Raw genomic sequence first — 55,950 nt, 5'->3', positions numbered from 1 at the left:
CGGGCGGCGATCCGACGATGGCGATTTCAAGGAAGCCATCGCGGGCAAGCCGTACTCTTAATTACTGGAGCAACTCGCACATGACAGTCAAGCAGATCCGCGCATTCCTGGCCGTGGCCCAGAGTCTGAGTTTTGCCGTGGCCTGCGAGCGGTTGCACCTGTCGCAATCGGCCTTGAGCCTGACCATTAAAGCGCTGGAGGAGGGGTTGGGCGGGCGCCTGTTCACCCGCAACACGCGCAATGTCGCGCTGACCGCAGAAGGAGAATCGCTGGTGCCTCTGGCACGTCGCCTGATCGCTGACTGGGATAACGCCGAGGATGAGCTGCGCCAGCGCTTCACCCTCCAGCGCGGGCGTGTGACGCTGGCGGCGATGCCCTCATTTGCCGGCAACCTGCTGCCGCCGATCCTGAAAACCTTTCGGGCGCGCTATCCGAAGGTCAACGTCACGGTGAATGACGTGATCAACGAGCAGGTGCTGGAGATGGTGCGTGACCGGCAGGTTGAGCTGGGGGTGGCGTTTGAACCGAATCAGAGTTCGTCGCTGGCATTCACGCCGTTGTACATGGACCGGTTTGTGGCCGTTGTGTCGAAGGATTCTCCTTTGGCGGAACTGGAAGACATCGATTGGCAGACCTTGCTCAAGGAGCCGTTCATTACTTTGCAGCGACCGTCCACGGTGCGGGTGATGCTCGAAGAGCACTTGCAGGCGCGTGGGATGAAATTGCCGGTGGAGTTTGAAAGCCATCAGTTGGCGACGGTTGGGCGGATGGTGGCCAGCGGTTTGGGGGTGAGTGCAGTGCCGGCGTTGTGCGTCGGGCAGATGCTGGAATTGGGCGCGCGGTGCATTACCTTGCGCGATCCTGTGGTGGAGCGGGCGATTGGGGTGCTGACCAAGCCAGGGGTGGAACTGTCGGCGGCGGCGCAGGCGCTGTTCGATATTCTTAAAGCCGAAAACCTGGGCCAACGCTTATCTGCGCACTGAAACACAGATCCAATGTGGGAGCGGGCTTGCTCGCGAAGAGGCCTGCACATTCAATATTAATGTTGCCTGATAAACCACTTTCGTCGGAGCGCCGCCCGGAGCAAGACCGCTCCCACAGGGTTGGAGTTTCGTCAGTTTCTACGTCGTCAGGTGTTGGGCCAGTAAGGGTAAAAGTTGCTCGCACGAGGCCTCTATTTTCAAATCTAGAAGGTCATCCGCCCGAGTCTTCCCCAAATTAATCGCAATCAACGGCTTCCCCTGATCCGCCACCGCCCGGCATAACCGAAACGCCGAATACGCCATCAACGAAGACCCGACCACCAACAACCCCGCAGCCTTTTCGACCGCCGCCATCGCTTTGGCCGCCGTTATCTGCGCCACATTCTCGCCAAAAAACACCACGTCCGGCTTCATCCGCTCACCTGCGCAGTGCGGGCAATGCGGTACCTGAAAACGTGCCTCAAACGCTGCATCCAGCAGCGTGTCGCCATCCGGGGCTTGCACCGCATCCACGCCGGCCAGATACGGATTCTGCGCTTCCATCAATTGCTGGATCGAATCCCGCTCGCTGCGTTTCCCGCAGTCCAGGCACAACACCCGGTGCAGGCTGCCGTGGAGTTCGATGACGTCATGGCTGCCGGCCTGGTCGTGCAGGGTGTCGACGTTTTGAGTGATCAGCCCGCTGATCTGCTGCGAACTTTGCAAACGGGCCAAGGCCTCGTGGGCCACGTTCGGCTGAGCCTGGCACACCCGCGGCCAACCGAGCATCGCCCGCGCCCAATAGCGTCGCCGGGATTCGGGTGCCGAGAGAAACTCCTGATACATCATCGGTTGCCGGCCACGCCGCACGCCTTGATTATCGCGGTAGTCCGGAATGCCCGACGGAGTGCTGATGCCGGCGCCGGTCAGGACCACAAACGGCTGCTCGGCCATTAACTGCTGAAGGTGGCCGAGTTGTTCGCGGATGTGGCTGTCGAGCATGTTCAACACTCCGGTGGACCATGAGTGTTTGCAGGGTAGCATTGGCCGACCACCCTGTAGGAGCACAGCGTGCTGGCGATGGCGATTTCAAACACACCATCGCCAGCAAGCTGTGCTCCTACAGGGATCGGGTTTACTTGCGCGCCTCCAGAATCAGGTTGAACGGCGTTTCCGTGGCCCGCCGGAACGTCTTGAACCCGGCCTCAGTGAAGACCTTGCGCAAACGCGCCTCGCCAGCCTGGGCGCCGAGCCCGAGGCCGACCTCCTGGGACAGCGAGTTCGGGGTGCAGATGAAGGTCGAGGCGGCGTAGAACAAGCGGCCAACCGGGTTGGTGTTGTCATCGAGCGAGTCGTTGGCGAACGGCTCTACCAGCAGCACCGTGCCATCCGGTTTTAGCGCGTCATAAGCGTGCCGCGCCGCGCCCACCGGGTCGCCCATATCGTGCAGGCAGTCGAAGTAGCAGACCAGGTCATAGTCGTCGCCGGGGAAGCTTTTTGCCGTACCCTGGAAGAACCGCGCACGCCCGGCCACGCCACCTTCTTCGGCGCGCTGGGTGGCGACGGTGACGGAAGGCGCGTGGTAGTCGAAACCGACGAACCGCGATTCCGGAAACGACTGGGCCATGATCACGGTGGAGGCGCCGTGGCCGCAGCCGATATCCGCCACCTTGGCGCCAGCCTCCAGTTTGGCGACCACGCCTTCGAGCGCCGGCAGCCATTCGGCGACCAGGTGCGCTTTATAACCTGGCCGGAAGAACCGCTCCGTGCCGCTGAACATGCACGGATGGTGATCGCCCCAGGCGAGGGCACCGTCGCCGCGCATGGCGTTGACCAGTTTGTCCTTGTCATGGAAAAACGATGCGACCACCCCGATGCCACCCGCCACATAGACCGGCGAGTCTTCGATTGCCAATGCCAGGGCTTGCTCTTCGGGCAGGCGGAACTGGCCGTCGCGGTGTTCCATGTAACCGGAAGCGGCGTGGGCGCTGAGCCATTCGCGCAGCAGGCGGGTGTTGCAGCCGGTTTTGTCGGCGAGGGCTTCAGGGGTGACTGGCTGACTGTCGGCCATGGCCCGGTACAGTCCGAGCTCTTCGCCGAGGATGACGTTGGCGAGCATCGCCGCGCCGCCCATGTCGTTCACCAGTTTGCCCATGAAATCATTGAGTCTTGCCTCGTCCATCACGTGTGCTCCTTCAGCAGGATCACAGTCCAGAGGCCTTGTTTTCCGAGGCGTTCACCTCTGAACGGTGGTCGTTGGAATGAACAGGACGATAAGCACGTCCTGCGTGCACTAAGTTTAGTCCGGGCCCCGTGTGCCGCTGCCTGGAGCGACGAAAGTTACATTTCCCTGACTGACACTGGACCCCTGTGGGAGCGGGCTTGCTCGCGAAGGCGGACCTCCAGTCGACAATGATGTTGCCTGACACACCGCCTTCGCGAGCAAGTCGGATCGCCGCACCGCCGCTCCCACAGGGGATTTGTGTTGTGTATTGCACTGTATCTGACAGGCTTCCCGATACAGTTCCCTGCACTATCAGGGCATTGCCGAACACAGACCCGATACATCCTTTCGGTTAACTGTGATTGCGTCCTGGCAATCATTGAGATCGACACCAATGCAGACCCCCATCACATCAGCGAAGGCGACCGTCGGGCTCGGTTTGCGTCGCGGTTTAATGAAGGACCTTCAGGCAGCCCGCGTGGGCGATTTCGATTTTCTGGAAGTCGCGCCGGAAAACTGGATCGGTATCGGTGGCGCTCATGGTCATGCGTTGCGTGCCCTGGCCGAGCGCCATCCGTTGTCCTGTCATGGCTTGTCACTGTCATTGGGCGGCCCGGCACCGCTGGACGTCGGGTTTCTGCAGGAAGTCCGGGTTTTCCTCGATCACTACAAGGTGCCGCTGTACAGCGAACACTTGAGCTACTGCGGCGATGACGGTCACCTTTATGACCTGCTGCCGCTGCCCTTTACCGAAGAAGCGGTGCACCACGTCGCCGCGCGAATTCGTCAGGCCCAGGACATTCTTGGTCGGCGCCTGGCGGTGGAAAACGTCTCCTACTATGCCGCGCCACAACAGGACATGGACGAGCTGACCTTCACCAACGCGGTGCTGCGCGAGGCCGATTGCGACCTGCTACTGGACGTCAACAACGTCTACGTCAACTCGATCAATCACGGTTTTGATCCGCAGACCTTTGTGGCCGGCATCGATTCGGGCCGGGTGGTGGCCATGCACGTGGCCGGGCATTTCGATGAGTCCGACACCTTGAAAATCGACACCCACGGCGCTTCGGTCAAACCGGTGGTCTGGTCGTTGCTGGCAGAGGCTTATGCTCGATTCGGCGCGCAACCGACGCTGCTGGAACGGGATTTCAACTTTCCGGCATTTTCCGAACTGGTGGCCGAATTGCAGACCATCCGCCGTCTGCAAACCGAGGGGGTGAAGCGTGGATAAGCCGAGCCTGTTTCAACAGCAAAACACCCTGGGCCTTTACCTGCGTGATCCCGATCATTGCGCGCCACCGGCCGGGATGGACGTGACACGGGCGCAGGTTTACCGCGACCTGATTTTCGCGAACCTGTCGTCGTTGCTCAGCGGGACGTTTCCGGTGCTGATCAAGATTCTCGGTGATGAACACTGGCGTTCACTGGTACGGATTTTCCTGCGCGACTACCGCGCGCACACGCCGAAATTCGGTGAGATCGCCAAGGAGTTCGTCGAGTTCCTGGCCTCGGAACCGCAAGCGTTGAGCGAAGGGTCGTGGCCGCCGTTCATGGTGGAGCTGGCGCATTACGAGTGGGTCGAGATGGCGTTGCAGCAGTCCGAGGCCGAACCGTTGCCGCTGAGCGATGCCGGGTTGTTGCTGGACCGACCGTTGCAGGTTTCACCGCTGGCCTGGCCGTTGGCGTATGCCTGGCCGGTGCAATTGGTGGGGCCGGATTATCAACCGCAGACAGCGCCGGCTCAGCCGACATTGCTGTTGGTGCGTCGGGCGCAGGACTGGAGTGTGAAGTTTTCTGCACTGAGCCCGTTGGCCTGGCGGTTGTTGCAGCGGATTGAGGAATTTCCTCAACTGGACGGGCGTGAGCAGCTGGAAGGATTGGCGGTGGAAGCGGGGATGGTTGGGGCGTCGGATTTTATGGAAAACGGGGCGGTGCTGTTGCGGCAGATGCATGAAGAAGGGGTGGTGGGCTACTGAAAACACCACCAATCCCACAGGGATCTACTTTGTTCTTGAGTTAACGTCAGGTCTGGGGAATCAAGCTTTGCCGGCAATCCAGCACCAACCGCGCACCGCCGAGTTCACTGGTACCGACTTCAAGCGTAAACCCATGCAAGCTCACAATCGCCGCCACGATCGACAGCCCTAGCCCGAACCCGCTTTTCTGGTTGCCGCCCTCTGCACGATAGAACCGCTGGAACACGGCCTCCCGCTCTGCCTCCGGTATCCCGGAACCCGAATCGAGCACTTCGATCCGCGTATGCCCACCCTCATTGACCCCCCGCAAAATCACCTCGCCACCCGGCGGCGTGAACTTGATCGAGTTGCTCAGCAGGTTTGCTACCGCTTCGAAGAGCAACGCGCGATCACCATTCAATGGCGGCAAGACGTCAGGCAGTTGCAGCTTGAAAACCAGTTCGCCTTCTTCCGCCAACGGCAGATAAAAGTCGTGCAGCTCTTGCAACAACGGCACCGGATCCAGCTGTACAAAACCCGAACGGCGCTGACGATCTTCCAGCTCGGAAATCCGCAACAACCCTCGAAAGCGCGCCATCAAGGTGTCGGCCTCACCGAGCACTGAGTCCAGTTGCACCGCCAGCGTCGAACCCTCATCAGCCTGTTGCTGAATCCGGTACAGCTGCGCCCGCAGGCGCGTCAGCGGCGTGCGCAGGTCGTGGGCAATGTTGTCGCAGACGCCCTTGACCTCGTTCATCAAGCGTTCAATACGTTCGAGCATGGCGTTGACGATGGCGGCGAGCATGTCCAGTTCATCGCGGCGATTGGACAATGGCAGACGGCGGGTCAGGTCGCCGGCGACGATGGCCTCGGCACTGGCCTGAATCCCGCGTATGCGCCGCAAGGGGCGGCGGCGCAACAAGTGCCAGCCGGCGATGCCCGGCAGGATTGTCAGGGTCACGCCCCAGAACAACGCGTGGAGGATGATCCGGGTCACGGCGAATAACGAACCGTTGTCGCGCACCAGCACCAGCCAGCGTCCATCCCGGGTCTGGGTCGCCACGGCGTCGCAGCTGTCAGCGGGCAGGGTCGGGTCGTCGGAGTCGGCGCAGTCGCTGAGCATGTGAATCTTGCCGTCCAGCGGCAGGTCTGCGGGAATGTGCTGCAGGGCGCCATTGAGGTAGCGATGCTGACTATCGAACAGGCCATAGGCGTCGATGCCGCGAATGTCGAAGGTCATGCTGACGGCGAGGGCGTCCATCAGTTGTTCGCCTTGAAAGCGCGAAAACAAATGCTGGCGCTGCATCAGCGAGTGTTTGGCCAGGTTGTCCAGGTAATCGGACACCTCGTAGTACATGACCCCCATGAGAATGCCGCTCCAGAGCACGAACAGCGAACTGTAGAGCGCCAGCAGGCGGCTGCTGGAGGAACGCCAGCCTTTAGACGGGTTCGGCAATGACATAACCCGAGCCTCGCACGGTCCGGATCAATGGGAGATTGCCGGGCGGGTCGATCTTCTTGCGCAGCCGGCCGATGTGCACGTCGATCAGGTTGGTGCCGGGGTCGAAGTGGTAACCCCAGACCTCTTCGAAAATCATCATCCGCGACAGAATCTGCCCGGTGTTGCGCATCAGGAATTCCAGCAACTTGTACTCGGTGGGCAACAGCATCAGCAGCTGACCGTCGCGGCTGGCTTCATGGCTGATCAGGTTGAGCTCCAGATCCGCCACCCGCAACGTGGTGGCCTGGGCGGTCACGGTGTTCTGCCGGCGCAGCAGGACTTCGACCCGGGCGGCCATTTCATCGGTGGCGAACGGTTTGGTCAGGTAATCGTCACCGCCCGCGCGCAAGCCGCGCACACGCTCATCGACGTCGGAGAGGGCGCTGATCATCAGGATCGGCGTGGCCACGCCCATGGTCCGCAGCGTGGTCACAATCGCCAGACCATCGAGCTCGGGCAGCATGCGGTCGAGGGTGATCAGGTCGTAGTTGCCGCTGACCGCGCGCGCCAGACCTTCGCGGCCGTTGTCGACCCAATCCACGTCGAGGCCGTGGCTGCTCAATTCGGCAACGATTTCCCGGGCGGTCACGGCGTCGTCTTCGATGGTCAAGATGCGGGTCATAGGGCGGGCCTGGTAGTCAGTTCATGGCGAAGGTGTGGGCATTTTGCCAAGAAACGTCGGCGACTTTTTAAATTAACTTTCATGTTGCTTCATAAGCCTGCCCGGGATATTGATATCATTCGGCCATAACTCTAATAGGAAGTTGGCTTGTGCGCACTTTGATTTGTCGTGGCTGGACGCCGATTGTCCTGTTGCTGCTCTGCGTTACCAGCGGATCCGCCTGGGCGGGCAATACACCGTGCTCGGGAAAAAAGGGCGGTATCGATCGCTGCGATGGCGATCTGTTCCTGTGTAACGATGGCTCCATCAGTGGCTCGAAGAAAAGTTGCTCGGCGATGTATGGCGGCACCAGCCAGGCTCGCCCGCAAACGATGTTGCAGAGCGCCGATGGTTGCATATGTGGCAGCGGTACATTCTGCACGGGACCTAGGGGCGGGGTGTATTGCCTCACGCCCAGCGGTAATAAGAGTTACAAGCGCAAGTAGTTCGTATGCAATGCATAAAACCCGCCGTTATTGACAGTTCCTTGCAAATTGCAAGGCCATTGGAAGTTCAAACTTTATAACTTATTGAAAAGCCGCGATTTATTTAAGGTTGGCGACTGGCACGGTGACTGCACTTCCTCCGTTGAAGAGTTGTATCACCATCTTTCCTGCCTGGAGCGATATAACAATGAATAGATCCTCTGATGGTTTCTATCCGGCCCTCGAAGAAACGAGCACGCTCTCTGGCGTGTCCTGGGGCGCGATCTTCGCGGGAGCCGCTGCGGCGGCAGCGTTGTCGCTGATTCTCGTGCTGCTCGGCTTTGGCCTGGGTTTTTCGGCGGTGTCGCCGTGGGCCAATGAAGGGGTCAGCGCCAAGGGCCTGGGTATTTCAACGATTGTCTGGTTGGCGGCTACGCAAATCGTGGCTTCCGGACTGGGCGGTTACATCGCCGGTCGTTTGCGGGTGAAGTGGGCGTACATGCACGGTGATGAAGTTTACTTCCGTGACACTGCCCACGGCTTTCTGGCCTGGTGCGTGGCAACGCTGGTGACGGCGACGCTGGTGGTCGGCTCGGTCAGCAGCATCGTCAGCGGTGGCGTGCAGGCCGGGGCGAGTGTGGTCGGTGGCGCCGCGAGTGCCGCGACTCAAGCCGCCGGTACGGCTGTCGGCAACACTGACAGTGACCCGTACGGTTACTTCGTCGACAGCCTGTTCCGCGATGATCGTCCGGCGGCGGTCAGTGATGACGCCGTTCGCGGCACCGTGACGCGCATCTTCGTGCGCAGTCTGAGCAACGGCGGTCAACTGGCTGCCGAAGACCGCATCTACCTGGCGCAACTGGTCGCCCAGCGGACCAACCTCACTCAAGCGGACACGGAACGTCGCGTCGATGAAGTGTATGCCCGCACGCAAAAAGCCGTGGCCGACGCCAAACTCGCTGCCCAACAAGCCGCCGACACCGCCGCCAAAGTCGCTGCCTGGACTTCGCTGTGGATGTTCATTGCGCTGCTGATCGGTGCGTTTTGCGCCAGCCTCGCTGCAACCTTTGGCGGCCGTCGTCGGGATGCCGTGGTGTATCTGGAATCCGACGCTTACGTGACCACCACTTCACTGCCTGTTCGCTAACCCAGGAGAACTACCATGCGCTCACTACTGCTGTTCTTTCTCGGCGTACCGATCCCGATCATCATCCTGATCGCCCTGTTCATGCACTGATTTACGCTGGGGCACAGGCCTGTGCCGCTTCTGCCTTGGGTGGAAGCGGCGTTTTTGTGTGATCGGAGTGGCAGCCAACTTGGTGTTGAATGTGACTGCCTCTTCGCGAGCAAGCCCGCTCCCACAGTTGATCTCTAGTGTTTGGAGATTTTGCATCCACCGCAGGACAACTGTGGGAGCGGGCTTGCTCGCGAAGGGGCCAGAGCCAGATCAGACACAACAAATCCATCTACTCAATCGGCGTACTGACAAAATCCTCAAGCCCTTCGGCATATGCGGTAAACGCATTGATCTGTGGAAACCGATTCTCATCCACCTGATCCGGCACTACCAGACGGGTGAAACTCCACGCCACCGCCAACGTAATCCCGTCTTGAGCAATCGTCCCGTCAGTCTTCAGCGGCTGCATTTCCAGCTCCCGCTCCAGCGCCGAATAGGCGGCCGCCAATTGCCCTTCGACCCGCTCCACCCACGGTTCAAACTGAATCTCCGCTGGTCGCAGGTTGCGTTCGTAGTAGAGCTGCACGGACTTTTCGCACGCCGCCAACGCCAGGCCGATCAGGCGCAACGAGCGCAAGCGCTGCTTCAGGTCACTGGGCATCAGGCTGTTGGCGGGACCGGCCAAGGCTTCGAGGTAGTCGAGGATCAGCGTCGAGTCGATCAACACCTCGCCGTCGTCGAGCACCAGGGTGGGCGCCTTGACCACCGGGTTGATCTGCTGGAATTGCTCGAAATGCCGAAACACCGAAACCGACTGGTGTTCCAGTGGGATGCCAAGGCGTTTGGCAGAGATGGCGACGCGCCGCACGTACGGTGAATCCAGCATGCCGATCAGCTTCATTGAACCGCTCCTTCAGATGTCCATTTCGGGATGGACAACCTTAGTTTAGCTTCAGCGAGCTGCAAACGGCGTGGCGCTAATCCTCGAAGCCGACCTGTTCGTGAATCTCATCGACCTTCAATTCCAGCCGATAGGCCACGGCGATAAACAGCGCCTGGCACAGGCACAGCGTTGCACTCAACGAACGGAAGGCAAACGAACTGCCTTCGTTGACCAGCAGCACGGTGTTGGCGCGCTTGGCCAGGGGCGAGAGGTTGCTGTCGGTGATGATCAGGGTTTTGGCCTGATGGTGCTGGGCAATGCGCAGACAGTGCTGGGTTTCCTTGCCGTAGGGCGTGAAGCTGATGGCGATCACCAGGTCATTGGCGCGCACGCTGCGCATCTGCTCGCGGTAGCTGCCGCCGAGCCCCGAAACCAGATGGATGCGCTTGTTGGTGTGTTGCAGGTTGTAGACCAGGTAGTCGGCCACCGCGAATGAACGGCGCACCCCGACCACGTAGATGTTGTCGGCATTCACCACCAGGTCGACGGCCTTGTCGAAAGCCTGATCATCGAGTTCCAGCCCCAGGCGTTCGATGCCTGACAGGGTCGCGTCGATGCACTCGCGCGCCAGGTCGCCGCCGCTGGCCTTCTGCGACTTGTTGGCGATCATGCTGCGAATGCGCTGCTGGTAGTTCTGCACCGGCGTGGTCTTGTGGGTATAGGCCTCGCGGAACAGTGCCTGCATTTCGCTAAAGCCGCTGAAGCCGAAACGCTGGGAAAAACGCACGATCGCCGACGGGTGCACTTCGCACTCACGGGCGATGTCGCTGATGCGGTCGACCATGATCCGGTCGCTCTGCTGGCTCATGTAACTGGCGATGCGTTTGAGCTGGCGCGGCAGGCTTTCGTATTCGTTGGTGATCAGCTGCAGCAGACGCTCGGCGTTGATCGGGGGGCTGGCGAGATCGCTGTCGGGCGTGCTCTCGGTCGTCGCCGGCTGATCGGTGCGGGTCATAAGGAATCCTTCTGGCTTGTTCTTATAGGGACGACAGAGAGCGTCATCCCCTGACAATAGGTTGGCTGTGCGCAGTCTACAGGGTAGGCCGGAATAAAATCTTGAGCGTGCGGTCAGTACGACGTGTGCTGAAACGATGCACTGCCTCTGGAACGCCTGTAGCAAAGTTTATTGGAAAAAATATTCCACGTAAAAAATATTTAGAATAATTATTGATTGTTCGGTCCCGGACGTTTTAGTCTGCATCCCACCAAGAGTGTTCGGCGCGGCATCGCCCCGAACGCAGGCTGATAAAAATAACAGGAGCCAGCATGGGCCAGACTCGTTTTGCCAGTGGGCGTCAATTGGATCTGATTTGCCTGGGGCGCCTAGGCGTCGACCTCTATGCGCAGCAAGTCGGCGCGCGGCTGGAGGATGTGAGCAGCTTCGCCAAATACCTCGGCGGGTCGTCTGCCAACATCGCTTTTGGCACCGCTCGACTGGGCCTTAAATCGGCGATGCTGAGCCGGGTAGGGGACGACCACATGGGCCGCTTCCTGGTTGAATCCCTGACCCGCGAAGGCTGCGATGTCAGCGGTATCAAGATCGATCCGGAGCGCCTGACCGCCATGGTCCTGCTGGGCCTCAAGGATCGCGAAACCTTTCCTTTGGTCTTCTACCGCGAAAACTGCGCCGACATGGCGCTGCGGGCCGAAGACATCAGCGAAGCCTTTATCGCTTCCAGCAAAGCCTTGCTGATCACCGGCACGCATTTCTCCACAGACGGCGTCTACAAGGCGAGCATCCAGGCGCTGGATTACGCCGAGAAGCACAACGTCAAACGGGTGCTGGACATCGACTATCGCCCGGTACTCTGGGGCCTGGCCGGCAAGGCCGACGGCGAAACCCGTTTCGTCGCCGACCAGAACGTCAGCCAGCATGTGCAGAAAATCCTTCCGCGTTTCGACCTGATCGTCGGCACGGAAGAAGAGTTTTTAATTGCCGGCGGCTCCGAGGATTTGCTCACCGCGCTGCGTAATGTGCGGCGCCTGAGTGCGGCGACCTTGGTGGTCAAGCTCGGTCCGCAAGGTTGCACGGTGATTCACGGCGTCATTCCTGAGCGTCTCGAGGACGGCGCCATTTATCCCGGCGTTCGGGTGGAAGTGTTGAATGTGCTGGGGGCTGGCGATGCCTTCATGTCGGGCTTCCTCGCCGGTTGGCTGGAAGACGCGAGCGACGAGCGCTGCTGCCAGTTGGCCAATGCCTGTGGCGGTCTGGTGGTGTCGCGCCATGCCTGCGCGCCGGCCATGCCGACCCGCGCCGAACTCGCCTATCTGTTTAACAGCCCGGTGCCGATTACCCGGCCGGATCAAGACGCGGTGTTGCAGCGTCTGCATCAGGTCAGCGTGCCGCGCAAACAGTGGAAGCAACTGTTCATTTTTGCTTTCGACCATCGCGGGCAACTGGTGGAACTGGCGCACAAGGGCGGTCGCGACCTGAGCGCCATCGGCGAACTCAAGCAACTGTTTATCAAGGCTGTGGAGCGGGTCGAAGCCGATTTGCGCGAGCAGGGCATCGAGGCCGATGTCGGGCTGCTGGCTGATCAACGCTTCGGCCAGGACTCGCTGAACGCCGCCACCGGCCGTGGCTGGTGGGTGGCGCGTCCGGTGGAAGTGCAGGGTTCGCGGCCATTGGCCTTCGAGCATGGGCGCTCCATCGGCAGCAACCTGATCGCCTGGCCGCAGGAACAAATCATCAAGTGCCTGGTGCAATTCCACCCCGACGACGAGCCGTTGCTGCGACTGGAACAGGAAGCGCAGATCAAGGGTTTGTACCAGGCCTCCCAGGTCAGCGGTCATGAGCTGCTACTGGAAATCATCCCGCCCAAGGATCATCCGTCGACCCATCCGGACGTGCTGTATCGCGCGCTCAAACGCCTCTACAACCTGGGCATTTACCCGGCGTGGTGGAAGATCGAAGCGCAGAGCGCCGAGGAGTGGAAACAACTCGACGAGCTGATTCAGGAACGTGATCCGTACTGCCGAGGCGTGGTGTTGCTGGGGCTGAATGCACCGGCAGCGGCATTGGCCGAAGGGTTTCAACAGGCCAGCCAGAGCCAGACGTGCCGCGGGTTTGCAGTCGGCCGGACGATTTTCCAGGAGCCGAGCCGCGCGTGGATGGCCGGTGAAATCGACGATGAAACGTTGATCCGCCAGGTGCAGGGCACGTTCGTTGAACTGATCGATGCCTGGCGCACGGCCCGGTCTTGATGGACTGACGCATTTCAAATGTGGGAGCGGGCTTGCTCGCGAAGAGGCCGGCACATTCAACATTTTTGTTGCCTGACACACCGCTTTCGCGAGCAAGCCCGCTCCCACAAGGGATCTGCGTCGTTCTTACTGGTTATGTAAAACAATAAAAGGTGCAGCCATGCCCGCTATTCGAATTGGCATCAACCCGATCTCCTGGAGCAACGACGACCTGCCGTCACTCGGTGGCGAGACGCCGCTGAGCACCGCCCTGAGCGAAGGCAAGGAAATCGGCTACGAAGGTTTTGAACTCAACGGCAAATTCCCCAAGGACGCCAAGGGTGTCGGCGATGTACTGCGCCCTTACGACCTGGCGCTGGTGTCCGGCTGGTATTCCAGCCGTCTGGCCCGTCGCTCGGTGGCCGAAGAAATCGACGCCATCGGCAGCCATGTCGAGCTGTTGGCCAAAAACGGCGCCAAGGTGCTGGTGTATGGCGAAGTCGCCGACTCCATTCAAGGTCAGCGCATTCCTCTGGTGGAACGCCCGCGATTCCACACCGAACACGCCTGGCAGGAATACGCCGACAAGCTCACCGAACTGGCGCGCTTCACCTTGTCCCAAGGCGTGCGCCTGGCCTACCACCATCACATGGGCGCCTACGTCGAATCCCCGGCGGACATCGACAAACTGATGGCGTTGACCGGCAGTGAAGTCGGTTTGCTGTTCGATTCGGGCCATTGCTACATGGGTGGCGGCGAACCGTTGCAGGTGCTGCGCAAACACATCGAACGCATCTGTCACGTGCATTTCAAGGACGTGCGCAAACCGGTGGTGCAACTGGCCCGCAACAATCTGTGGAGCTTCCCGGACTGCATCATCAACGGCACCTTCACCGTGCCCGGCGATGGCGATATCGATTTCGGCGCCTTGCTCGACGTGCTGCTGGCGGCCGGTTACCACGGCTGGCTGGTGGTCGAAGCGGAACAGGATCCGGCGGTGGCGCCCAGTTATGTCTACGCCAAAAAAGGCTACGACACCTTGCGTGCGCTGCTCGACGAGAGGATTGCATTATGAGCCTGCTGGTCAAAAGCAACGCCCGTGGCCGGACCATGGTCGAGCTGGGCAAAGGTGAGCTGGAATACGTCGGCTTCGCCGCTTATCGCTTGAGCCTGGGCGAGACCTTGCCGGTGTCGGCCGGTGATAAAGAGCTGTGCCTGGTGCTGCTCAGCGGCCGGGTCAGCATCAAGGGTGAAGCGCCGGGGCAGGGCGCGTTCGACTGGGACAACATCGGTGATCGTCAGTCGGTGTTCGAAGACAAATCACCCTTCGCCGCGTACTTGCCTCCCGGCAGTCAGGCGCAAGTGGTCGCGCTCAGCGATGTGCAAATCGCCGTGTGCGCCGCGCCCGGTTCTACCACCAACGGCCTCGGCCCACGGCTGATCAAACCCGACAGCATGAAGCGCAGCGTACGCGGCAAAGGCGCCAACACCCGTTATGTCTGCGACATTCTGCCGGACACCGAGCCGGCCCATTCGCTGTTGGTGGTGGAAGTGCGCACGCCGTCGGGTCACTCATCGAGCTACCCGCCGCACAAGCACGACACCGACGATTTGCCGCACCAGAGTTTTCTCGAAGAAACCTATTACCACCAGATCAACCCGCCCCAGGGCTTCGTGTTCCAGCGGGTGTACACCGACGATCGCAGCATCGATCAGGCCATGGCCGTGGAAAACAGTGACCTCGTGGTTGTGCCCAAAGGCTATCACCCGGTCAGCGTGCCGTACGGCTACGAGTCGTACTACCTGAACGTGATGGCCGGACCCAAGCGCGTCTGGCAGTTCCATAACGATCCGCAGCACAGCTGGCTGCTTGATCTCTGAACTAAAAGCCTGAATCCCAACCTCTGCACGGAGAACACGATCAATGAGCAACGCCCCGATCATCGGCCATTACATCCACGGTCAAGTGCAAGACAGCAGCAGCGAACGGTTCAGCAACGTCTTCAACCCGGCCACCGGCAGCGTCCAGGCGCGCGTCGGGCTGGCCAGCCAGAAGACCGTCGACGAAGCCGTCGCCTCGGCCTTGAAAGCCTTTCCGGCCTGGTCCGAACAATCGTCCCTGCGCCGTTCGCGGGTGATGTTCAAGTTCAAGGAATTACTCGACCAACATCACGATGAACTGGCCGAAATCATCAGCCGCGAACACGGCAAGGTGTTTTCGGACGCCAAGGGCGAAGTCACCCGGGGCATCGAAATCGTCGAGTACGCCTGCGGTGCGCCGAACCTGCTGAAAACCGAGTTCAGCGACAACATCGGTGGCGGTATCGATAACTGGAACCTGCGTCAGCCACTGGGCGTGTGTGCCGGCGTCACACCGTTCAACTTCCCGGTGATGGTGCCGCTGTGGATGATCCCGCTCGCGCTGATCACCGGTAACTGCTTCATCCTCAAACCGTCCGAGCGCGACCCGTCCGCCAGTGTGCTGATGGCCCGTCTGTTGAGCGAAGCCGGTTTGCCGGACGGTGTGTTCAACGTGGTTCAGGGCGACAAGACCGCCGTCGACGCGTTGTTGCAACACCCGGACATCGAGGCGATTTCCTTTGTCGGCTCGACGCCGATTGCCGAGTACATCCACCAGCAAGCCACCTCCCGCGGCAAGCGCGTGCAGGCGCTGGGCGGGGCGAAGAATCACATGATCGTCATGCCTGATGCGGATCTGGATCAAGCGGCGGATGCCCTGATCGGTGCGGCTTACGGCTCGGCCGGCGAGCGCTGCATGGCGATTTCGATTGCCGTGGCGGTGGGCGATGTCGGCGACCAGCTGATTGCCAAACTGTTGCCGCGTATCGATCAGCTCAAGGTCGGCAACGGTCTGAAGGGCGACAGCGACATGGGGCCGTTGGTGACAGCCGAACACAAGGCCAAAGTCGAAGGTTTCATCGACGAAGGCGTGGCGCAGGGCGCGCAGCTGATTGTCGATGGCCGCAATTTCAAGGTGCCGGGCGCCGAGAACGGTTTCTTCGTCGGCGCGACGCTGTTCGATAACGTCACGACTGAGATGAGCATCTACCAACAGGAAATTTTCGGCCCGGTACTGGGCATCGTTCGGGTGCCGGACTTCGCCAGCGCCGTGGCGTTGATCAACGCCCACGAGTTCGGCAACGGCGTGTCCTGTTTCACCCGCGACGGCGGCATCGCCCGGGCCTTCGCCCGCACGATCAAGGTCGGCATGGTCGGCATCAACGTGCCGATTCCGGTGCCCATGGCCTGGCACTCATTCGGCGGCTGGAAACGCTCGCTGTTCGGCGATCACCACGCTTACGGCGAAGAAGGCATCCGCTTCTACAGCCGCTACAAAAGCGTGATGCAACGCTGGCCCGACAGCATCGCCAAGGGCCCTGAATTCAGCATGCCGACGGCCAACTGATTCACCTGTGCGGAGAACAACAACAATGAGCAAACCCCTGCGTTTCGCCCTGAACCGTATGGTCGCCCCACGTTTGTCCCTGCCCGCGTTCATCGAGTTGGCGGTGACCCTCAAGGCCGACGCCATCGAAATTCGCAACGACCTTAAAGGCGTCGAGATCGAAGACGGCACCGCACCCGAGCGCGTCCGGGAGTTGTGTGCCGCCAAAGGCATTACGGTGCTGTCGATCAACGCGCTGTATCCGTTTGATGTGTGGAATGACGAGCGCCGCGCACAGGCCTTGAAGCTGGCCGCTTATGCCCGTGATTGCGGCGCTCAAGGGTTGGTCATGTGTCCACTCAACGACCGTGCCGACACGCGTAATGAGGCCGCACGCGCTTCGGGTCTGCGCACGGCGTTGACTGAGCTGGCGCCGATCCTGCGCGAACACGGCATTCTCGGTTTCATCGAACCGCTGGGTTTCGAAGAGTGCTCGCTGCGCCGCAAGCGCACGGCGGTGGACGCAATCAAGGCCATCGGCGGGCTGGATGTGTTCCGTCTGGTTCATGACACCTTTCACCATCACCTGGCCAGCGAGCATGAATTCTTTCCCGAACTGACTGGGTTGGTGCACATCTCCGGTGTCGAAGATGCCGAGGCACCGTTGGCGACCATTCGCGACGGCCATCGGGTGCTGGTGGGCGAGGGCGACATCCTTGGTAACGCGGCGCAGATCGACACCTTGCTCAGCAGCGGTTACAGCGGCTACCTGTCGTTCGAACCGTTTGCCGACAGCGTCCATGGCCTGGCGGATATCCAGCAGGCGATCGGCGCGAGCATGGACCACCTGCAAAAATCTCAAGGCTAATGGAGATCCCTTGTGGGAGCGGGCTTGCTCGCGAAAGCGGCGGCACATCCAACATTGATGTCGCCTGACGCACAGCCTTCGCGAGCAAGCCCGCTCCCACAATGATCAGTATTCACAGCACATACCGGATTTAGCTTCAAAGGAAGGTGCAAGCATGACTACGACACGACTGACCATGGCCCAGGCCCTGGTGAAATTCCTCGATAACCAGTACATCGAGGTCGATGGGGTTCAAAGCAAATTCGTCGCCGGGATCTTTACCATTTTCGGCCACGGCAACGTGTTGGGCCTGGGCCAGGCCCTGGAACAGGACAGTGGCGACCTGATCGTCCATCAGGGTCGCAACGAGCAAGGCATGGCCCACGCGGCCATCGGTTTCGCCAAGCAACACCTGCGGCGCAAGATCTACGCCTGCTCTTCATCGGTAGGGCCGGGCGCGGCGAACATGCTGACCGCCGCCGCGACGGCGACCGCCAACCGCATTCCCTTGCTGCTGTTGCCCGGCGATGTCTATGCCTGCCGCCAGCCGGACCCGGTGCTGCAACAGATCGAGCAGTTCCACGACCTGAGCATCAGCACCAACGACGCGTTCAAGGCCGTGAGCAAATACTGGGACCGCATCAACCGTCCCGAGCAACTCATGACGGCGGCGATCCACGCCATGCGCGTGCTCACCGACCCTGCCGAAACCGGCGCGGTGACCCTGGCCTTGCCACAAGATGTGCAAGCCGAGGCCTACGACTACCCCGATTATTTCCTGCAAAAACGCGTGCACCGCATCGAACGTCGTCCGGCGACTGAAGCGATGCTCGGTGATGCGCTGGCGCTGTTCAAAGGCAAGCGCAAGCCGCTGATCATTTGCGGTGGCGGTGTCAGATACTCTGGCGCCAATGCCGCCTTGCAGGCGTTTGCCGAGCATTTCGATATTCCCTTCGCCGAAACCCAGGCCGGCAAGAGTGCGGTGGTGTCCAGTCACCCGCTGAACGTTGGCGGGATTGGCGAAACCGGTTGCCTGGCGGCGAATCTGTTGGCCCGGGATGCGGATCTGATCATCGGTGTCGGCACCCGCTACAGCGATTTCACCACCGCGTCGAAATCCCTGTTCCAGCATCCGGAGGTGCAATTTCTCAACCTCAATATCAGCCCGTGCGATGCCCTGAAGCTCGACGGCGTGCAACTGCTGGCGGATGCCAAAGTCGGCTTGCAAGCCTTGGCTGAAGCCTTGGGCGATTACCGTTCTGCATGGGGCGATCAACCGCGTCAGGCCAAGGCGCAACTGGACGAGGAAGTCGGCCGTCTCAATCAGGTCGAATACCAGAGCAAAGACTTCATCCCGGAAATCAACGACCACATGGACCCGGCGGTGCTGCGCGAATTCATCGAGCTGACCGGTTCCTGCCTGACCCAGAGCCGGGTGCTCGGTGTGCTCAACGAAACCCTCGCCGATGACGCCGTGATCGTCGCCGCCGCCGGCAGCCTGCCCGGCGACTTGCAGCGCAGCTGGCGCAGCAAGGGGGTGAACACCTATCACGTCGAGTACGGCTATTCCTGCATGGGTTACGAGGTCAACGCCGCACTCGGCGTGAAACTCGCCGAGCCGGATCGCGAGGTCTATGCGCTGGTCGGCGACGGCTCTTACATGATGCTGCACTCGGAGCTGGCGACCTCGATTCAGGAGCGACGCAAGATCAACGTGGTGTTGCTGGACAACATGACGTTCGGTTGCATCAACAACCTGCAGATGGGCAACGGCATGGACAGCTTCGGCACCGAATTCCGGTTCCGCAACCCGGAAACCGGCAAGCTCGACGGTGGTTTCGTGCCGGTGGATTTCGCCATGAGCGCGGCGGCCTATGGCTGCAAGACCTACAAAGTGAACACGGTTGAGGAACTGCAAGCCGCATTGGCCGATGCGCGCTTGCAGACGGTGTCGACGCTGATCGACATCAAGGTTCTGCCCAAAACCATGATTCACGGCTACCTGTCGTGGTGGCGGGTCGGCGTGGCGCAAGTCTCCACCAGCGCCCGCACCGATGCGGTGGCCAAGACCCTGAATGAACGACTGGCCAAGGCCCGTCAGTACTGATTGCTCTACAAAAATTCCAACAGGAGAACAGACATGTCTTTGAAGCTTGGCGTCATCGGCACCGGGGCCATCGGCCAGGACCACATTCGTCGTTGCAGCCAGACCTTGCTCAACAGCCAGGTCGTTGCGGTGACCGACATCAACTTGCAGCAAGCGGCGAAGGTCGTTTCCGACTTGAAGCTGACCGCCGAGGTCTATCCCGACGGCCACGCGCTGATCCAGGCGCCGGAAGTCGAAGCGATCCTCGTTACCTCCTGGGGCCCGAGCCACGAAGCGTTCGTGCTGGCGGCGATTGCGGCGGGTAAGCCGGTGTTCTGCGAGAAGCCGCTGGCGGTCACCGCTGAAGGCTGTCGCAAAATCGTCGAAGCCGAAGTGGCCTATGGCAAACGCTTGGTGCAAGTCGGGTTCATGCGTCCGTATGACGAAGGCTATCGGGCACTCAAAGCCGTGATTGACAGCGGTCAGATTGGTGAGCCATTGATGTTGCATTGCGCGCACCGCAACCCGACCGTGGGGGAAAACTACAAGACCGACATGGCGATCACCGACACGCTGATCCATGAACTGGATGTGCTGCGCTGGTTGCTCGACGATGATTACGTTTCGGTGCAAGTGGTGTTCCCGCGCAAAAGCAGCAAGGCCCTCGCGCATTTGAAAGACCCGCAAATCGTACTGCTGGAAACCGCCAAGGGCACGCGCATCGACGTGGAAGTGTTCGTTAATTGCCAATACGGCTACGACATCCAGTGCGAAGTGGTGGGGGAGACCGGCATCGCCAAACTGCCGGAGCCGTCGCAGGTTCAATTGCGCAGCGGGGCGAAGTTGTCCAACGCGATTTTGATGGACTGGAAGGATCGGTTTATTGCCGCGTACGACGTCGAGTTGCAAGCGTTCATCGATGGCGTGCGGGCCGGGCAGGTCGGTGGCCCGTCGGCGTGGGATGGCTTTGCCGCTGCCGTCGCAGCAGATGCGTGCATCGAGGCACAGAACAGCGGCCAGATCGTCAAAGTTGCTCTGCCTGACCGCCCACACTTCTACGGCTAACCCGATCCCCTGTAGGAGCAAAGCTTGCTCGCGATAAACGATAACGCGGTGTGTCAGAGCTGGCGCCATCGCGGGCAAGCCATGCTCCTACAGGGGGCGGTGTCGATTTCTGATCAGGAGAACAATATGCGTATCGGACTTGTCGGTTACGGCCATGGCGGCCGGTTTTTCCATGCTCCGCTGATCAGCAGTTTGCCGGCGGCGACGTTCGTGGGTGTGGTCACCCGTTCACCGGAACGTCGACAGTTGCTGGCGGCCGAGCACCCAGGGGTGCCAGCGTTCGACAGCATCGGCCAACTGGTGGAGGCCGGGATCGATGTGCTGGTGGTGTCCACCCCGCTCAAGGGGCGTCCGGCATTGGTGCTCGATGGTATCGAACACGGGGTGGCGGTGGTCAGCGACAAACCGTTCGCCGCCGATGCGCAGCAAGCTCAAACCCTGATTACCATGGCCGAGCGCCAGGGTGTGCAGCTCAGCGTCTACCAGAACCGTCGCTGGGATTCGGACTTCCTGACCGTGCGCAAACTCATCGAATCCGGTGCATTGGGCCAGGTCACCCGTTTCGAATCGCGGATCGAGCGTTACTCACCGCAGGCGGTGAACAACGGCAGTGGCGGTGGTTTCCTGCGCGACTTGGGTAGCCATCTGGTGGATCAGGCGTTGCTGTTGTTCGGCCCGGTGACAAGGGTCTACGCCGAGCTGGATTACCTGGAAAAAGGCCAGGTTTTCGATAACGGCTTCTTTATGTCCCTGACCCATGCCAGTGGCGTCACCTCACACCTGGGCGGCAGCTGCCTGCAAAACACCCCCGGCCCGCGCTTTCGGGTGACCGGCAGCCAAGGCTGTTACAGCGTCGATGGCCTGGACGGGCAAGAAGCATCGGCGCTCGCCGGGCTCTCGCCGAAATCCGAAGGTGAACGCTGGGGCGTTGAAGAGCATCGCCGCTGGGGCTGGTTCGAACAGGGCGAAGTGCGCGAGCGGGTGCCCTCCGAGCGCGGTTGCTGGAATCAGTTCTATTTACAGCTACAAGCCGCGTTGCAGAGCGGTGGCCCACTGCCTGTGGATGCCCGTGATGCACTGGCGACCACCCGCGTTCTAGACGCTGCGCGACTGAGCGCCGAGCGGCATCAAGTGGTGGAATTGAGCCCGTTCAAGAGCCATGGAATAAAATCAGAATAAAATTCTAAAATGAGTTGATATAGAAATTATATTCTAATAGAGTCATTTCCAGCGACCTGCCTCGCCACCTGTTTCAACCCTTTTCCCGCTTGCCTGCTTATTGAAATCGTCACGCCTCATCCATAAAACCAACAAGAATGTGGAGAAAGACTTTTCATGAAGACCAAGATCCGCTTCGCCTCGCTTGCCTTGTCCCTGATGTTCGCCAGTGGCGCGGCGCTCGCCGATATGAAGATCGGCGTCAGCATGTCCCAATTCGATGACACCTGGCTGACCTACCTGCGCGAATCCATGGACAAGAAAGCCAAGTCATATCCCGAGGGCGTGCAGCTGCAATTCGAAGACGCCCGCAGCGACGTGGTCAAGCAGTTGAGCCAGGTCGAAAGCTTCATCAGCCAGAAGGTCGATGCCATCGTGGTCAACCCGGTGGATACCGCCGCCACCAAGAAAATCACCGAAGCCGCCGTCAAGGCCGGCATCCCGCTGGTCTACGTCAACCGCCGCCCCGATGACCTGAAGCTGCCCAAAGGCGTGGTCACTGTCGCCTCCAACGATCTGGAGGCCGGTGAAATGCAGATGCAGTACCTGGCCGACAAAATGGGCGGCAAGGGCGACATCGTGATTCTGCTGGGCGACCTCGCGAACAACTCCACCACCAACCGCACCAAGGGCGTCAAAGACGTTCTGACCAAATACCCGAACATCAAGATCGAGCAAGAGCAGACCGGTATCTGGTTGCGGGACAAGGGCATGACCCTGGTCAACGACTGGCTGACCCAAGGCCGCAAGTTTGACGCGGTCATCGCCAACAACGACGAAATGGCCATTGGTGCTGCGATGGCCCTGCAACAGGCCGGCGTCGAGAAAGGCAGTGTGCTGATCGCCGGTGTCGACGGAACGCCGGACGGTCTGAACGCGATCAAGAAAGGCAACATGGCCGTCTCGGTGTTCCAGGACGCCAAGGGGCAGGCGGACGGTTCGATCGACACCGCTGTGAAAATGGCCAAAAACGAGCCGGTTGAACAGGCCGTGTGGGTGCCATACCGCTTGATCACCCCGCAAAACGTCGACACGTTCAAATAGCCCGTGCGTTCAATAACAACAATAAACACGCAAGGTTGCGACCGCGACCTTGCTGATGGAGTACCTGATCATGTTCGCTTCAGCGACTGCTTCGAGCACCCCGTTGGTGGGTATCCAGCCAGCTGCAACACTTGTCGATGAGCCGTACCTGCTGGAGATCATCAACGTCAGCAAGGGATTTCCCGGTGTGGTGGCCTTGTCCGATGTGCAGCTTCGGGTACGCCCCGGTTCCGTACTGGCCCTGATGGGCGAAAACGGCGCGGGCAAATCCACCCTGATGAAAATCATTGCCGGCATCTATCAGCCGGACGCCGGTGAACTGCGCCTGCGGGGCAAACCGGTGGTCTTCGAAACGCCATTGGCTGCGCTCCAGGCCGGAATCGCGATGATCCACCAGGAACTCAACCTGATGCCGCACATGAGCATCGCCGAGAACATCTGGATCGGCCGTGAGCAGCTCAACGGTTTCCACATGATCGACCACCGTGAAATGCATCGCTGCACGGCGAAACTGCTGGAACGCCTGCGGATCAACCTCGATCCTGAAGAGCTGGTCGGCAACCTGAGCATCGCCGAACGGCAGATGGTCGAGATCGCCAAAGCCGTGTCCTATGATTCCGACATCCTGATCATGGATGAACCGACCTCGGCCATCACCGACAAGGAAGTCGCGCATCTGTTCTCGATCATTGCCGACCTCAAGAGTCAGGGCAAAGGGATCATCTACATCACCCACAAAATGAACGAAGTGTTCAGCATCGCCGATGAAGTGGCGGTGTTCCGTGACGGCGCCTACATCGGCCTGCAGCGGGCCGACAGCATGGACGGCGACAGCCTGATTTCGATGATGGTCGGCCGCGAGCTGAGCCAGTTGTTTCCGGTGCGTGAAAAGCCGATCGGCGATCTGCTGCTGTCGGTTCGCGATCTGAAACTGGACGGCATTTTCAAGGATGTGTCTTTCGATCTGCATGCCGGCGAGATCCTCGGCATCGCCGGGTTGATGGGCTCGGGGCGGACCAACGTGGCCGAAGCGATTTTCGGCATCACCCCGAGTGACGGTGGCGAGATGCGTCTCGACGGCGAAGTGGTGCGCATCAGCGATCCGCACATGGCGATCGAGAAGGGCTTCGCGTTACTGACCGAAGACCGCAAGCTCAGCGGCCTGTTTCCGTGCCTGTCGGTGCTGGAGAACATGGAAATGGCGGTGTTGCCACATTACGCCGGCCACGGTTTCATCCAGCAAAAAGCCCTGCGCGCCTTGTGCGAGGACATGTGCAAGAAGCTGCGGGTCAAAACCCCGTCGCTGGAGCAGTGCATCGACACCTTGTCCGGCGGTAATCAGCAGAAAGCCTTGCTGGCGCGCTGGCTGATGACCAATCCACGGGTCCTGATTCTCGACGAGCCGACCCGCGGTATCGACGTCGGCGCCAAGGCCGAGATCTACCGGCTCATTTCCTACCTGGCCAGCGAAGGCATGGCGGTGATCATGATTTCCTCGGAACTGCCGGAAGTGCTCGGCATGAGCGACCGGGTGATGGTCATGCACGAGGGCGACCTGATGGGCACCCTCGACCGTAGCGAAGCGACCCAGGAACGAGTGATGCAATTGGCCTCGGGCATGTCCGCGGTTCACTAAATCAAGGGTGGACGCAATTTAGGGGTGAGTAGGAATTCTGTGGTGAGCAGAGATTCTGTGGTGAGGGGATAAATCCCCTCACCACAGCAGCGCCCTAGCCACAGGGTATGTATTCGATGCCGGATTTTTTTTAGAAGGGTGAGTGTTTATGAACGCGATACTGGAAAACAAGCCAGCAACCGCACCGGTCAAGAGTCGCCGGCGCTTTCCGACCGAGTTGAGTATTTTTCTGGTGCTGATTGGCATCGGCCTGGTTTTCGAAGTGTTTGGCTGGATCGTGCGCGACCAGAGTTTCCTGATGAACTCCCAGCGTCTGGTGCTAATGATTCTGCAGGTGTCGATCATCGGCCTGCTGGCGATCGGCGTGACCCAGGTCATCATCACCACGGGTATTGACCTGTCTTCCGGCTCGGTGCTGGCGCTGTCGGCGATGATCGCTGCCAGCCTGGCCCAGACGTCGGACTTCGCCCGGGCGGTGTTCCCGTCGCTGACTGACTTGCCAGTGTGGATTCCGGTGATTGCCGGGCTCGGGGTAGGGCTGCTGGCTGGGGCGATCAATGGCAGCATCATTGCCATCACCGGCATCCCGCCGTTCATTGCCACCCTCGGCATGATGGTTTCGGCCCGTGGCCTTGCGCGTTACTACACCGAAGGCCAACCGGTGAGCATGCTCTCGGATTCCTACACGGCGATCGGACACGGCGCGATGCCGGTGATCATTTTCCTGGTGGTCGCGGTGATCTTTCACATCGCCCTGCGTTACACCAAGTACGGCAAGTACACCTACGCCATCGGCGGCAACATGCAGGCGGCGCGTACCTCGGGGATCAACGTCAAGCGGCATCTGGTGATCGTCTACAGCATCGCCGGGTTGCTGGCAGGCCTGGCGGGTGTGGTGGCGTCGGCACGGGCCGCGACCGGGCAGGCCGGGATGGGCATGTCTTATGAGCTGGACGCGATTGCCGCGGCAGTGATCGGCGGCACCAGCCTGGCCGGCGGAGTAGGGCGCATCACCGGCACGGTCATCGGCGCACTGATCCTCGGGGTCATGGCCAGCGGTTTCACCTTCGTCGGCGTCGATGCCTACATTCAGGACATCATCAAAGGCCTGATCATCGTGGTGGCAGTGGTCATCGATCAGTACCGCAACAAGCGCAAACTCAAGCGCTGAGCCTCAGATCAAGCAGCCAATGCGCCACGCCTGACCCGCGTGGCGTAACCATTTGTCTTCTATATACAGCCGCTCGATTGAATTTCTTGCTATAAACGCACTCCGATAACCACCGCAAAGACTGCCATAGAGCACTTTCAGGGCTTTGTCGGACGAATTCGCTGTCTTTTCAGTTGCTGAGGCCTCAAGTCGGCCTTAGACTGCCGCCCCTCGTAAATTGAGTGCCGGGTGGCGCTTGGAATTAAACGGCGCCGTTCCGATGGCCGACCCAGGTCCGCCGGAACGCTCCCTAATTCGCCTTAATGCACGTTTTTTTATAGAGATATCAATGACAAAGGACAAGTTGCTGGCCATGCCGGCGGATGACTACATGAATGCCGAGCAACATGCTTTTTTCTCTGAGCTGTTGCAGAACATGAAAGTCGAAACCCATGAGCGCATCGAACAGAACCGCATCGCCATCGAAAGCCTGGACACCCCGGCCGACCCGGCTGACGCTGCTTCTGTTGAAGAAGAGCGCACCTGGCTGGTGAACGCGATCGATCGCGACCAGCGCATGCTGCCTCAGTTGGAACAGGCTCTGGAACGCATCAAGGAAGACAGCTTTGGCTGGTGCGACGACAGCGGCGAGGCCATTGGCCTGAAGCGCCTGCTGATCAGCCCGACCACCAAGTACTGCATCGAAGCTCAAGAGCGTCACGAACAGATCGACAAGCACCAGCGTCAGGCCTGATTTCGTAACGCCCCGCATCGCGGGCAAGCCTCACTCCTGTCAGGAGCAAGGCTTGCCCGCGATGCTTTTTTTCGTCTGCGAAAAACCCGCGTGCTTCTATTGATCTGCTGCAATACCCACTACTAATGGACCATAGATAATGGCCTTGTAGTGGCGTTTAATGCCGATACAACAATTAGAATTATGGGTGGGGTGACGAAGATGACGCGTGACGGATCTCTGGTTGCAGCAGCGTCTGCACCCGTGCTTTTGCCGAAAAACCTTTGGCTGACGCCGACCCTGCAAAGCATCGCCCTGATGCTCTTGTTGTGCGGCATGACGCTGGGCGGCTGGTCGCTTTACCTTGGCCTGCCATTGGCGGTGCTGGTGATCTGGCTACCTCGCTTACGCTCGCGCGCCATCCCTGAGGCAACGCCCATCGACAGTGCCAGCGCGATTGCCGAGCTGACTCGCGATCTTTCCTACACCACCAGTCATAACGCGTTGTCTGCCGCCGGTGTGGCCTTTTCGGTCAAGCAACTGGCCGACAAACTGCAGTCGCAGCTCGGTGCCGCGGCGCAGATTGTCAGCAACGCCGAAGTGATGATCGCGACCGAACAAGCCACCTCGACACTCAGCCGGGAAGCGCTCAGTGCGGCCAGTGAGGCTCATCGGAGCAGCGCGGCGGGACGTACGGAGCTGATCGAGTCCATCGCCCGTATGCATCAACTCAGTCAGCGCGCCAGTAACAGCCGTGAACTGATCGAAGCCCTGAGCCTGCGCAGTGATGATATCCAACGGGTCACCCTGGTGATCCAGTCCATCGCCAGCCAGACCAATCTGCTGGCATTGAACGCGGCTATCGAGGCGGCGCGGGCCGGTGAGCACGGTCGCGGATTTGCGGTGGTGGCCGATGAGGTTCGCGGTCTGGCCGCGCGCACGGCGACGGCCACCGGCGAAGTCGGGGAAATGGTTGCTGATATTCAGCACCGTACCGCGCAAGTGGTGGAGCAGATCCGTCAACTGTCCAGCGACCTCGACACCGGTGTCGAGCAGGTCGAGCACACCGGTCAGCACTTGGAGAACATTGCGCGTCTGGCTGCCGGCGTCGAAAGCCAGGTCGGGGAAATCGCCAGGGGCGCCGACACCAACCGCGAACAACTCGATAGCCTGTTTCACGCCATCGAACAGATGCGCAGCGATCTGGCGATCAGTGATCAACAGACCCAACGCCTGGCCCAAGCCGCCGTGCAAATGGAAGGTCAGGCCGAAACCATCAGCGAACGCCTCGCCGAAGTCGGGCTGGATGACTATCACCAGCGGATTTATGACCTCGCCCGTGAAGGCGCGAGTCAGATCGCGGCGCGTTTCGAAGCGGATATCGATGAGGGCCGCGTCAGCCTCGATGACCTGTTTGACCGCAATTACCAAACCATTCCCGGCACCAGCCCCGCCAAGTACCAGACCCGCTTCGATCGCTACGCCGATCAGGTCTTGCCGGCGATCCAGGAGCCCTTGTTGCCGCGTCATGAAGGCCTGGTGTTCGCCATCGCTTGTACGCAGCAGGGCTATGTGCCGACCCACAACAAGGTCTTCAGCCAACCCCTGACCGGTGATGCGCAGGTCGATACCTTGCAGAACCGCACCAAACGCAAATTCGCCGATCGCACCGGGATTCGCTGTGGCAGCCATCAACAGGCCGTACTGCTGCAAACCTATACCCGCGACACTGGTGAACTGATGCACGACCTTTCGGTGCCCATCATGCTCAAGGGCCGGCATTGGGGTGGCTTGCGGTTGGGTTACAAACCCGAAAATCCTCGCTAGACGCGCGATGCCGGCTTTTGTGGCGAGGGGATTTATCCCCGTTGGGTCGCGAAGCGGCCCCAAAACATGGGCCTGCTACGCAGTCCAACGGGGATAAATCCCCTCGCCACAGGTTTTTCGTTGACTCAAGATATGTGGGCTAGTGGATCTGATGCATACGCAGGTTCAGGTCGTCGACTACCCGCGCCCAATCCGCGTCTTCACGCAATTGTTCTTTCAGGAAGCCGGCTTGTTGCGGGGTCCAGAACTCGGCATCGATGAGTTTCTTGTCATCGGCCAGGGGTGAATGGCTGGCAATGAAATCGTCGATGGCCTTCTCGCTGGAGTCCAGGCCGAGTTGGTCGAACAAACCTTTCAAGTCGTGTGTCGGTGAATCCATCTTCATCTCCCTGAGAGTATTCAGTCGCATCAGGTGCGCAATCGGCAGTGCAACGTCATTGCATCTGAGGGAACCGCGCGCCAAGAGTTCGATAGGGGTTTAGCAGCTTTCTGCGGATTCGCCACAATGATGGCACTAGGCTATTGCCTGTCGGGGTTCCAACGATTACGATGCCGTCGCGTTTTTGGCGTCACTGAGCCGCCATTCAAAGAGTTCGAACAAGGATGTAGGCGACACTCGGTCCCCCAGGTTTCCCGCCGTTCAGTGTTGAATTGCCCCTCCCTTGCACGATTTTCTTTCGAGCCGACGCATCCCCGATCCCGCATGAAAAGGATGTATGCAGTGAAGCGTCTTGTTTATCTGATGGCCATCGCGCTAGGTCTGTCGTTGACTGGTTGTGTGTCTTTCACCCCGCTGGGTCCCATCGGCGAACCCTTGAGCCCCGCGCCATCCACCCTTGATCGCAGTGCCGAGATCAGCGACGTGGTGATTTCCGCCCCCGAGCTGGACGATAAGGTGCGTGTCGCCGGTAGCCGGCAGTTGACCGAGCAGATCAGCGCTTATGTCGACAAAAGTGATTACTTCAAGCGAATCGTGGTGTTCCCGGCCAAGGCCGGTGAGGACGATGTGGTGCTCAAGTTCAACCTGACCTCGCTGGCAGGTAAACGCACCATGCATCCGGCTTATATTCCCGGTGCGCTGGTGACCTTGACCCTCTGGATTTGGGTTGACGGTCCGATTTACGTCGACAAGTACGACCTCGCGGGCGAACTGATCATTGAAGACCGTCAGGGTAAGCAACTGGCCAGGTCGGTCGAGCAGGTCAAGCTCGACAAGAATGTCGGTCTGTGGAACGCCGATTATCTCAATCCCCGCCTGGGCGGTGCTCAGTTGCGCGAATTGATCGCTCAATTGCTGGCCGGTGCCACCCCTCAACTGCGTACACCGTCAAAGGAACTGGCAGCACATGAATAAATACCTTTTGGTTTTGCTGGCGTTGCTCAGCAGCAGCCTGACTGGCTGCATTTCCTACTCTCAGCATGACTTGGCACCGGTGGATCAGTGGCCACCGGCCCAGGCCAGGCAAGACAAGCCCAGTGCTTATCTGCACGTGACCACTCAGCAGCAGTTCAACGGCGAACTGTCGGGTGGCGTGGGCAATGCGGCGCTGGTGGAAAAGAACATGCTGGAAACCTTCAAGGAATCCGGACAGTTCAAAAACGTGACCACGGACAAAGTCGACTCAAACCTGTACGTCACGAGTACCTTGACCAATAACGAGCAAGGAAATATCGCCAGTGCCTGGCTGACGGGGTTCACGTTGTTCGTGATCCCGACTACATTCAGCAATACCTTCACGCTGGAAACGGTGTTCAAGGATCAGGAAGGCAAGGTGCTGGGTAAAGTCGTCAAACAGGAGAGCACTCGCACCTGGTTGCAGATCCTGCTGATTGTCGGGTTGCCGTTCAATGAACGAGGGGACGTGTTGCTCAAGCATCTGACCCAAAGCACGCTGGATGAAGCGGTCAAGCGCAAGCTGATCTGATCATTTGTCGACATGAAGGCGTGCAATCTGTGCAAGGTTGGCACGCCGCAGACACCTCTCGGGCCGGGGTGTCGATCCTGTCAGCGAGACAGGCTCTGGTCTGTTACCGCCCGCTGACGGTCATGAAAATCGCGCTGTTCCAGCGCGGTTCCCGGATTTGTCCACCCCATCTCAGGCTTTCAAGGCCCCTTCATCGACGGCAACCTTCAGTGCCTTGGCGGCGTCCTGGGCGGCAACGGCGGCAACGTCCGAGGTCTTGAACCAACGATCCTTCTCGACCTGGTGATAGGTCACGGTGGTCAGCGGTGGTTTGGCGCGCATGATAATGACTGCCTGGAATTCGCCTTCGACTTCTCTGGCTTCGCCCCGGATAAAAAATTCACCGATATCAAATTCCGTCACGTAGCCGCCTTCCCTTGAAAATATTCTGATGTTTTGAACGCCGCCCGCCCTGGGGACGGGTTTCATTGGTCGGGCAGTATGGCAGTAGTTGCATGCTGGCGGCTGAGTTAAGTCGCCGGCATGACGAAGCGTCTATGGAAATGAACGTGGCGGAACCGTCAATCACGTAACTCGAGCGAGCGCGCAAGGGCGCAGGCTTCGTTATGATTACCGCGGAAACCTCTGACGCGACCGGTGGAAGTTTCCTTGATATGAAAAAAGGCATTGCCGGCCAGAATGACCTGAAAGCGTGGCCGGGCGGGCTCTTCAGGGTAGTATTCATGCGGTTGAAACATCCCGGGGGGCAGTGTTGTCGAGCTGTTCGTGTTAGGCGCCTGAGGGTGAGCAAAATGTGTCAGCGTGCACATATGAAGTCCTTTTCGTTGTTTTACCGACGTGCGTACGTGGTTTTGGGTAGTCTCGAAGAGCATCGCTGCTCTAGAATCACCGTCAGTGTTTGGCGATCGATGTTCATCTAAAGCAATTTTTTGCTGGCGATATGTCGGAAAAGTGCTTTTGTTAAAGAGATTTTTCCCTAAAGTTGGTAGTCCCGTTTTTCTGGCCGTCGGAAGGGCTTTTTCCTTCAACCTCTGACGAACGCCAGGCAAGACGACGTGAGTGCTGTTCCAGTAGTCTTCTCAAGCCTCGCGATGGATGAGCCCTCTGCTCGTTTCAGGATTTCAACCCGGGTCTTTTTGCGACACCTTCGGCATTGCCGCTTTTTTCTGCTGTGCGCTGGTTTAGCGTGCAGCATCATTTTCATATGTGGGGATGTTTCCTTGGCAGTAAGTAATCTCGATATGCATGCTTTGTTCGTGCTGGGTGATTTGCGCGCAAAGCTGGTTAAACAGTTCCAGTCACGTTTTGTTTACATCACCGAACAGAACGCTGAAGGCATTTATATTGCCGAGATCGACACCGAAGAGGCGCTGGTGGTTGATGACAAGCCGGGGCTTAAACTCAAGGTCGGCGATCATTTCAGCGCCTCTGTATTGCCCAGTCGCGAAGGCGGCAAGCTGGACATCAAGTTCCGTGAAATCAAACTGACGGTGTACGGCCTGGGTGATTACGCGTTCGTCACCACCGCTGATGGCCACGGGATCGTGTTCAAGGAAGGTCATGGCGTGGTGATGGTGTTCGCCGCTCACCAGCAGTTGCAGGAAGGCCTGACCAAAACCCTGAAGGCCGTGACGGCCAAGGCGGCCAAGTGGCGCAAAGGGGAACTGGTCACCTTCAAGGCCAGCGAGTAATGACCCTGACCCGCGCCGACTTCCACGAACAGAACCAGGCCAGTGCGCAAGCCGAAGCCCAGCGGATGTTCGACCAGAAGGCTGTTTTGCAAGGTGCATGGCTGGGTTGGGTGGCGTCACAGATCTATACGTTGCGGCCGGCGGAGTACGCCAGCATGGTACGAAGAGCGTTGGCGCGCTTGCAGGAACCTTCCGAAAACTGATTGACCTCCCTCGAAAGCAGGAACCTCTACTACAGTCAGTGGACTGAGTATTCAGAGGCTTTGCGGTCTTCTGCCAGGCCATCCTGCTATTGCTGTGAACAGCACGAGGTGCAAAAGCATGAACGGATTTCGACGGTTGCTGGCCGCTACCCTGGCCACTTTCGGATTGTTGGCTTCACCCGTTTCGGTGTTCGCTGCCCAGGCGCCGATCCACTTCGCCGACCTGAACTGGGAAAGCGGCAGCCTGATCACCGATATCCTGCGGATCATCGTCGAGAAGGGCTACGGGCTGCCGACCGATACCTTGCCGGGGACGACCATCACCCTGGAGACCGCGCTGGCCAACAATGACATTCAGGTGATTGGCGAAGAATGGGCCGGTCGCAGTCCGGTCTGGGTCAAGGCGGAGGCAGAAGGCAAAGTCGCGAGTCTCGGCGATACGGTCAAGGGCGCCACCGAAGGCTGGTGGGTACCCGAATATGTGATCAAAGGCGACCCGGCGAAAGGCATCAAGCCGCTGGCGCCGGGCCTGCGCAGTGTCAGCGACCTGCCGAAATACAAAGGCGTGTTCAGCGATCCGGAAACTCCGGGCAAGGGGCGCTTCCTCAACAGCCCGATCGGCTGGACGTCGGAAGTGGTCAACAAACAGAAACTCAAGGCGTATGGGCTGGACGACAGCTATGTGAATTTCCGCAGCGGTTCAGGGGCAGCACTGGATGCGGAGATCAGTTCTTCGATTCGACGCGGCAAACCGGTGTTGTTCTATTATTGGTCGCCAACACCGTTGCTCGGCCGCTTCAAACTGATTCAGCTCGAAGAGCCGCCGTTCGACGCCGATGCCTGGAAAACCCTGACCGACGCCGACAACCCGAATCCGAAACCGACGCGCTCACTGCCCTCGAAGCTGTCCATCGGCGTGTCCACGCCATTCCAGAAACAGTATCCGCAGATTGCCGAGTTCTTCACCAAGGTCGACTTGCCCATCGATCCATTGAACAAGGCACTGGCCGAGATGAGCGAAAAACACACTCCGCCACGGCAGGCGGCGCAGGCGTTCATGAAGGCGCACCCGGAAGTGTGGCAGGCCTGGGTGCCCAAGGATGTGGCCGACAAGGTGTCTGCAGAATTGAAGTAAAAAGTGGGCCATGGCGGAACAAAGTCAGCGATCAGTGCTGGTGGCCGTCCGCCATTGCTGACGAATACCCTTACAAAATCGTGCAAGTAAGTTCATCCTGCTGCGACATTTCACGCTGGAAGTCCGAACATGAGCCTATTGATCGCGCAATGGATGGCTGCCATCTTCCTGTTGATCAGCCTGATCCACCTGTACTGGGCGGCAGGTGGCAAGTTGGGTAGCGAGGCGGCGGTCCCGCGAATATCCGCAGAGGGCGGCGGGGAATCCAGGCCGGCCTTCAAACCTTCAGGCTTTGCCACGTTGCTGGTGGCGGTGGGGTTGCTGCTGATTGCGATGCTGGTGTGCTTGCGGGTCGGGCTGTATCTGCCGACGGTGCAGCACTGGTCGCTGCAATGGGTGATCAGCGCCATTGCGATGCTGATGTTCGCCAGGGCGATCGGCGATTCGCATCTGATGGGGTTCTTCAAGCAGGTGAAGGATTCGAAGTTTGCCCGGCTCGACACCTGGGCGTATTCGCCGTTGTGTGTGGTGTTGGGGGCGGGGTTGTTGGCAGTCGCCTGGATTTGAGTCAACCGGACTATCGCATTCGCGAGCAAGCCCGCTCCCACATTTGATCTCCGTCGGACACAATTCTGTGTTCACTGAAAATCTACTGTGGGAGCGGGCTCGCTCGCGAAGAGGCCCTTACAATCAATACAAATCTGCGAACTTAACTCCCGCTCTCCGTGTGCCGACTGCTCACCTCAGCCGGCACATCATCTCCCGCCATACGCTTGCGAAACAGCGCCGCCCGCGCCAGCAGCAACGTGGTCACCGGCACCGTAATCGACAACAGAATCGGAATCAGCCAGGCATGCAGCACCGGCCCGGATTTGAGTGCCGAAAAGTAAATGATCGAGGCCAGCGCCACGCACCAGGCGCCCAAGGTCGATGCCAGCGCCGGCGGGTGCATGCGCTGGAAGTAGTCCTTCATCCGCACCAGGCCAATGGCGCCGATCAGCGCAAACAGACTGCTGAGTACCAGCAGGATCGCCACCGGAATTTCAACCCACAGAGACAGTTCAGCGCTCATTCGATCACCTCGCCACGCAGCAGGAATTTCGCCAGGGCAAACGAGCCGACGAAGCCGAACAGCGCAATCAGCAGCGCCGCCTCGAAGTAAGTGTCACTGGCATAACGAATGCCCAGCGCCAGCATCATCAGCATCGCGATGATGTACAGGTAGTCCAGCGCCAGAACCCGGTCCTGGGCCGACGGCCCCTTGAACAGCCGGATCAGGGTCAGAATCATCGCCAGCGAAAAGATGAACAGGCTCAGCAGGATTGCGTTCGACAGCAAGGCGCTCATTCGAAGATCTCCATCAAGGGGCGCTCGTAGGTCGCCTTGAAGTGCTGGATGAACAGCGCTTCGTCATCCAGATCGAAGACGTGCAGCAACAAAATGCTGCGGTCCAGCGCCAGTTCCGACCACACGGTGCCGGGAATCACCGTGCAGATCATCGACAGCGCCGCCAGGCCGTTGGCGTCGCGCAAGTCCAGCGGCACCTTGATGAACTGCGAGCGCGGTGGACGGCGACCGGCGTTGAGCACGCCCCAGGCCACGGTGAGGTTGGACACCACCACATCGCGACCGACCAGAAAGAACAAACGCACAATCACCCCCGGCCGACGAATACGAACTGGCAGCGGTCGCAGCTTGCGCATCATCAACGGCGCACAGAACCCCAGCACTGCGCCCAGCAGCAGATTGCCGGGACTCATCGACAGGTTCAGCACCAGCCACAGCAACCACAGGGCCAGCGACAACCAGGGAGCAGGAAACAGCCGCTTCATGGTGTGACCTCCGCTACCGCGGCTTTGGCTTCCGGGCTTGGAATCGCACGGGTGCCGAGCACCGCCATCACGTATTGCTGCGGATTGTTCAGCGCTTGGGCGGCCGCCTGGGTGTAGCGCAGCAGCGGTTCAGCCTTGAAGGTCAGCGCAATGCTCAAGCCCAACAGCGCAATGATCGGCACGCATTCGAAACGTCGCAGCAACGGCGACGGCCGTTCCTCGGGCGTCCAGAAACGCTGGATGCCCAAGCGCGAGAAGGCGATCAACGACGCCAGCCCGGACAGGATCAGCAACGCCAGCAAGCCCCACGCAGCATTTGAAATCGGCTCATCGCCGCCATTGCCCAGGCCCAACGGATTGAGCAGGGCGCTGAGCAACCCGAGTTTGCCAATGAATCCCGAGAGCGGCGGCATGCCGATGATCAACAGCGAGCAGGCAATGAAGCTCAACCCGAGGAACGCCATGGTCCAGGGAATCACCTGGCCGACCACGGCTTTCTGCTCGTCATCGAGGTTGATGCCTTTGGGCGGCTGCAAGGATTCCATCGGTCGCGGCAGATCGCCGTCATCGAAAAGCGGCATTTCATTGGCCGAACGCGAACGCTCGATCAACTCGGCCAACAGGAACAACGCGCTCAACGCCAGGGTCGAGCTGACCAGGTAGAACAGCGCCGCGCCGATCAGGTTGGGCTGGGCGAAACCGATGGCCGACAGCAGAATCCCGGCGGACACCAGAATGCTCAGGCTGGCCAGGCGCTCCAGTCGTTGTGCGGCGAGAATCGCCACGGCGGCGCAGACGATGGTCGCCATGCCGCCGTAGATCAGCCAGTCGCCGCCAAAGTACGCCGACGCGCCGGCCTGACCAGAGAACAGCAGGGTCCACAGACGTAGCAAGGTGTAGACGCCGACCTTGGTCATGATCGCGAACATTGCCGCCACCGGTGCGCTGGCTGCGGAGTAGGCCGGCACCAGCCAGAAGTTCAGCGGCCACATCCCGGCCTTGGCCAGGAACGCCACGGCCAGAATCCCCGCGCCGGCATGCAGCAGGCCGCGATCGGCTTCCGGCACCAGCGGAATTTTCAGCGCCAGGTCGGCCATGTTCAGGGTGCCGGTGACGCCGTAGATCAACGCCGCGCCGATCAAAAACAGCGACGAGGCCAGCAGGTTGATCGAGATGTAATGCAGCCCCGACGATACCCGCGACCGACCCGAACCGTGGAGCATCAGGCCATAAGAGGCCGCCAGCAACACTTCAAAAAACACAAACAGGTTGAACAGGTCCGCCGTCAGGAATGCGCCGTACAGGCCCATCATCTGAATCTGGAACAGCGCGTGGAAACTCGAACCGGCGCCGTCCCAGCGGGCCATGGCGAACAGCAAGGCGCTGACGCCGATGATCCCGGTCAGCACCAGCATCAGCGCCGAGAGTCGATCGACCACCAGCACGATACCGAACGGCACCTGCCAGTTGCCCGGCAAGTACACGCCGATGGAGCCGGGGACGCCCGTCTCCTGAGTCCATTGCAGCAACAGCACGGCAATGCCCAACCCCACCAGGCTGGAAAACAGGTTGATCTTGGCCTTCAGCGGACGGTGTTTCTCCCCCAGCATCAGCATCATGGCGGCGGTCAGCAGCGGCAGCAGAATCGGTGCAGCGATCAAATGCGGCATCAGATTCATTCTTTAGGCTCCCGGCCATCCACATGGTCGGTACCGGTCAGGCCCCGGGAAGCCAGCAGCACCACCAGAAACAACGCAGTCATGGCGAAACTGATCACGATGGCGGTCAATACCAGCGCTTGCGGCAGCGGGTCGGTGTAGTGCAACAGGTCCTGAGGCACGCCGTCCTTGATGTTCGGTTCCTTGCCGATGAACAGACTGCCCATGCTGAAGATGAACAGGTTGACGCCGTAGGACAGCAGGCACAGGCCCATCACCACCTGAAACGTCCGTGGCCGCAGGATCAGCCAGACGCCGGACGCGGCCAGCACGCCGATGGCGATTGCGATGACTTCTTCCATCAGACGGTTCCTTGCATGGCGACGGATCGAGGCAGGGCAGCGGTCTTGTGACCCCGTACCGATTGGTGGGCGAGGGCGGTGAGAATCAACAGGGTCGAACCGACCACCACGGCGTACACGCCAATGTCGAAGAACAGCGCACTGGCGATGTGAACGTCACCGAGCACCGGCAGTCCAAAATGCCAGGTGTGGGTGGTCAGGAACGGATACCCGACGGCCATCGCCCCGAGCCCGGTGACCGTGGCAAACAGCAGGCCCGTGCCCATCCAGCGTAACGGTCGCAGGCTCATTTGCGCCTCGACCCACTGAGTGCCAGCGACCATGTATTGCAGGATGAACGCCACCGACATCACCAGACCCGCGACAAAGCCGCCGCCCGGCTGATTGTGGCCGCGCATGAACAGGTAGACCGATACCACGAACGCGATCGGCAGCAGCAGGCGCACCAGCACCGCCGGCACCATCATGAAACCGAGCGCGGTGTCGCTGGCGTGACGCGGGTTGACCAGATCGGTGACCACGTCCGGTGCCAGCAGACGCTGCTGGGCGGGCAACTGCAGGCTTTCTTTTGGCGGGCGGAAGCGTCGCAGCAGGGCAAACACGGTCAGCGCCACGGCCACCAGCACGGTAATTTCACCGAGGGTGTCGAAGCCGCGGAAGTCCACCAGCATCACGTTGACCACGTTGCTGCCGCCGCCTTCGGGCAGGGCGCGACTGAGGTAGAACGAGGAAATATCGTTCGGCGTCTGACGCGTCAGCATCGCGTAGGCCAGCAACGCCATGCCGCCGCCGACCACGGTCGACAGCAGCAAGTCGCGGATACGGCGGATGCGCGCCTTGCGCAGGGTGCTCGGCAACGGCGACACCTCTTCGATCCGTCGAGGTAGCCAGCGCAGACCGAGGAGGATCAACACCGTGGTCACCACTTCCACGGCCAATTGCGTCAGCGCCAGGTCTGGCGCCGAGAACCAGACGAAGGTGATGCAGGTCATCAGGCCGCAGACGCTGACCATGGTCAGGGCCGCGAGCCGGTGATACTTGGCCTGCCATGCCGCGCCGAGGGCGCAGGCAATCGCCAGCAGCCAGAGGGTCACGAACACGATCGAACCCGGAATCTTCGGCCGGTCGCCCCAGCTCAGGCTGCTGTGGAGCATCGGGATCAACCCGGCCAACACGGCCGCGAGCACCACCAGGAACAATTGGGTTTGCAGGCGCTTGGTGCTGATCCGCCGCTCGAAACGACGGCCCAGGCGCATCATGATCACCAGGCTGCGTTCGAACAGGCGCTTGCCGTTGAATCGGCCAATGATTGGCGGGTACTTGAAACGCCCGTGTTTGAGCTGATTGCGCAACAGCAGATAAAGCACGATGCCGCAGGACATGGCGATCAGGCTCATGATCATCGGCGCGTTCCAGCCATGCCAGATCGCCAGGCTGTATTCAGGCAAGGTGCCGCCCACCACTGGCAGGGCCGCCGCGGCCAGCAACGGGCCGACCACCTGCGCCGGGAAAATCCCCACGACCAGGCAGGCGAACACCAACAACTCCACCGGCGCGCGCATCCAGCGTGGCGGCTCGTGTGGGGTGTGTGGCAAGTCGGTGGCGGTCGGGCCGAAGAACACGTCGACGGTAAAGCGCAGCGAGTAGGCGACGCTGAAGGTCCCGGCGATGGTCGCGACGATCGGCAGCGTCATCTCGATCCAGGCTGTGGCATTGATGAACACGGTTTCGGCGAAGAACATCTCTTTGGAGAGGAAACCGTTGAGCAGCGGCACGCCGGCCATGGAAGCGCTGGCGACCATGGCCAGGGTGGCGGTGAACGGGATCAGCTTGACCAGGCCGCTGAGCTTGCGAATGTCCCGGGTGCCGCTTTCGTGGTCGATGATCCCGGCGGCCATGAACAGCGAGGCCTTGAAGGTCGCATGGTTGAGAATGTGGAACACCGCGGCCACAGCGGCCAGCGGACTGTTCAGGCCCAGCAGCAAGGTGATCAGACCGAGGTGGCTGATGGTCGAGTAGGCCAGCAAACCTTTGAGGTCGTTCTGGAACATCGCGCAGTACGCGCCGAGCAACAGGGTGCAGGCACCGGCGCCGCTGACGATGTAGAACCATTGTTCACTGCCGGACAGCGACGGCCACAGTCGTGCGAGGAGAAACACCCCGGCCTTGACCATGGTCGCCGAGTGCAGATAGGCCGAAACCGGTGTCGGCGCCGCCATGGCGTGGGGCAGCCAGAAGTGGAAGGGGAATTGCGCGCTTTTGCTCAGGGCGCCGATCAGGATCAGGGGCAGCAGAATAGGGTAGAGGGCGTGTGCGCGAATCAGGTCGCCGGCGGCCAGGACCTTGTCCAGGTCATAGCTGCCGACCACATGGCCGAGCAGCATGACCCCCGCCAGCAGACACAAACCGCCTGCGCCGGTGACCATCAGCGCCATGTAAGCACCGCGTCGCGCATCGGCGCGGTGGTGCCAGTAGCCGATCAACAGGAATGAAAAGAGGCTGGTCAGCTCCCAGAAAAACACGATCTGGATCAGGTTGCCGGAGATCACCAGCCCGAGCATGGCGCCCATGAACGCCAGAAAAAACGCGAAGAACCGCGGCACCGGATCGTCCGGCGACATGTAGTAGCGGGCGTACAACGAAACCAGCGTGCCGATGCCCAGGACCAGCATCGAGAACAGCCAGGCGAACCCGTCCATGCGCAGGACGAAGTTCAGGCCCAGGCTGGGCAACCAGAAAAATTCTTCGCGGATCACGCCGCCATCGGCGATTTGCGGGTACAGCAGGGCGACCTGGACGGTGCCTATCAAGGCAACCAGGCCCGCCAACAAAGATTCGGTGTTACGCGCGTTGTGCGGCAGCAAGGCTGCCAGACAGCTGCCGATAAAAGGCAGAAGCAGTAGAACTATCAGGGACATAGGCTTCTAATCTGCGGAAGTTTGTGAAGCATCATACGTGCCAGCTCCCGGATCACCAAACGCCAAGCTGTCGCAGAATCCTACAAGGTAGACGGAAAAAACCTGATTCACATTGTTTCAAAGTTCTGTATGCCGCAGGTCTGGCCCCTTCGCGAGCAGGCTCGCTCCCACAGGGATTGCGCTAACCCTGTGGGAGCGGGCTTGCTCGCGAAGGCTATCTATCAGGCGCCACACATATTGCAGTTTAACCCTGTGTTTCCCGCTCCAACTCTTCCTCAGCCGCCGCATTCTTCCCCTTGGTTTTCAACTCACTGACAATCACCGCCGCCACAATCAATCCCGCACCCACCAGCGCAATCGCCGGCAACCGCTCCCCGGCAATCCTTCCGACAATCCCGGCCCACACCGGCTCACCGGCATAGATCAGCGTCGCCCGGGTCGGCGAAACGCTCTTCTGCGCCCAGTTCATCGCCACTTGAATCGCCGCACTGGCCGCGCCCAAGCCCAACGCGCTGCATAACAGCAGCCAGGAGAAGTCCGGAATCCTTTCCTGAGTCGGCACCACCATCAAAAACGCCAGCACCGAGGTGACCGCCAATTGCACCACCGTCACCCGTCGCACATCGACCTGGCCGGCATAGGTGCTGATCAGAATGATCTCCGCCGCAATCGCCACGGCGCTGATCAACGTGGCGATTTCGCCAGGGCTGAAATTGAACGAGGCACCCGCCGGTCCTGACAGCAACATCAACCCGGTAAACGCCAACATGATCCCGATGCTCGGCATCAACCCCGGACGCCGTCCCAGCACCAGCCATTGCAGCAACGGCACAAAGGGCACGTACAACGCGGTAATAAACGCCGACTGACTGCTGGGAATGCTCTGCAACCCGACGGTCTGCAAACCATAACCGAGCATGATCGCCACGCCGATAAAGGCCCCGGCCTTCAATTCGAACAGGGTCAGATCACGCAGGTGTCGCCAGGAAAACAGCGCAACAATGATCGCCGCCGCGGCAAAGCGCAGGCCAACGAAGAACATCGGCCCGCTGACGGTCATCGCATGTTGCACCAGCAAGAAGGTGCCGCCCCAGACCATGGTGATCAGCACAAGCACGCACTCGGCCTTGCTGAACCGCGAGAAACGGGAGGAAGTGTGAGGGGTATTCACCGACGTCATGAGCTTGCGCGCTACCTGAAGGGGGACGCACAATGCGCCGAATGTTGCGCAGTATACTGCCCAACCCCACCGAGTGAGCAATATAGTGCACAAAGATTCCACGCAGCGGGCTTCGGTCCTCCAGCACGTCAGCCAGAACGTTCGACGCTTGCGCCACGCCGCCGACATGAGCCAGGCGACGCTGGCGGAAAAATCCGGCGTCAGCCGCCGGATGTTGGTGGCCATCGAGGCCGGCGAGAAGAATGTCAGCCTGACCACCCTCGACCGCGTGGCCGAAGCGCTCGACGTCGCATTCAGCGACCTGATCCAGGCCCCGGATGCCCGCGACCCGAGCCGCATCAACGAAGTGGCCTGGGCCGGGAAGATTCCTGGCAGCAAAGCCGTTTTACTGTCCAAAGCCACGGCTACCCGCGAGGTGGAACAGTGGGAATGGTGTCTGCAACCAGGGGAGATTTATCCGTCGCAACCGGACGCCGAGGGCTGGAGTGAGCAGATCTACGTGTTCGAAGGCTGCCTGACGCTGATGCTGGGTGAAACACCCCATGAGATCGCTGCCGGCGAGTTCTACATGTTCGCCAGCAATCAGCCCCATGCCTATCGCAACGATGGGCCGGTGACGGCGCGGTTTGTGCGAAATGTGGTGATTTGATCGGCGCTGATTTCGCCACGTCAAACACATATATACCTGTTACTTCTTACAGTAGACGATTGGCCTCGGATCCAGATATTGATGAGTGCACCGGTGGATGACGGTCCACTCCTCAACATTGGGTTCATATATGTCTATTCATCACAAAAAGCCGTCAGCGCTTTTACCTGCACCCGTACTGCCGGTGGCCTGCGGCGACATTGTCTTTCTCGAAGATGTCGTAGCCGGCGCTCAGGTCAAAATTGTATTGAACCGGGGTGTCTATCCGGGCATCCAGGTGACCCTCGAATACAACAATGGCGGCACTTCCAAAACATTAACGGCCCCACTTACTGGTGGTGGGGCATTATTTGTGATTCCTGCTTGCGCGTTTATTAACAGTGTGGGAATGCGGATTCGGTATTGGGTCGACGATCCATTCCAACAAAGCGAAGTGCTCGAATTAGGCGTGTCGATGCGCTTGTGAGGCAGGCCTGGCTGTTGGCAGGGGAACCGTGATTGAATATATTGCATTTTTTAGTGAGTGTGTTTTCGTTGAATAAGCCATAAGTAGCTGATTAATAACCCTATTAATAACCCTATTAATAACAGGCACGACTTCTGTAACTGATCTGGGTATTCACCCGCAATGATGGGGCCGTGGCCGCACGGTTTGTTCGTAATGTTGTGACTTGACCTCCTACCGCTGATCGGAAAGGGTGGGGTACCTGTTATTTCTGACAGTAGACGGGCGCAGTAATTGTCTTTCAAATGGCCTTCAGCGCGCTGCTATTTTGTCCTGGTCCATCAGGCAACCAGGTCGGTCGAACGTCAACTGAAAGGAATTGGAGAAATGAACTTATTACCGCTTGTTGTTCCAGAAGCTGTAGATGGAGTGATCAACCTGAAAGATGTTCCAGATGGTGCTACCGCTCGCATTCCTGAGCCTCCTAATCACACACCAGACGACCTTATCAGCGTGTTTATTGCAGATAAGGAGATGGTTTCGGATGCACCTGTCGGAGAGTGGGTCGATGGTTTTTTTTCAGTAAACATATCTAGAGTGCACTTGCTTGAACATACTGGGCCGCAAAAAAAGTTCAGTTACATTATTTATTATGGTGGAGCTAACGCAAGCTTCTCTGATCCAATCTATTACCATGTCGCGCACTAACTAATAGTTGTATTGGTTGACGAAATGCTCGACTTTCGCGAAGAGGTCGAGCATTTTTTTCTGTCATTAGTGTTTGCCGAGGAACAGTAAATCCACAGATTGTCTCGCTTCGGTTTGTGACGTAATTAAAAAAATCAGTAATTTATTGATTAATAAAGAATAATTATGTTGGCACGACTTCTGTATTGGCTCTTGGGTGTTCACCCGACGCAGGAGTCGCATTATGACAATCTCAGCTCAATCCCCTCGCACCGCCCACGTCATTCACTCTGATGCCGAAGCCATCGCCGTCGCCCACAAGCTCGCTGCACGCTTTGCCATTGAAGCCAGCGTGCGGGATCGCGAGCGACGCCTGCCAATCGCCGAGCTCGACGAGTTTTCCGCCAGCGGCCTCTGGGGCATCACCGTTCCCAAGGAGTACGGCGGCGCTGGCGTTTCCTATGTGACCGTCGCTGAGGTGATCAAGATCATTTCCTCTGCCGATTCGTCCCTGGGCCAGATCCCGCAAAACCACCTCGGCGTGCTCGACATCCTGCTGCAAACCGCCACCGAAGAGCAGAAGCGTTACTACTTTGGCAAAGTCCTGAAGGGCTACCGTTTCGGCAACGCGTTCTCCGAATCCAAAAGCAAAAATGCCGGGGCCTTCGAAACCCGAATCCGTTTCGATAAAGACACCGCGCAAATCGACGGCGAAAAGTTCTACTGCACCGGCGCTCTGTTCGCGCACATAGTGCCAGCGGTGGCGGTCAATGAAGTGAACAAGGCCTTCATCGCCTTCATCGAACGCGACACTCCCGGCTTGACCGTTATCGACAGCTGGGACGGTTTCGGCCAGCGCACCACGGCCAGCGGTGGTGTCACCCTGAACGAGGTGAAGGTCCCGCTCAGTGCTGTGATCCCAGCCCACAAGGCTTTTGATGAACCCACCGCCGACGGCCCGATTTCACAAATCATTCAGGCGGCCGTGGACACCGGCATTGCCGTCGGCGCTCTGGAAGAAACCAAACGCTACGCCCGTGAAGCCCGGCCATGGATCGACAGCGGACAGGATCACGGCTGGCAGGACCCATTCAGCATCGCTGCGATCGGCGACCTCGAATGGCGGGTCCACGGCACCGAAGCGATCCTCAAAAAGGCCGGCCGCGCAATCGACCACGCCTTGCTCGACCCCAACGAAGACACGGTGGCCCGCGCTTCGGTGGTGGTCGCCCAGGCCAAAGTGCTGTCCGCCGAGATCGCCTTGCTTGCCAGCAGCAAACTCTTCGAACTGGCCGGTACTCGCTCGGTGCTCGGCAAATTCAACCTCGACCGCCACTGGCGCAACGCCCGGACGCACACCCTGCATGATCCGGCACGCTGGAAATACCACCTGATTGGCAACTACCTGCTCAACGGCGTGAAGCCTGCGCGCCACGCCTGGAACTGAGGAACCCACCATGAACGCTTTGACCCAACCGATTATTGCCGGGCAGCCCCTGGCCAAAAGTCAGCACGACCTGCACAACGCTCGCAGCGTGCTTGATGCGACGTTGCGTTTCGTCCGCCAGCAGGCTCAAGCCACGGATGATCCTTTCGTCATCAGCCGCTTCGGCGACTTGCACATCCGCATCGAAGTCGCCGCTGCGCTGCTCGAACGCGCCGAAGACTTTCGGAGCAGCGTTGATGACGACACGGAAATCAGCGTCGCCATCGCCGAATCGCACCTGGCCAGCGCCGACGCGTTAAATGCCGTCAGCAACGTTGAATTCGAACTCACCGGCCAACGCACCGCATTGCCCGGATCACTGGATGATCCGCTGCGCTGGAAGCGCCACCTCATCGGCAACTTCCGCCTCAACGGCATCCATCCCCCAGCGTTCGGAGTGTCGTTTGATGGCCCGTGAAATTCGTCTCAACGCCTTTGACATGAACTGCGTCGGTCACCAGTCGCCGGGTCTGTGGGCGCATCCGCGAGATCGCTCCTGGCAATACAAGGATCTGGAGTACTGGACCGATCTGGCGAAAATCCTCGAGCGCGGCAAGTTCGACGGCTTGTTCATTGCCGATGTGCTGGGCATCTACGACGTCTACAACGGCAATGGTGATGCGGCGATCCGTCAGGCGGCGCAGGTGCCGGTCAACGATCCGCTGCAATTGATTCCGCCGATGGCGCTGGTCACCGAGCATCTGGGGTTCGGCCTGACCGCGTCGCTGTCGTTCGAACACCCGTATCCATTCGCCCGACGCCTGTCGACGCTCGACCATCTGACCAAGGGCCGTGCTGGCTGGAACATCGTCACCTCTTATCTGGAAAGCGGTGCGAAGAACCTCGGCCAAAAAAACCAGACCGAACACGACGCCCGTTACGACTTCGCCGAAGAGTACCTGGAGGTTTGCTACAAACTCTGGGAAGGCAGTTGGGAAGAGGGGGCGATTCTGCGGGATTGCGAGCGGCGGATCTTCAGCGACCCGAGCAAAATCCACGAAATCCAGCATGTCGGTAAGCACTTCCAGGTGCCGGGTATTCACCTCTGCGAACCCTCGCCGCAACGCACTCCGGTTCTCTATCAGGCTGGCGCATCGAGTCGCGGCAAGCAGTTTGCCGCTGAGCATGCCGAGTGTGTGTTCGTTGCTGCACCGTCGAAAGTGCTGCTGAAGAAAACCGTTGCCGACATCCGCCGTCGGGCTGCCGAAGCCGGGCGAGATCCGTCGAAGATCCTGATCTTCAACCTGCAAACCGTGATCCTTGGCGAGACCGACGCCAAGGCCAAGGCCAAGTTTGAGGAATACAAAACCTGGGTCAGTTACGAAGGCGCGATGGCGTTGATCTCTGGCTGGACCGGGATTGATTTCAGCCAGTTCAAGCCTGATGAGCCGCTCAAGCATGTGCACACCAATGCTATTCAATCGGCGGTGGAAGCGTTCTCCACGGCGGACCCGAACAAGGTCTGGACCCCCAACGAATTGGCTGACTGGGTGGGCATCGGCGGTTTTGGTCCGTTGTTTGTCGGCAGCCCCGAGACCGTCGCCGACTTGTTGCAGGAGTGGGTCGAGGACACCGATGTGGACGGCTTTAACCTGGCCTATGCATTGACTCACGAAACCTTCATCGACGCTGTGGAATTGCTGGTGCCGGAGTTGCAGAAGCGTGGGGTCTACAAAACCGAATACGCGCCGGGGACCTTGCGCGAGAAGCTGTTTGGGGAAGGGCCGAGATTGCCGGAGATTCATCCGGGTGCGGGTTATCGAGACCTGGCGGCGTTGCGGCAGCAAGAGAAGAAAGTGGCGTCCGCATAGAAGACTTGAACACCACACAAATCCCCTGTGGGAGCGGGCTTGCTCGCGAAGAGGCCAGAACATCCAACATCAATGTCACCTGTAAGACCGCTTTCGTCGGAGCGCCGCCCGGAGCAAGCCCGCTCCCACAGAGGGCGGTGCCAACCCTTCAGCCCAGCGGACCACCGCACGCTTTTTGCCCATGGATAGGAGGTATGCCAATGAGCGTGCACGAACTCAAACGTCCGCCAATCGCGGACACCACAGAGTGGCGGGTCGATCTGCCCAAGGCTTTGGAGCAATTGCGCCACTGGGCTCAGGTCAGCCCCTTGCAACCGGCCTTGCGGCACAAGCGCCATGGCCAGTGGTTCGTCTGGCGCTGGATCGATGCCTTGCGCGATGTCGAGCGTTTGGCCGACGGTTTGCGACAGCAAGGATTCACCGAAGCATCGCGTCTGGCGTTGAGCGGCGCCTTCGAGCCGAATCTATTGCTGCTGGCACTGGCTGCGCAGCACATCGGCGGTGAACTGCTGACGCTACCGGACAACCTCGATGCAGAAGCTCTGCACAAAACCCTATGGCGCAGTCGCCCCACTCACGCGTTTGTCCAGGCACGACAGACGCAACAGCTCTGGCTCAGCCAAGGCCAATCGCTGCTGGATTTCCCCGAACTGCTCGGGCCGGTCGAACCTGCGCAACGCCTCAGCCGTTGGTGGCAACGCCCGCAACTGTGGAGCGAAGAGGGCACCCAATGGCAGGCCGGTCTCAGCGTTTTGCTCGAACAATGGCTGACCAGCGGCCACGCCCTGGCGTTCCCGGAAAGCCCTGGCAGCGCCAGCCGCGACCGTCGTGAAGTGGCACCCTCGGGATTGCTGTTATCCGGTGAGCGCCTGCATCTACTGGCCGCAGAAATTGAAAGTCGTCTCGCGCCGCTTGGCACCTGGCGCCGACGCCTCTGCGACTGGGCCATCGCCCACCCGGAAAAAGGCCTGCAACGCCTGATCAAAAACCGCGTTCGTCGACTGCTGGGCTTTCACAACCTGCATTTCATCTGGCAAGCCACGCGCGCCCCCGACGCTCAACCAACGCCTGCCTGGTTATCCGAATTCAAACGAGACATCGCATGAGCTCGACCGATTCCATCCTGCAAGTCAGCGGTATTTCCCTGTCCTTCAAAGGCGTAAAGGCGATCAACGAACTCTCGTTCGACGTACGTCGTGGCGAGATCTGCGCACTGATCGGCCCCAACGGCGCGGGCAAGAGTTCGCTGCTCAATGTGCTGAACGGCGTGTACCGCTTCGATGCCGGCTCGATTGTCTTTGAGCAGCAACCGTTTAAACGTATCGATCCGCTGACCGCCGCACGACGCGGCATCGGCCGCACCTTCCAGAACAATGCGCTGTTCAAGAAGATGAGTGTGATCGACAACATCCTCACGGGCCTGTCCCGGCACCTGCGCAGCAGTTTCATCGAACAGGCGCTGGGCTTGCCGAGAGCCCGCCGTGAGGCTGAAGACTTTCGCCAACAGGCTCAGGGCATTCTCGAATTCCTCGAACTTCAGGCTCACCGCGATGTGCCGGTGGGCAATCTTTCTTACGGCCTGCAAAAGCGCGTAGAGCTCGGTCGTGCCTTGATCGCGGGGCCGCGCCTGTTGCTGCTGGACGAGCCGATGGCCGGGATGAACGCCGAAGAGAAGCAGGAAATGGCGCGCTTCATTGCCGACGTCAACCGCGACCTCGGCACCACGGTGGTGTTGATCGAGCACGACATGAGCGTGGTGATGGGCCTGTCCGACCACGTGGTCGTGCTCGATTACGGACGCAAAGTCGGCGACGGCACACCGGCCGAAGTGCAGGCCAATCCCGACGTGATCGCGGCGTATCTGGGAGTGGTTCACTGATGACGTTCTTCTTGGAAACCCTGCTCGGCGGCCTCCTCGCCGGGACCATGTATTCGCTGGTCGCGATTGGATTCGTGCTGATCTACAAGGCCAGCGGTGTGTTCAATTTCGCCCAGGGCGCGATGTTGCTGTTCGCCGCGCTGACCTTCGTCAGCCTGCACGATCAGGGCGTGCCGTTTGCTCTGGCGTTGTTGCTGACGGTGGCGGTGATGATCATCGGGGCGTTGCTGATCGAGCGGCTGGTGCTGCGGCCCTTGGTCAATCGCTCGCAGATCACCTTGTTCATGGCCACCCTCGGGCTGTCGTTCATCATCGAAGGCCTGGCTCAGGGTTTGATGGGCTCGCAGGTGCGGGCGCTGGACCTGGGCATCGACGACGTGCCGCTGTTTATCGGCGGGCTGATGGTCAGCCAGTTCGACCTGATCGCCGCCGCCGCGGCCATCGTGTTGGTGACGGTATTGGCGCTGCTGTTCAACAAAACCCGCATCGGTGTGTCCCTGCGCGCCGTGGCCGATGACACCACGGCTGCGTTGTCGATCGGTATCAACCTCAACCGCATCTGGCAGATCGTCTGGGCGGTGGCCGGTGTAGTCGGGTTGGTGGCGGGATTGCTCTGGGGCGCGCGGCAAGGTGTGCAGTTTTCCTTGTCGCTGGTGGTGCTCAAGGCCTTGCCGGTGTTGATCATTGGCGGTTTCACCTCGATTGGCGGGGCGATTGTCGGCGGCCTGATTGTCGGCGCGGCGGAGAACCTCGCCGAGGTTTACATCGGCCCGCTGATCGGCGGCGGCATCACCCCGTGGTTTGCTTACTTCCTGGCTTTGGCCTTCTTGTACATCCGTCCCGCCGGCCTGTTCGGCGAACGCGCCATCGAGCGAGTCTGAAACCATGTCAATTTCCCTTACCCGCGAAACCGCACCGTCGGTGTTGATCCAGCGCCGTGTGCCACTTGGACTGCTCGGCCTGTTGTTGATCGCTTTCGTCGTCGTGCCGCTGACCGGTAACGACTACTGGCTGAACGCGATTCTGATTCCGTTTCTGGTGCTGTCCCTGGCCGGGCTCGGCCTGAATTTGCTCACGGGTTACACCGGCCAGACCTCGGTCGGTGCGGCCGGGTTCATGGCGGTCGGGGCGTTTGCCACCTATGGATTTTTGCTCCGGTTGCCTGAACTTGGCCTGCCGGTCGCCTTGCTCGGTGGCGGGCTGATCAGCGCCGTGGTGGGCTTTGTCTTCGGCCTGCCGAGTTCGCGGATCAAAGGCTTCTACTTGATGGTCACCACGCTGGCCGCACAGTTCTTTCTGGAGTGGTTGTTCGTCAAATTCCCCTGGTTTTACAACTACGGATCGTCCGGGACCATTTCCGCACCCAAACTGGCGCTGTTCGGCCATGACCTGAACACGCCGTTGGGGCGTTATCTGCTGACCCTGACCACTGTTCTGCTATTGACCTGGGTCGCGGTGAACCTGGTGAAAAGCCAGATTGGTCGCAACTGGATGGCGATCCGCGACATGGACACCGCCGCCGCTGTGATCGGCATTCCGGTGGTGCGCTACAAGCACCTGGCGTTCGCCGTCAGCTCGTTTTACCTCGGCATCGCCGGGGCACTGTGGGCCTTCGCCTATCTGGGCACCGCCAGCGCCAGCAGCTTCGATATCAATCGATCGTTCCAGATCCTCTTCATCATCATTATTGGTGGCATGGGCAGCATCGCCGGCAACTTCGTGGGCGCTGCGTTTATCAGCCTGCTGCCGATCCTGCTCAGCCACGCCGGGCAAGCGTTGTTCGGCGGTTCGGTGGACGCCGGCCAATTGCAGAACCTGCAAAAAATCATTTTCGGCGTGCTGATCATCCTGTTCCTGATCAAGGAACCGGAAGGCCTGATCCGCCTGTTGAGCAACCTTCGTGAGCGGCTGAGCCACTGGCCGCTGCGCTTCTGAATTCCCCAACGATTAGAGAGACAACATGCGTGCATCCTTGAAACGTTCCCTGGCCGGCGCCGCCCTGACGCTGTCGGTTTTTGGCAGTGCGGTGCCGATGGTTCAGGCTTCGCCGGACCAGCAATTCTTCCCGTTGGCCACTTACCGTGTCGGCGCTTACGCCTCCAGCGGTGTGCAAGTGTGGGCCGGCATGCTCGATTACCTGAACTACATCAACGATGTGGAAGGCGGGATCAACGGCGTGAAACTGGTCTGGCAGGAATGCGAAACCGAGTGGACGGCGGAGAAGGGCATCGAATGCTACGAGCGCTTCAAAAAAGGTTTGGATGGCGCCCCGGTGGCGATCTATTCACCCAACGGCGCGCCGGCAGCCTATGCGCTGAGCGAGCGGGCGGAAGTCGACAAAATCCCGCTGATTACCCTCGGTTACGGTCGCACCGAAGCTACTGACGGCACGGTGTTCCCGTACAACTTCCCGGTGATGCTGACCTTCTATAGCGAGGCCTCCAGCCTGATCAACTACATCGCCCAGCGCGAGGGAGGCTTCGACAAACTCAAGGGCAAGAAGATCGCCACGGTCTATCACGACTCGGCGTATGGGCGTGAAACCCTCGGCCCGCTGAAGTTGCTGGCCGAGAAGTACGGCTTCGAAAACATCCAGATTCCGGTGGCCGATCCGGGCAACGAACAATCGGCGCAATGGCGACAGATTCGCCAGGTCAACCCGGACTGGGTGTTCCTGCGCACCTGGGGCGTGTCGACGCCGGTGGCGGTCAAGACGGCCGCGCGTTTTGGCTTCCCGGTGGACCATATCGTCGGCGACATCTGGGCCAGTTCCAGCGAAGACGTATTGCCCGCAGGCGCCGCTGCCAAAGGTTATCTGGCGCTGACGCCGTACCCGGCCGGCACTGATTTCGAGATCCACAAACGCCTCAAGCAGTCCATCCTCGACAAGGGCAAAAGCGACCTCAAGGACCTGAAGAATTTTGGCAGCGTCTACTACAACTCCGGGCTGGTGAACGCGGCAGTGATGGTGGAAGCGATTCGCACGGCTCAAGGCAAATTCGGCAAGCGTCCTTTGAATGGCGAAGAGGGACGCTGGGGTCTGGAACATCTGAATATCGACGACGCGCGCCTCAAGGACATGGGCTACCTCGGCCTGATGCAGAACCTCAAGCTGTCCTGCCGTGACCACGAAGGTGGCGGTTCAGCGCGGGTGCAGCAATGGGACGGCGCCAACTGGACGTTGATCAGCGACTGGATTGCGGCGGATCGCGCGTTGCTGCGTCCCTTGATCGATGAAAAATCCGCGGCCTTCGCCAAGGAAAAAGGCCTGAATCCACGCACCTGCAACGGGGATGAATAACCCATGAGCCAAGCCGCCAGTGACATTGCTGCCAATGACCTGTTGCAAGTCAGCGACATTGAAGTGATCTACGACGGCGCGATCCTGGCCGTCGCTGGAGTGTCGCTGTCGGTGCCCAAGGGTGGCATCGTCGCGTTGCTCGGCGCCAACGGCGCGGGCAAAAGCACCACGCTCAAGGCGATTTCCGGGTTGGTTCGGGCCGAGCGGGCGGAGGTCAGTCGCGGGACGATCAAGTTTCTCGGGCATGACACGGCTGGCGTCGATCCGAGCCTGCGAGTGCGCCAAGGGATGGTGCATGTGCTGGAAGGTCGGCATGTGTTCCCGCAACTGACGATCGAGGACAACCTGCGCAGCGGCGGGTTTGTCCGGCGCTTGAGTCGTCAGGACATGGCCCGTGATCTGGAGCGAATCTATGCCTGGTTCCCACGCCTGAAAACCAAGCGTAAAACCCAGGCCGGGCTGACGTCCGGGGGCGAGCAGCAGATGGTCGCCATAGGCCGGGCCTTAATGACGCGTCCTACTTTGGTACTGCTTGATGAGCCTTCCATGGGTTTGGCGCCTATTATCGTCCAGGAGATTTTCGAGATCATCGCCCAGCTCAATCGCGAGGAGCAGGTGAGCTTCCTGATTGCCGAGCAAAACATTAATGTGGCGCTCAAGTACGCAACGACGGCCTACGTTCTCGACACCGGCCGAGTGGTGCTGTCCGGGGGGAGCGAGGCGCTGTTGGCGCGGGGCGATCTGCATGACTTCTATTTAGGTAAACACTGAGCAGTGAGAACGCCATGACTGAAACCCAAAGCGGACAGGCAACCGACGCCATCCGCCACGCGGACATCCTGATCGTCGGCGGCGGCCTCAGCGGCGCAATGCTGGCGGCGCAGTTGTTGCGCCTGCCGGGCAAACGCCAGGTGCTGGTGATCGAACCCCGCGCCGAACTGGGACGGGGCGAGGCGTACAGCGCGGTCGAACTGGGCCATACGCTCAACGGCAATGCGGCGCGGATGAGCGTTGACCCGGACAACGCCGACGACCTGACCCAATGGCTGACCGAGTACATCGCGGCCGGCGGCTGGCCGGAGTCTGACGAGCAACATGTGTCGGTCAGCGAATTGTTCCCGCCCCGGGGGATTTTCGGCCTGTACGTGCAGCAGCGCCTGGCCGAAGCGCAAGCGGTGGGGGCGTTGAACGGGTCAACGGTCGAGCATGTGCGGGCCGAGGTGGTTGACCTGCAGACCCGGGACGATTCTGTGTTGCTGACGTTGAGCGATGGGCAACACTTGCAGGGCGCTTATGCGGTGTTGGCCACGGGGATGTTTCCCGCGGCGCGTACGCCACAGACCGAGTCCAGCGGCTTGAACGCGGCGGCGCTTGATCCGTGGGACGTCGCGGCCATGCAGCAACTCGATCCGCAGTCGACCGTGCTGATCATCGGTTCGGGCCTGACCATGGTCGATGCCGTGGTGTCGCTGGAACAGGCCGGGCATCGCGGGCCGATCGAAGTGTTTTCCCGGCATGGCTTGCTGCCTCATGTGCGTCGTCAGCCACCGGCCTGGTCAGATTTTCTCGCCGAGGATCAGAGCATTCGTACACCGCGACAGTTGGTGCGCGAACTGCGTCGGCATTGCCGGGACGCCATCGCTCAAGGCATCGACTGGCAGGCACCGCTCGACACCGTGCGCGCGCATATTGGCCGTTTGTGGAATCAGGCAACGGACGTGCAGCGTCGACAGTTTGTGCGGCATGTGCGGCCGTGGTGGGAAAGTCATCACCATCGCTCGCCGCCGTTGAGTGCCGAGCTGGTGGAGCGATTGCACAATGAAGGCCGATTACGGATTCAGGCCGCGTCGTTCAAAGGGCTGGAGCCTTCAGCGGACGGAGCAGTGAGTATCCGCATTCGGCGTCGGGGTGAAGCAGAAACCAGCATTGTCAGCGGCGCGGCATTGATCAATTCCAGCGGCATCGAATACGACTGGCGGCGAGTGGCTCGACCGCTGCCACAGCAACTGCTGGCCCGCGGACTTGTCCGGCCGGGGCCGTTGGCACTGGGGATTGCGGCGGCAGTCGATGGCGCGGTGTTAGGCGCCGATGAGCAAGCCGCCAGCCGTCTGTTCGCCATGGGCCCACCGTTGCGCGGCATGTGGTGGGAAAGCACCGCAGTGACCGACGTCGCGAGCCAGGCCAAGGCACTCGCCGCTCGCCTGACAACAACGCCACATCTTATACAGACGGATACAAAACCCTATGAAAAAGTCTCCTCAGGTTCTGCAGGGGTAGAGCTTCATGATTCTGCGCCGAGCAATTCCACCGGGTAGGAGAACACGTAGCCTTCGCTGCGCACGGTTTTGATGTAGGTCGAGTCCCGTGAGTCATCCATCAATCGCTGGCGCAGACGGCTCACCAGCAAATCAATCGAGCGGTCGAACAGGTCGGCGTCGCGACCCTGGGTCAGGTTGAGCAGTTGGTCACGGCTGAGCACCCGTTGCGGGTGATCGAGGAACACCCGCAGCAGACGGTATTCGGCGCCACTGAGGGCCACCATCGTGCCGTCTTCGTCGAGCAAGTGCCGGGCGGTGGTGTCCAGGCGCCAGCGGCCGAAGCCCAGCAATCGGCCAGTTTCGGTGATCAACAGGTTGGGCGGCAGCATCCGCGTACGGCGCAACACGGCGTTGATCCGCGCCAGCAGTTCGCGGGCAGCGAAGGGTTTGGTCAGGTAGTCGTCGGCACCCATTTCCAGGCCGAGGATGCGATCGGTTTCGTCGTTGCGTGCGGTGAGCATCAGGATCGGTGTGGCTTTGTGTTTGCCCGAGCGCAATTCGCGGCACAGCAGCAGGCCGTCATCGCCAGGCATCATGATGTCCAGCACGATCAGGTCCACCTGATTGGCTTCAAGAAAGCTGCGCATCTGCCGGCCATCGGCAACCACCGTGGTGCGCAGGCCGTTTTTCTTCAGGTAATTGCCGACCAGCTCGCGAATCTCCCGGTCGTCGTCGACGATCAGGATGTGGTTCACATGTTCCATCGCTCAAGCCTCTGTTTGTTCGCTTTGTATCGCACTGTATCTGCTGCCCCCGGAGACACCTTACGCCTTATTAATTCCGGTTCTACGACACATGGCAGATACCTCGGGCCGATTAAATGGGTTCCATCGAGACAACACAGCTTGCCTCGCAACCACGGCCCATTTGCAACCCTGAGGAAATCACCATGAACTGGAACACACTGATTGCCGCCAGCTTCTTCGCGGTCCTGAACGTTGCAGCGTTTTCGGCCCATGCCGATGTTCAAGCGCCGTCGCAGACAACTTCTCACGGCACCCACCTGGATATCAAGAAAGTGGTTTCCATCGTCAACAACGGCGGCGGTAATTGCGGCATTGTCGATGCCCGCCTGACCTACCTCGATTCCAGCGGCGCGCAGAAAGTCCTCGATTACAGCAAGTTCGCAGAGTGCAGCAATCAGGGCAGTTGATCTTTTCACTACGCTGATCGCTGCCAAAACCGATGAACGCGCAGTCTGCTCATCAACCCGCGATGGCTGACTCACGACGTCCAGAACACCAGGTCAATGACTTCCAGGGGAATCACCATGAAGATGAATGTGTTGAGCAAAAAAAACGACTCACGTCGTCGTTTCTTTGGCCCATCGATCCTCGCTTTCGCGCTGATGCAGTTAGGTGCCCTTGGTGCTGCCAATGCGCAAACCACGACGCCAGAGCCAGTGGTGGCCAGCGCCGGCACTCTCAAGGCGGACCCCTTCGGCCCTCTGAAGCATGTCAACGCTGGGTTGCTGAACGTGGCCTACGCCGAAGTCGGCCCCGCCGAGGGTCCGGTGGTGATTCTTCTGCACGGTTGGCCCTACGACATTCACAGCTATAGCGAAGTGGCGCCCTTGTTGGCGGCCAAGGGTTACCGGGTGCTGATCCCGTATGCTCGGGGCTACGGCGACACGCATTTCCTGTCCGACAAGACGGTTCGCAACGGCCAGCCCGCCGCGTTGGCCAGTGACGTCATCGACTTTATGGATGCGCTTAAGATCAAGAAGGCGGTGCTCGGTGGCTACGACTGGGGTGCGCGCTCGGCGGACATCGTTTCGGCGCTCTGGCCGGAGCGGGTGGAGGCACTGGTTTCGGTGAGCGGCTACCTCATCGGCAATCAGGCCGCCGGCAAGAATCCGTTGCCGCCCAAGGCCGAGCTGCAATGGTGGTACCAGTTCTACTTCGCTACCGAACGCGGCCAGGCCGGTTACGAAAAAAATCGCCACGACTTCGCCAGGTTGATCTGGGAGCTGGCCTCCCCGAAATGGGCTTTCGACGACGCGACTTTCGACCGCAGCGCGGTGGCCCTGGACAACCCCGATCATGTGGCTATTACGATCTTCAACTATCGCTGGCGGTTGGGCATGATTCAGGGCGAACCTCAATATGAAGCGCTGGAGCAGCGGCTGGCCAAGGCCCCGGTGATTACGGTGCCGACCATCACCATGGAAGGTGATGCCAACGGGGCGCCACATCCGGCTGCCGAGGATTATGCCAAGCGTTTCACTGGCAAATATGAGTACCGACTCATCAACGGCGGCATCGGCCACAACTTGCCGCAGGAAGATCCGCAGGCCTTTGCCAAGGCGATCATTGATGCGGATCACCTCTGAGATCGCGGCATATAACACCAATCTACTGTGGGAGCGGGCTTGCTCGCGAAGGCGGTGTGTCAGTCACTATAAATGTCGACTGACACACCGCC

Annotated in this window: 55 protein-coding genes and 1 pseudogene; 39 read left to right on the top strand and 17 right to left on the bottom strand. The window is 59.9% G+C overall.

Annotation, left to right across the window (positions count from 1 at the left end; translation table 11 throughout):
• Positions 1-80 precede the first annotated feature (80 nt).
• Entirely contained in the window at positions 81-983 is a 903-nt protein-coding gene (locus KGB03_RS02695) for a LysR family transcriptional regulator (protein ID WP_223526275.1), read from the top strand.
• A gap of 138 nt (positions 984-1,121) precedes the next feature.
• On the opposite strand, the gene KGB03_RS02690 is transcribed toward KGB03_RS02695, so the two are convergent.
• Positions 1,122-1,964, bottom strand: a complete 843-nt coding sequence (locus KGB03_RS02690) for an NAD-dependent protein deacetylase (RefSeq protein WP_223526274.1) — start codon at positions 1,962-1,964, stop codon at positions 1,122-1,124.
• Positions 1,965-2,097: 133 nt separating this feature from the next.
• Complete coding sequence (locus tag KGB03_RS02685) at positions 2,098-3,144, bottom strand: class I SAM-dependent methyltransferase (RefSeq protein ID WP_111452100.1); 1,047 nt, start codon at positions 3,142-3,144, stop codon at positions 2,098-2,100.
• Between the two features lie 436 nt (positions 3,145-3,580).
• Between KGB03_RS02685 and KGB03_RS02680 the strand changes: the two genes are divergently transcribed.
• Both KGB03_RS02680 and KGB03_RS02675 read left to right on the top strand, forming a co-directional pair.
• Positions 3,581-4,420, top strand: a complete 840-nt coding sequence (locus KGB03_RS02680; RefSeq protein ID WP_223526273.1) for a DUF692 domain-containing protein — start codon at positions 3,581-3,583, stop codon at positions 4,418-4,420.
• A complete protein-coding gene (locus KGB03_RS02675; RefSeq protein ID WP_223526272.1) occupies positions 4,413-5,165 on the top strand; it encodes a DUF2063 domain-containing protein in 753 nt (250 codons plus the stop codon). The genes KGB03_RS02680 and KGB03_RS02675 overlap by 8 nt, the downstream gene beginning before the upstream one ends.
• Positions 5,166-5,211: 46 nt before the next feature.
• Here KGB03_RS02675 and KGB03_RS02670 read toward each other — a convergent pair whose 3' ends face one another.
• A complete protein-coding gene (locus KGB03_RS02670) occupies positions 5,212-6,606 on the bottom strand; it encodes a sensor histidine kinase (RefSeq protein WP_223526265.1) in 1,395 nt (464 codons plus the stop codon).
• Entirely contained in the window at positions 6,584-7,267 is a 684-nt protein-coding gene (locus tag KGB03_RS02665) for a response regulator transcription factor (protein ID WP_134104058.1), read from the bottom strand. Before KGB03_RS02665 ends, KGB03_RS02670 begins: the two co-directional genes overlap by 23 nt.
• A gap of 149 nt (positions 7,268-7,416) precedes the next feature.
• Between KGB03_RS02665 and KGB03_RS02660 the strand changes: the two genes are divergently transcribed.
• Positions 7,417-7,752 (top strand): hypothetical protein, encoded by a 336-nt coding sequence (locus KGB03_RS02660; RefSeq protein ID WP_223526263.1) that lies wholly within the window; start codon positions 7,417-7,419, stop codon positions 7,750-7,752.
• Positions 7,753-7,939: 187 nt separating this feature from the next.
• Positions 7,940-8,878 carry a hypothetical protein gene (locus KGB03_RS02655; RefSeq protein ID WP_223526261.1) on the top strand — a complete coding sequence of 313 codons (939 nt, stop codon included), beginning with the start codon at positions 7,940-7,942 and terminating at the stop codon, positions 8,876-8,878.
• Positions 8,879-9,197: 319 nt separating this feature from the next.
• Here the strand turns inward: KGB03_RS02655 and KGB03_RS02650 are convergent, their stop codons facing one another.
• Both KGB03_RS02650 and KGB03_RS02645 read right to left on the bottom strand, forming a co-directional pair.
• The gene (locus KGB03_RS02650; protein ID WP_223526260.1) at positions 9,198-9,809 is read right to left on the bottom strand and encodes a glutathione S-transferase N-terminal domain-containing protein; all 612 of its coding nucleotides are present in this window, start codon (positions 9,807-9,809) and stop codon (positions 9,198-9,200) included.
• 76 nt (positions 9,810-9,885) lie between these two features.
• A complete protein-coding gene (locus KGB03_RS02645) occupies positions 9,886-10,806 on the bottom strand; it encodes a MurR/RpiR family transcriptional regulator (protein ID WP_046049576.1) in 921 nt (306 codons plus the stop codon).
• Positions 10,807-11,117: 311 nt separating this feature from the next.
• Between KGB03_RS02645 and KGB03_RS02640 the strand changes: the two genes are divergently transcribed.
• From KGB03_RS02640 to KGB03_RS02580, 13 genes are all read left to right on the top strand, one after another.
• Positions 11,118-13,055: a bifunctional 5-dehydro-2-deoxygluconokinase/5-dehydro-2-deoxyphosphogluconate aldolase gene (locus KGB03_RS02640; RefSeq protein WP_218538726.1), complete on the top strand. Its 1,938-nt coding sequence runs from the start codon at positions 11,118-11,120 to the stop codon at positions 13,053-13,055.
• Positions 13,056-13,215: 160 nt separating this feature from the next.
• A complete protein-coding gene (gene iolE / locus KGB03_RS02635; RefSeq protein ID WP_192407745.1) occupies positions 13,216-14,109 on the top strand; it encodes a myo-inosose-2 dehydratase in 894 nt (297 codons plus the stop codon).
• Positions 14,106-14,915: a 5-deoxy-glucuronate isomerase gene (gene iolB / locus KGB03_RS02630; protein ID WP_218538727.1), complete on the top strand. Its 810-nt coding sequence runs from the start codon at positions 14,106-14,108 to the stop codon at positions 14,913-14,915. Before iolE ends, iolB begins: the two co-directional genes overlap by 4 nt.
• Before the next feature lie 43 nt (positions 14,916-14,958).
• On the top strand, positions 14,959-16,461 hold the full coding sequence (locus KGB03_RS02625; RefSeq protein WP_134104047.1) for a CoA-acylating methylmalonate-semialdehyde dehydrogenase: 1,503 nt from the start codon (positions 14,959-14,961) through the stop codon (positions 16,459-16,461).
• 25 nt (positions 16,462-16,486) lie between these two features.
• On the top strand, positions 16,487-17,308 hold the full coding sequence (locus KGB03_RS02620; protein ID WP_223526257.1) for a TIM barrel protein: 822 nt from the start codon (positions 16,487-16,489) through the stop codon (positions 17,306-17,308).
• Positions 17,309-17,462: 154 nt separating this feature from the next.
• Positions 17,463-19,394, top strand: a complete 1,932-nt coding sequence (gene iolD, locus KGB03_RS02615) for a 3D-(3,5/4)-trihydroxycyclohexane-1,2-dione acylhydrolase (decyclizing) (RefSeq protein ID WP_223526255.1) — start codon at positions 17,463-17,465, stop codon at positions 19,392-19,394.
• Positions 19,395-19,427: 33 nt separating this feature from the next.
• Positions 19,428-20,438, top strand: a complete 1,011-nt coding sequence (locus KGB03_RS02610) for a Gfo/Idh/MocA family protein (RefSeq protein ID WP_223526249.1) — start codon at positions 19,428-19,430, stop codon at positions 20,436-20,438.
• A gap of 126 nt (positions 20,439-20,564) precedes the next feature.
• A complete protein-coding gene (locus tag KGB03_RS02605; protein ID WP_223526247.1) occupies positions 20,565-21,617 on the top strand; it encodes a Gfo/Idh/MocA family protein in 1,053 nt (350 codons plus the stop codon).
• Positions 21,618-21,773: 156 nt separating this feature from the next.
• Positions 21,774-22,700 carry a sugar ABC transporter substrate-binding protein gene (locus KGB03_RS02600; RefSeq protein WP_111452115.1) on the top strand — a complete coding sequence of 309 codons (927 nt, stop codon included), beginning with the start codon at positions 21,774-21,776 and terminating at the stop codon, positions 22,698-22,700.
• Positions 22,701-22,770: 70 nt separating this feature from the next.
• Complete coding sequence (locus KGB03_RS02595) at positions 22,771-24,336, top strand: sugar ABC transporter ATP-binding protein (RefSeq protein ID WP_218538732.1); 1,566 nt, start codon at positions 22,771-22,773, stop codon at positions 24,334-24,336.
• Positions 24,337-24,484: 148 nt separating this feature from the next.
• A complete protein-coding gene (locus KGB03_RS02590; RefSeq protein WP_008153855.1) occupies positions 24,485-25,507 on the top strand; it encodes an ABC transporter permease in 1,023 nt (340 codons plus the stop codon).
• 328 nt (positions 25,508-25,835) lie between these two features.
• Positions 25,836-26,240 (top strand): TraR/DksA family transcriptional regulator, encoded by a 405-nt coding sequence (locus KGB03_RS02585; protein WP_007907888.1) that lies wholly within the window; start codon positions 25,836-25,838, stop codon positions 26,238-26,240.
• Between the two features lie 201 nt (positions 26,241-26,441).
• Entirely contained in the window at positions 26,442-28,046 is a 1,605-nt protein-coding gene (locus tag KGB03_RS02580) for a methyl-accepting chemotaxis protein (RefSeq protein WP_192407760.1), read from the top strand.
• Positions 28,047-28,185: 139 nt separating this feature from the next.
• Here KGB03_RS02580 and KGB03_RS02575 read toward each other — a convergent pair whose 3' ends face one another.
• The gene (locus tag KGB03_RS02575) at positions 28,186-28,425 is read right to left on the bottom strand and encodes a DUF2789 domain-containing protein (protein WP_033057641.1); all 240 of its coding nucleotides are present in this window, start codon (positions 28,423-28,425) and stop codon (positions 28,186-28,188) included.
• 342 nt (positions 28,426-28,767) lie between these two features.
• Between KGB03_RS02575 and KGB03_RS02570 the strand changes: the two genes are divergently transcribed.
• Positions 28,768-29,400: a hypothetical protein gene (locus KGB03_RS02570; RefSeq protein ID WP_218538734.1), complete on the top strand. Its 633-nt coding sequence runs from the start codon at positions 28,768-28,770 to the stop codon at positions 29,398-29,400.
• Positions 29,393-29,971, top strand: a complete 579-nt coding sequence (locus KGB03_RS02565; RefSeq protein ID WP_218538735.1) for a hypothetical protein — start codon at positions 29,393-29,395, stop codon at positions 29,969-29,971. The genes KGB03_RS02570 and KGB03_RS02565 overlap by 8 nt, the downstream gene beginning before the upstream one ends.
• A 171-nt stretch (positions 29,972-30,142) precedes the next feature.
• Here the strand turns inward: KGB03_RS02565 and KGB03_RS02560 are convergent, their stop codons facing one another.
• Both KGB03_RS02560 and KGB03_RS02555 read right to left on the bottom strand, forming a co-directional pair.
• Positions 30,143-30,373, bottom strand: coding sequence for a hypothetical protein (locus KGB03_RS02560; protein ID WP_008151675.1), 231 nt, complete (start codon positions 30,371-30,373; stop codon positions 30,143-30,145).
• Between the two features lie 158 nt (positions 30,374-30,531).
• Positions 30,532-30,780, bottom strand: a complete 249-nt coding sequence (locus KGB03_RS02555; protein ID WP_111452117.1) for a hypothetical protein — start codon at positions 30,778-30,780, stop codon at positions 30,532-30,534.
• Positions 30,781-31,191: 411 nt separating this feature from the next.
• On the opposite strand from KGB03_RS02555, the gene KGB03_RS02550 reads away from it, so the two are divergent.
• The 4 genes from KGB03_RS02550 (at position 31,192) to KGB03_RS02535 (ending at position 33,567) form a co-directional block, all read left to right on the top strand.
• Positions 31,192-31,662: a hypothetical protein gene (locus tag KGB03_RS02550; RefSeq protein ID WP_076031578.1), complete on the top strand. Its 471-nt coding sequence runs from the start codon at positions 31,192-31,194 to the stop codon at positions 31,660-31,662.
• The gene (locus tag KGB03_RS02545; RefSeq protein ID WP_046048120.1) at positions 31,662-31,865 is read left to right on the top strand and encodes a hypothetical protein; all 204 of its coding nucleotides are present in this window, start codon (positions 31,662-31,664) and stop codon (positions 31,863-31,865) included. Before KGB03_RS02550 ends, KGB03_RS02545 begins: the two co-directional genes overlap by 1 nt.
• Before the next feature lie 118 nt (positions 31,866-31,983).
• Complete coding sequence (locus KGB03_RS02540; RefSeq protein WP_218538736.1) at positions 31,984-33,000, top strand: ABC transporter substrate-binding protein; 1,017 nt, start codon at positions 31,984-31,986, stop codon at positions 32,998-33,000.
• Between the two features lie 129 nt (positions 33,001-33,129).
• Positions 33,130-33,567: a DUF3995 domain-containing protein gene (locus KGB03_RS02535; RefSeq protein WP_111452120.1), complete on the top strand. Its 438-nt coding sequence runs from the start codon at positions 33,130-33,132 to the stop codon at positions 33,565-33,567.
• A gap of 142 nt (positions 33,568-33,709) precedes the next feature.
• Here the strand turns inward: KGB03_RS02535 and KGB03_RS02530 are convergent, their stop codons facing one another.
• The 7 genes and pseudogenes from KGB03_RS02530 to KGB03_RS02500 all read right to left on the bottom strand — a co-directional run bounded on the left by KGB03_RS02530 (position 33,710) and on the right by KGB03_RS02500 (position 41,041).
• Positions 33,710-34,072 (bottom strand): Na+/H+ antiporter subunit G, encoded by a 363-nt coding sequence (locus KGB03_RS02530; protein WP_223526245.1) that lies wholly within the window; start codon positions 34,070-34,072, stop codon positions 33,710-33,712.
• Complete coding sequence (locus KGB03_RS02525; RefSeq protein WP_008151692.1) at positions 34,069-34,347, bottom strand: K+/H+ antiporter subunit F; 279 nt, start codon at positions 34,345-34,347, stop codon at positions 34,069-34,071. Before KGB03_RS02525 ends, KGB03_RS02530 begins: the two co-directional genes overlap by 4 nt.
• The gene (locus KGB03_RS02520; protein WP_218538737.1) at positions 34,344-34,832 is read right to left on the bottom strand and encodes a Na+/H+ antiporter subunit E; all 489 of its coding nucleotides are present in this window, start codon (positions 34,830-34,832) and stop codon (positions 34,344-34,346) included. The genes KGB03_RS02525 and KGB03_RS02520 overlap by 4 nt, the downstream gene beginning before the upstream one ends.
• Complete coding sequence (locus KGB03_RS02515; protein ID WP_218538738.1) at positions 34,829-36,511, bottom strand: monovalent cation/H+ antiporter subunit D; 1,683 nt, start codon at positions 36,509-36,511, stop codon at positions 34,829-34,831. The genes KGB03_RS02520 and KGB03_RS02515 overlap by 4 nt, the downstream gene beginning before the upstream one ends.
• Complete coding sequence (locus tag KGB03_RS02510) at positions 36,508-36,852, bottom strand: Na+/H+ antiporter subunit C (protein WP_007935994.1); 345 nt, start codon at positions 36,850-36,852, stop codon at positions 36,508-36,510. The genes KGB03_RS02515 and KGB03_RS02510 overlap by 4 nt, the downstream gene beginning before the upstream one ends.
• Positions 36,852-39,770 carry a monovalent cation/H+ antiporter subunit A gene (locus tag KGB03_RS02505; protein WP_218538739.1) on the bottom strand — a complete coding sequence of 973 codons (2,919 nt, stop codon included), beginning with the start codon at positions 39,768-39,770 and terminating at the stop codon, positions 36,852-36,854. Before KGB03_RS02505 ends, KGB03_RS02510 begins: the two co-directional genes overlap by 1 nt.
• A 244-nt stretch (positions 39,771-40,014) precedes the next feature.
• Positions 40,015-41,041 (bottom strand): annotated as a pseudogene (locus KGB03_RS02500) (DMT family transporter).
• Between KGB03_RS02500 and KGB03_RS02495 the strand changes: the two are divergent.
• From KGB03_RS02495 to KGB03_RS02435, 13 genes are all read left to right on the top strand, one after another.
• Complete coding sequence (locus KGB03_RS02495; protein ID WP_192407777.1) at positions 41,036-41,599, top strand: helix-turn-helix domain-containing protein; 564 nt, start codon at positions 41,036-41,038, stop codon at positions 41,597-41,599. The pseudogene KGB03_RS02500 and the gene KGB03_RS02495 sit on opposite strands and share 6 nt — an antisense overlap.
• A 130-nt stretch (positions 41,600-41,729) precedes the next feature.
• Positions 41,730-42,065, top strand: coding sequence for a hypothetical protein (locus tag KGB03_RS02490; RefSeq protein WP_223526243.1), 336 nt, complete (start codon positions 41,730-41,732; stop codon positions 42,063-42,065).
• A gap of 366 nt (positions 42,066-42,431) precedes the next feature.
• Positions 42,432-42,752, top strand: a complete 321-nt coding sequence (locus KGB03_RS02485; protein ID WP_223526241.1) for a hypothetical protein — start codon at positions 42,432-42,434, stop codon at positions 42,750-42,752.
• 223 nt (positions 42,753-42,975) lie between these two features.
• Entirely contained in the window at positions 42,976-44,178 is a 1,203-nt protein-coding gene (locus tag KGB03_RS02480) for an SfnB family sulfur acquisition oxidoreductase (RefSeq protein ID WP_223526239.1), read from the top strand.
• A gap of 10 nt (positions 44,179-44,188) precedes the next feature.
• Positions 44,189-44,635: an acyl-CoA dehydrogenase gene (locus KGB03_RS02475; RefSeq protein ID WP_223526233.1), complete on the top strand. Its 447-nt coding sequence runs from the start codon at positions 44,189-44,191 to the stop codon at positions 44,633-44,635.
• A complete protein-coding gene (locus KGB03_RS02470) occupies positions 44,625-46,028 on the top strand; it encodes an LLM class flavin-dependent oxidoreductase (protein WP_223526232.1) in 1,404 nt (467 codons plus the stop codon). Before KGB03_RS02475 ends, KGB03_RS02470 begins: the two co-directional genes overlap by 11 nt.
• Positions 46,029-46,228: 200 nt before the next feature.
• Positions 46,229-47,134 carry an AMP-binding protein gene (locus KGB03_RS02465; RefSeq protein ID WP_223526231.1) on the top strand — a complete coding sequence of 302 codons (906 nt, stop codon included), beginning with the start codon at positions 46,229-46,231 and terminating at the stop codon, positions 47,132-47,134.
• Positions 47,131-47,907 (top strand): ABC transporter ATP-binding protein, encoded by a 777-nt coding sequence (locus KGB03_RS02460; protein WP_223526230.1) that lies wholly within the window; start codon positions 47,131-47,133, stop codon positions 47,905-47,907. The genes KGB03_RS02465 and KGB03_RS02460 overlap by 4 nt, the downstream gene beginning before the upstream one ends.
• Positions 47,907-48,788, top strand: a complete 882-nt coding sequence (locus KGB03_RS02455; protein WP_223526229.1) for a branched-chain amino acid ABC transporter permease — start codon at positions 47,907-47,909, stop codon at positions 48,786-48,788. Before KGB03_RS02460 ends, KGB03_RS02455 begins: the two co-directional genes overlap by 1 nt.
• A gap of 4 nt (positions 48,789-48,792) precedes the next feature.
• Entirely contained in the window at positions 48,793-49,842 is a 1,050-nt protein-coding gene (locus KGB03_RS02450; RefSeq protein WP_076030611.1) for a branched-chain amino acid ABC transporter permease, read from the top strand.
• Between the two features lie 25 nt (positions 49,843-49,867).
• Entirely contained in the window at positions 49,868-51,208 is a 1,341-nt protein-coding gene (locus KGB03_RS02445; RefSeq protein ID WP_223526228.1) for an ABC transporter substrate-binding protein, read from the top strand.
• 3 nt (positions 51,209-51,211) lie between these two features.
• Positions 51,212-51,979, top strand: a complete 768-nt coding sequence (locus KGB03_RS02440) for an ABC transporter ATP-binding protein (protein ID WP_223526227.1) — start codon at positions 51,212-51,214, stop codon at positions 51,977-51,979.
• Positions 51,980-51,993: 14 nt separating this feature from the next.
• On the top strand, positions 51,994-53,523 hold the full coding sequence (locus tag KGB03_RS02435) for an FAD/NAD(P)-binding protein (RefSeq protein ID WP_218538744.1): 1,530 nt from the start codon (positions 51,994-51,996) through the stop codon (positions 53,521-53,523).
• Here the strand turns inward: KGB03_RS02435 and KGB03_RS02430 are convergent.
• Positions 53,490-54,230 (bottom strand): response regulator, encoded by a 741-nt coding sequence (locus KGB03_RS02430; RefSeq protein WP_008151724.1) that lies wholly within the window; start codon positions 54,228-54,230, stop codon positions 53,490-53,492. The two genes, KGB03_RS02435 and KGB03_RS02430, sit on opposite strands and share 34 nt — an antisense overlap.
• 185 nt (positions 54,231-54,415) lie before the next feature.
• Between KGB03_RS02430 and KGB03_RS02425 the strand changes: the two genes are divergently transcribed.
• Complete coding sequence (locus KGB03_RS02425; protein ID WP_223526226.1) at positions 54,416-54,679, top strand: DUF2790 domain-containing protein; 264 nt, start codon at positions 54,416-54,418, stop codon at positions 54,677-54,679.
• A 117-nt stretch (positions 54,680-54,796) separates the two neighbouring features.
• Positions 54,797-55,858 (top strand): alpha/beta fold hydrolase, encoded by a 1,062-nt coding sequence (locus KGB03_RS02420; protein ID WP_223526225.1) that lies wholly within the window; start codon positions 54,797-54,799, stop codon positions 55,856-55,858.
• Positions 55,859-55,950 lie beyond the last annotated feature (92 nt).

The sequence above is a fragment of the Pseudomonas sp. BF-B-26 genome (genome assembly GCF_019956495.1).
Taxonomy (GTDB): domain Bacteria; phylum Pseudomonadota; class Gammaproteobacteria; order Pseudomonadales; family Pseudomonadaceae; genus Aquipseudomonas.
Note: the sequence above shows the minus strand (reverse complement) of the source record. Positions and strands in the feature narration are given on the sequence as shown.

What these genes read in the sequence shown, in the direction of transcription:
- KGB03_RS02520 (WP_218538737.1), bottom strand. Translation starts at nt 34,832, where the DNA reads ATGAAGCGGCTGTTTCCTGCTCCCTGGTTGTCGCTGGCCCTGTGGTTG.
- KGB03_RS02440 (WP_223526227.1), top strand. Translation starts at nt 51,212, where the DNA reads ATGAGCCAAGCCGCCAGTGACATTGCTGCCAATGACCTGTTGCAAGTC.
- KGB03_RS02470 (WP_223526232.1), top strand. Translation starts at nt 44,625, where the DNA reads ATGGCCCGTGAAATTCGTCTCAACGCCTTTGACATGAACTGCGTCGGT.
- KGB03_RS02480 (WP_223526239.1), top strand. Translation starts at nt 42,976, where the DNA reads ATGACAATCTCAGCTCAATCCCCTCGCACCGCCCACGTCATTCACTCT.
- KGB03_RS02505 (WP_218538739.1), bottom strand. Translation starts at nt 39,770, where the DNA reads ATGTCCCTGATAGTTCTACTGCTTCTGCCTTTTATCGGCAGCTGTCTG.
- KGB03_RS02575 (WP_033057641.1), bottom strand. Translation starts at nt 28,425, where the DNA reads ATGGATTCACCGACACACGACTTGAAAGGTTTGTTCGACCAACTCGGC.
- iolD (WP_223526255.1), top strand. Translation starts at nt 17,463, where the DNA reads ATGACTACGACACGACTGACCATGGCCCAGGCCCTGGTGAAATTCCTC.
- KGB03_RS02645 (WP_046049576.1), bottom strand. Translation starts at nt 10,806, where the DNA reads ATGACCCGCACCGATCAGCCGGCGACGACCGAGAGCACGCCCGACAGC.
- KGB03_RS02600 (WP_111452115.1), top strand. Translation starts at nt 21,774, where the DNA reads ATGAAGACCAAGATCCGCTTCGCCTCGCTTGCCTTGTCCCTGATGTTC.
- KGB03_RS02475 (WP_223526233.1), top strand. Translation starts at nt 44,189, where the DNA reads ATGAACGCTTTGACCCAACCGATTATTGCCGGGCAGCCCCTGGCCAAA.
- KGB03_RS02690 (WP_223526274.1), bottom strand. Translation starts at nt 1,964, where the DNA reads ATGCTCGACAGCCACATCCGCGAACAACTCGGCCACCTTCAGCAGTTA.
- KGB03_RS02490 (WP_223526243.1), top strand. Translation starts at nt 41,730, where the DNA reads ATGTCTATTCATCACAAAAAGCCGTCAGCGCTTTTACCTGCACCCGTA.
- KGB03_RS02510 (WP_007935994.1), bottom strand. Translation starts at nt 36,852, where the DNA reads ATGGAAGAAGTCATCGCAATCGCCATCGGCGTGCTGGCCGCGTCCGGC.
- KGB03_RS02665 (WP_134104058.1), bottom strand. Translation starts at nt 7,267, where the DNA reads ATGACCCGCATCTTGACCATCGAAGACGACGCCGTGACCGCCCGGGAA.
- KGB03_RS02435 (WP_218538744.1), top strand. Translation starts at nt 51,994, where the DNA reads ATGACTGAAACCCAAAGCGGACAGGCAACCGACGCCATCCGCCACGCG.
- KGB03_RS02535 (WP_111452120.1), top strand. Translation starts at nt 33,130, where the DNA reads ATGAGCCTATTGATCGCGCAATGGATGGCTGCCATCTTCCTGTTGATC.
- KGB03_RS02620 (WP_223526257.1), top strand. Translation starts at nt 16,487, where the DNA reads ATGAGCAAACCCCTGCGTTTCGCCCTGAACCGTATGGTCGCCCCACGT.
- KGB03_RS02625 (WP_134104047.1), top strand. Translation starts at nt 14,959, where the DNA reads ATGAGCAACGCCCCGATCATCGGCCATTACATCCACGGTCAAGTGCAA.
- KGB03_RS02515 (WP_218538738.1), bottom strand. Translation starts at nt 36,511, where the DNA reads ATGAATCTGATGCCGCATTTGATCGCTGCACCGATTCTGCTGCCGCTG.
- KGB03_RS02430 (WP_008151724.1), bottom strand. Translation starts at nt 54,230, where the DNA reads ATGGAACATGTGAACCACATCCTGATCGTCGACGACGACCGGGAGATT.
- KGB03_RS02555 (WP_111452117.1), bottom strand. Translation starts at nt 30,780, where the DNA reads ATGTGCACGCTGACACATTTTGCTCACCCTCAGGCGCCTAACACGAAC.
- KGB03_RS02565 (WP_218538735.1), top strand. Translation starts at nt 29,393, where the DNA reads ATGAATAAATACCTTTTGGTTTTGCTGGCGTTGCTCAGCAGCAGCCTG.
- KGB03_RS02590 (WP_008153855.1), top strand. Translation starts at nt 24,485, where the DNA reads ATGAACGCGATACTGGAAAACAAGCCAGCAACCGCACCGGTCAAGAGT.
- KGB03_RS02650 (WP_223526260.1), bottom strand. Translation starts at nt 9,809, where the DNA reads ATGAAGCTGATCGGCATGCTGGATTCACCGTACGTGCGGCGCGTCGCC.
- KGB03_RS02585 (WP_007907888.1), top strand. Translation starts at nt 25,836, where the DNA reads ATGACAAAGGACAAGTTGCTGGCCATGCCGGCGGATGACTACATGAAT.
- KGB03_RS02420 (WP_223526225.1), top strand. Translation starts at nt 54,797, where the DNA reads ATGAAGATGAATGTGTTGAGCAAAAAAAACGACTCACGTCGTCGTTTC.
- KGB03_RS02605 (WP_223526247.1), top strand. Translation starts at nt 20,565, where the DNA reads ATGCGTATCGGACTTGTCGGTTACGGCCATGGCGGCCGGTTTTTCCAT.
- KGB03_RS02525 (WP_008151692.1), bottom strand. Translation starts at nt 34,347, where the DNA reads ATGAGCGCCTTGCTGTCGAACGCAATCCTGCTGAGCCTGTTCATCTTT.
- iolB (WP_218538727.1), top strand. Translation starts at nt 14,106, where the DNA reads ATGAGCCTGCTGGTCAAAAGCAACGCCCGTGGCCGGACCATGGTCGAG.
- KGB03_RS02695 (WP_223526275.1), top strand. Translation starts at nt 81, where the DNA reads ATGACAGTCAAGCAGATCCGCGCATTCCTGGCCGTGGCCCAGAGTCTG.
- KGB03_RS02545 (WP_046048120.1), top strand. Translation starts at nt 31,662, where the DNA reads ATGACCCTGACCCGCGCCGACTTCCACGAACAGAACCAGGCCAGTGCG.
- KGB03_RS02460 (WP_223526230.1), top strand. Translation starts at nt 47,131, where the DNA reads ATGAGCTCGACCGATTCCATCCTGCAAGTCAGCGGTATTTCCCTGTCC.
- KGB03_RS02465 (WP_223526231.1), top strand. Translation starts at nt 46,229, where the DNA reads ATGAGCGTGCACGAACTCAAACGTCCGCCAATCGCGGACACCACAGAG.
- KGB03_RS02610 (WP_223526249.1), top strand. Translation starts at nt 19,428, where the DNA reads ATGTCTTTGAAGCTTGGCGTCATCGGCACCGGGGCCATCGGCCAGGAC.
- KGB03_RS02485 (WP_223526241.1), top strand. Translation starts at nt 42,432, where the DNA reads ATGAACTTATTACCGCTTGTTGTTCCAGAAGCTGTAGATGGAGTGATC.
- KGB03_RS02595 (WP_218538732.1), top strand. Translation starts at nt 22,771, where the DNA reads ATGTTCGCTTCAGCGACTGCTTCGAGCACCCCGTTGGTGGGTATCCAG.
- KGB03_RS02685 (WP_111452100.1), bottom strand. Translation starts at nt 3,144, where the DNA reads ATGGACGAGGCAAGACTCAATGATTTCATGGGCAAACTGGTGAACGAC.
- KGB03_RS02580 (WP_192407760.1), top strand. Translation starts at nt 26,442, where the DNA reads ATGACGCGTGACGGATCTCTGGTTGCAGCAGCGTCTGCACCCGTGCTT.
- KGB03_RS02540 (WP_218538736.1), top strand. Translation starts at nt 31,984, where the DNA reads ATGAACGGATTTCGACGGTTGCTGGCCGCTACCCTGGCCACTTTCGGA.
- KGB03_RS02425 (WP_223526226.1), top strand. Translation starts at nt 54,416, where the DNA reads ATGAACTGGAACACACTGATTGCCGCCAGCTTCTTCGCGGTCCTGAAC.
- KGB03_RS02445 (WP_223526228.1), top strand. Translation starts at nt 49,868, where the DNA reads ATGCGTGCATCCTTGAAACGTTCCCTGGCCGGCGCCGCCCTGACGCTG.
- KGB03_RS02670 (WP_223526265.1), bottom strand. Translation starts at nt 6,606, where the DNA reads ATGTCATTGCCGAACCCGTCTAAAGGCTGGCGTTCCTCCAGCAGCCGC.
- KGB03_RS02640 (WP_218538726.1), top strand. Translation starts at nt 11,118, where the DNA reads ATGGGCCAGACTCGTTTTGCCAGTGGGCGTCAATTGGATCTGATTTGC.
- KGB03_RS02455 (WP_223526229.1), top strand. Translation starts at nt 47,907, where the DNA reads ATGACGTTCTTCTTGGAAACCCTGCTCGGCGGCCTCCTCGCCGGGACC.
- KGB03_RS02450 (WP_076030611.1), top strand. Translation starts at nt 48,793, where the DNA reads ATGTCAATTTCCCTTACCCGCGAAACCGCACCGTCGGTGTTGATCCAG.
- iolE (WP_192407745.1), top strand. Translation starts at nt 13,216, where the DNA reads ATGCCCGCTATTCGAATTGGCATCAACCCGATCTCCTGGAGCAACGAC.
- KGB03_RS02655 (WP_223526261.1), top strand. Translation starts at nt 7,940, where the DNA reads ATGAATAGATCCTCTGATGGTTTCTATCCGGCCCTCGAAGAAACGAGC.
- KGB03_RS02530 (WP_223526245.1), bottom strand. Translation starts at nt 34,072, where the DNA reads ATGAGCGCTGAACTGTCTCTGTGGGTTGAAATTCCGGTGGCGATCCTG.
- KGB03_RS02680 (WP_223526273.1), top strand. Translation starts at nt 3,581, where the DNA reads ATGCAGACCCCCATCACATCAGCGAAGGCGACCGTCGGGCTCGGTTTG.